Source organism: Staphylococcus sp. LCT-H4 (genome assembly GCF_001866145.1).
In the GTDB taxonomy this organism is placed as follows: domain Bacteria; phylum Bacillota; class Bacilli; order Staphylococcales; family Staphylococcaceae; genus Staphylococcus; species Staphylococcus succinus.
Window position 1 is genome coordinate 173,015 of record NZ_MODY01000002.1, and the last position, 57,671, is coordinate 230,685.

Here is a 57,671-nt window from a genome sequence, read left to right on the forward strand (position 1 = left end):
CTGACATGTTTAAATCTCCTTTAATTATAGAATTTTCTGAAAAATATATGTAAAATTTAACAGAATTCACTATGATTGTCAATTTCGCTTTTACACTATGAAATATAGTACAATAACAATAAATAAATTTCGCGGCACAAAATTATGAGTTGGTTAATATTAAGTATGGGATGACATGCAGAAATCAGTTTTATATAATAATGATAAGGAGTTGGTGGCAGTGAAAGTAAAATATATCGATAAGCGTCACTGGCGTCGCATCATTGATAGAGAGTATATAGAAGTAAAAGTGAATAATAACAAGTACAAGGGTATCATTGGATTAGTTACAATGAAAAAAGTACGCGAACCATTAGAAGTAAATGTTGTAGGTCAGAATATTATCGTTGCAGATGACAATTATCAGTGGTTACAAATCTTACCTGAGAAGAAACGTTATAGTATCACAGTGATGCTAGATGATAAAGGGAATCCATTAGAGTACTACTTTGACATAAATATTAAGAATGTTACGCAAAAAGGGCATGCGCGAACAATAGATTTATGTTTAGATGTGCTTGTCTTACCTAATGGAGAATATGAGCTTGTGGATGAAGACGATTTACAACGTGCATTAGATCAAGGACAAATTACGAAAAAACAATATCATGAGGCGTATGTCATCGCACATCAATTAATGATTAAGATCGATACGGATTTTCCGACAATGCAAGAAAAAATTATGTATTGTTATTATAAAATCAAACAAAAAGCTAAATCTCAAAAACAAAATAAAGCGCAAAAGCATAAACACAAAGAACATAAACACAAAGAACATAAACCTAAAATGCATAGACCTAAAGAACCTAAGTCCACTGAAAACAAACACCAACAACCAAATAAGCATGTACAATCTGAGAATTACCATAAATCACAAGATGGTAGTCATAAACCAATAGAACCATCACAGAATGAATCACAAAAACATCAATAACTGAAACATTTGTTGAAGATGATATAGTGTCATGTTATCACATGAAAACTCGGTATATGTGTGGGCTTAATCGTGTTATAGTGAACATTATAATTGAATTTAAATATATCGATTCATTTGTGTGAAATAAGTCAAGTCTTTAAGAAAAATATAAATCAATATGTGAATCAAAGAATGGTGCTTTTAAATATAGGGGGATAATATGAAGATTGATGATTATCGCTTGTTAACTACTTTAGATGAAACGAAAACATTAAGAAAAGCAGCAGAAATATTATATATTTCTCAACCTGCAGTCACTCAACGTTTAAAAGCTATAGAGAATGCTTTTGGGGTAGATGTTTTTATACGTACTAAGAAACAATTGATTACAACTACAGAAGGTACTATGATTATTGAACATGCGAGAGATATGTTAAATAGAGAGCGTTTATTTTTAGATAAAATGCAGGCGCACATTGGTGAAGTGAATGGTACTATTTCTATAGGTTGCTCTTCATTGATTGGACAGACATTGTTACCTGAAGTTTTAAATTTATATACGCGACAATTTCCTAATGTAGAAATTCAAGTCCAAGTAGGTTCAAGTGAACAAATTAAAGCAAATCACAGAGATTATCATGTCATTATTATACGTGGTAATAAAATTATGAATTTAAGTAACACACATTTATTTAACGATGAACATTATTTCATTCATCCTAAAGATCGTAATGACGAGGTAGACAAAATGCCTTTTATTGAATTTCAAGCAGATCCCATCTATATCAATCAAATTAAAGAATGGTATGGTAGCCAAATAGGGCAAGACTATAGAGCAATGATTACAGTTGACCAAGTAGCGACATGTAAAGAGATGCTGTTAAATGGTGTAGGTGTTACGATATTGCCTGAAATTATGATGAAGCGAATTAATCGCGAACAATTTGAGTTCAAACGTGTGAATATAGATGAAAAACCGCTCATTCGTTCGACCTTTTTAAGTTATGATTCGAGCATGTTGCAGTTACCTCAAGTGGATTCATTTATAAATTTAATGATGGAATATGTCGCAAAAGAGTAACAACAATATAATTTTTGAAATACTGTGATTTAAAGATGAATGATAAGTAATACATAATTTATAAGAATAGAGGTCGACTCAATGTTTGGAGCGTTATTACATATTAAAAATTATAAATTATTTGTTGTAAATATGATGCTTTTAGGAATGGGGATTGCAATAACAGTGCCTTTCCTTATCTTATTTGCTACAAATGAATTAGGCATGACATCTTCGCAATATGGTTTACTCCTCGGATTAGCGGCTATTACACAATTTATTATGAACACTATTGTTGCACGGTTTTCCGATACACATAATATTAATAGGAAAATTATTATTATTGCAGCATTGTTTATGGGAGCACTAAGTTTTTCTATATATTTTTATATTCATGAAATTTGGATATTTATAGCTTTATATGCTATTTTCCAAGGGTGTTTTGCACCAGCAATGCCTCAAATGTATGCATCAGCGAGAGAGTCAATTAATGCTTCGGCTTCTAAAGACAAAGCGAAATTTGCCAATGCAGTACTACGTTCAATGTTTTCTTTTGGATTCTTATTTGGTCCGTTAATCGGTACACTATTACTTAGTTTGAATGGATATTCAGGTTTGTTTGGTGGTACAATTACAATCATCTTATTCACCTTGTTATTACAGGTGTTCTTCTTTAAAGATATAAAGACGAATAAAAAGAATGTCACTGACATTACTCATATTGAAAAGGCAGCGCCTAATATGTTGCGAGATAAAAAGTTATTCGTACCATTTTTAGCATTTATTTTATTACACATAGGGCAATGGATGTACACCTTAAATATGCCGTTATATGTTACGAAATATTTGAAAGAACCAGAAGGTTTTGTAGGTGGTCTTGCGAGTCTTTGTGCTGGACTTGAAGTACCATTTATGGTGTTGCTAGGTGTATTATCTGCGAAACTTACAACTAGAACTTTGTTAATATTAGGTGGACTTTTTGGTGGGTTGTTTTATTTTAGTATAGGTGTTTTTGATAGTCTAATTATGATGTTTGTAGGGCAAGTCTTTTTAGCTATATTTTTAGCTATATTACTTGGTTTAGGCATCAGCTATTTTCAAGATATTCTTCCCGACTTCCCAGGCTACGCATCTACGCTATTTGCTAATGCAATGGTAATTGGTCAATTTTGTGGTAACTTGCTCGGTGGTTTTATGGGGCAATGGGTTGGTTTAGGTAATGTATTCTTTGTATCTTCAGCTGCTATTTTTATAGGAATGATATTAATATATTTCACAAAAGATCAAAAATTTACTGAAGAAAGTATGGTGTAGTCCAAATGACAGCTATATTATGGTTATTAATTATAGTAGCTTTTATTTTAGCCTTTGTAGGTTTAATTAAACCTATTATTCCATCTGTACTCGTATTATGGATTGGTTTTCTAATTTATCAATTCGGTTTTCATAATGGTCATTTATCATGGGTTTTCTATGTTTCTATGATTTTGTTTACAGTATTTATTTTAGTAGCAGATTTCTTAATGAATAAATACTTCGTGAATAAATTTGGTGGTTCTAAAATGAGTGAATATGCCGCACTAGTTGGTGTGATCATCGGTTGTTTTGTTTTCCCACCATTTGGGATTATTATTATTCCTTTTGTAGCAGTACTAATTGTAGAAATGATTCAAGAGCCAAATTTGGCAAAAGCATTGAAAGCAAGTTTTGGATCGGTTGTCGCTTTCTTAGCGAGTTCTGCTGCACAAGCATTTATCATGTTTATTATGGTTGTTTGGTTCTTCATAGATGCGTTATTGATCAATTAAAATTCAATTTATAGAGTTAGTTATAATCTTTCGAAATATAGGTGTTAGGAGACGTGACACTTATTCATTCCATTAGATGATAACTAACTCTTTTTTTCTTACAAAATGTATTTCAATGTGTAAATAGATAGCAAATAATTTAAAAAATGACAAATTGATGAATGTCAAATGAAATGTAAGCGTATTTATGATGTAAATTGAGCAACACCCTTGTTTTCACTTACTTAATTTTAGTATAATCACAACCATGTTTGAAAAAAATGGAAATTGGAGGGAGCCAAAATGAAATATCCAGTTGCTATATGGATGCTTGCTATTGGAGCGTTTGCGATAGGGATGTCGGAATTTGTTATTATGGGACTATTACCGAACATTGCGCGAGATTTTGACGTTTCAGTAAGCCAAGCGGGACAACTTATTACTGGCTATGCATTGGGTGTAGCTATTGGTGGTCCAATTTTAGTTATGTTAACAATCAAATGGAATCGTAAATATTTGTTACTTGCATTGATGGGGATTTTTATACTAGGAAACTTAGCAGTTTCATTTAGTCCCAGTTACGGATTAATGATGACAAGTCGTATTGTTACTTCATTAGCGCATGGTTCATTCTTTGGTATTGGTTCAATTTTGGCAGCTAGTATGGTCAGACCTGAAAAACGTGCGAGCGCTATGGCTTTAATGTTTATGGGACTAAGCTTAAGTAATATTCTTGGCGTACCATTTGGAACATTAGTTGGCCAAAATTTTGGATGGCCTATGACGTTTATAATTATCTCAATTATAGGTGCTTTAGCATTAATTGGTATCATAGTGTTTGTACCAATGCAACGTGACACTGTGAAGTCTTCAGTACTTAATGAATTGAAAATTTTAAAAGAAAAACGCTTGTGGTTGACTTTAGCAGTTACATTATTTGGGTTTAGCAGTGTGTTTGCATATTTCACATATATTTCTTCAGTATTGACTGAAGTGTCACATGTGCAAGAACATTTAATTTCTTTCCTATTAATTATTTTTGGAGTCGGTGTGACTTTAGGGAATATTGTTGGAGGTAAACTTGCAGACAAAAATATAAATAAAGCATTACAAGTTATATTTGTAGTCTTTATTCTTTATTTCATCTTATTATACTTTATACAAATGAACGGTTTCCTAATGGTTGCGGGGATTTTCTTCTTTGGTTTAATAGGATTTAGTATGAGCCCTTCGTTACAATTTAAAAGTACGCTTATTTCAAAAGACGCGCCAACGCTTGCTAGTACACTGAATCAATCAGCCTTTAATTTAGGTAATGCTTTAGGTGCTTTTATAGGTGGCGTAGTTGTGACTAATTTACCTTTAGCATCATTAAGCCTTATTGCACCAATTTTGACAGTGATAGGTCTTGTATTTTTATCCATCAGTATTGTTGTAGAGAGAAAAGAAGGTATGGCACCATCATAGAGATGGTACCATTTGAATTTAATGATTGCTTTATCAGTCATTTGAGTAATCAATGCTAATATTTAAAATTAAAAGCACCCATCTATTTTTAGTAGATGGGTGCTTTTAAGCGTGTAAATTGAGATAAGTCTGTTTTATAAATGCTATGAACTGAAATATAACGCTTTACCTTTCTAATTATAGAGAAGTATTTGTGCTTTTATTTACATAGTGATGATCCACATATAGTGCTATAGGCAATATAATTAAAGAGAAAATTATAAAGGTCCAATTGCTAATCATAAAATAAGGTCCAAACGCTAAAATAGATTGTGGTATAAAAAACACGTAGAATATTGCAGATAAAAGCAACAATATGACGATATAGGTTAAAACCCAAGTCCAATGTGATTTAGTGAAGCATTGCATTTGAACTGTTCTAAACAACATCCATATAAATAAAAATATAATTCCAAATCCAACTACAATCATGATTGGAAATGTGTATAAATATAGGCGATTCGCACCAATAAAGAAGCCGATAAATCCTTTTAAAAAACAAAAAATACCTATAAATAATATAAAATGTTGCATAATATATTTGAAGATGTTTATTAATGTCTCATTTGGAAGCTTTTTTAATTCTGCCTTAGCATGTGCTTTAGGATTATGATTAAAGAAATCCATTGCAAGTTGACCTTCTTTTTCAGCTCTAAATAATTGATATAAGATGCGATTCAACATCTTTTCTGAATCATGCGGGTTCACGCTTAAATCTGCACGAACGAAAGTCATATATTTTTCAAAAATAGCTCTATCGGTGTTATTCAATCGCAAAGATTTTACATTGTTTTCACGCGTTAATCTTTCAGTAGATTTCATTTGAATTTTGCAGTCCTTTTTATAAAATATAATAATAAGGACAATTATGACGAATATAACAATATAAATCAACATTACTTTTCAAAGGAGTAAATATGAAGAAAGTTTCTTATCAACAGAAAGACTATATATATGAAATAGCTAAAATACATGAACGTGAACTTGAACGTCAATATGAAAATTATCATATGTCTTCAATATCTATTGCGCTACGTGAAGAAATGATTGAACGTGGTTTATACTATAAGCGTGATATCATATTAGCTGATTTCGAAAAGAATCAATTAAAAGGATTTATTTGGGCGCGATATGAAAAAAATCTTGATAAAGTCGTTATTGAAATGCTTTATGTAGATGAACAATATCGTCAACAAGGACTTGCTTCACGATTTAAAGATGCAATAGAAGACTGGGCAATTTTATTAGGTGTACAACAAATTGAAAGTACTGTTGCTTATGACAATATACAGATGAAAAATATAAATCTTCAACGTGATTATCATATTAGTAAGGTAATTATGACAAAAAACTTAAAGACTATTAATGAAGATAACAAAAAATAATGATAAAATTAATATATTATAATGAAATATGAAGGAGTTCCTACATGAAAAAATGTTTAACACTCATATTGGCAGCAACGATTACATTGTCTGCATGTGGTAAAAGTGATGAAAAAGCTGCATTGGAAAAAGACGTAGATAAATTAGAAAAACAAAATAAAGATTTGAAGAAACAACAAGAAAAATTGAAAAAAGAACATGATAAATTAAAAGAAAAGTCAAAAAGTCTAGAAAAAGATATTAGTGCGGATACATAATGTAATAATGCACGTGTTATAACATTACATTTGAAATTAATGAACGGTGATTATATTACTCTATATGTATAATATAACTCTATCGTGCTCTATGGTATTATCAAATTGTAGTACAGTATTTCCTCGGAAATTATTGTATTATGGTTTTAGTAATTGCTATAATGGGTATCATTAATCATAATGTAGTTTAGTGTAAAATATATAAGAGTAAAAATATAAAAAATAATAATCGTATAAAGGTTAATTACTATTCAAAAATATTACTTCATAGGGTTGGTTGTTTTATAGGATGAAGTAAATAATTATGCTACATAGGGAGAGAGGTAATCATTATGCATGAAAAAGATTTTAACTTATTAGAAGGTCGTACGATCACTTTGCCAGAATTAGGTAGAGAAATTGAAAATATCACAGGTAGACAAATTAAAGATTCAACAGGTGAAATTAAACGTGTGATTGCACATTTACCAAATTTTGAGTCGGATACAGACACATTTGTTGCTACCTATAGATTAAATCATAAAAATGATTTTATTGATGCAACATTCACTGCGCCGAAAAGTGAACGTAATCGTTTAAAAGAAGTAGCGGTAAATGTTGAATTAATTAGTTATATTTCAAAAGCATAATCACTTTTGAAAATTTAGAGGGTGGCGCGGTATGACAAGTTTCATAACGCGTTACTTTTCTATCGAAATTTATTTTACCAGTTTAGAGGTGTAACGCTATGACAGTTTATATTGAAACTGAACGTTTAAGGTTACGAGACTGGCAAGAGGAAGATTTACTATTATTCCAGCAAATGAATGCCAATCCACAAGTTAGAAGATACTTTCCAAGCTTATTAAGTTATCGACGTTCAGAACACGATATGAATAAAATGAATGAAAATATAAAGGCTCACGGTATTGGTTTGTTTGCTGTTGAATTGAAAGAAACCAATGGTTGGTTAGGGTTCATTGGTTTGAATTATGTGAGTAAAGAGAGTAAATATTCATTTGAAGAACTACCTTTTAATGAAATTGGCTGGCGTTTAATTCCTGAAGTTTGGGGCAATGGATTTGCTACAGAAGGTGCTGAAGCAGTCTTGAATTATGCTAGAGAAAAAGGTGTGAATGAAATATATGCCTTTACATCAGAAAACAATGAACCTTCACGTAAAGTCATGGAAAAGATTGGCATGACCGTTTACGATTATTTTGATTATCCTGACCTTAGTAAACAGCATTCCCTAAAAAAATGTGTAAGGTATTATAAAGATTTAACTAGATATGTAAAATAGCAAGACGCTGTAATAGGATACAAAAATCCATAAAGTCATGGATTTTTGTATCCTATTTTTTATTTCAGTAGCTAAGATTGTGATTTTATAAGTTTACTTAGTGTATATAAAGCATGATCTATGTCCTCTATATTAATGTAAGCATAGGAAAAACGGATATAGTTTGATGATTGTGTATCATATATCTCTCCGGGATTAATAAGTAGATTATGTTTTATTGCTTCATCAAATAACGATTTCATATCAATTGCAACGTTGAGTTTACACCAAATATAAAATGAACCTTGTGGTATTTGCCATGTGCCGATTTGATTAAAGTAAGTTGTGAGCGATGTCAAAAAAGCATCTCGCTTAGCTATTAGCGCTTGCTTTAAGGTCTGAATATGATGGTCGTGGTACTTTGGATTGTTTAGCCATTCAGTAGCAACGAATTGCGACAGAGAACTTGCACCATAGTCATTTTGCATTTTTAAATCGGCTAAATGGGAGACAACCGAAGCTTTACCAATAATCCAACCTATTCTTAAGCCAGGGCTTACGGTTTTGGAGAGGCTACTTAAATATAAAATATTATCGTTATCCTCTAAAGATTTTAATGGTATAGGGCGGGAATCTTCAAAATATAAATCACCATATACATCATCTTCTACAATTGGGATACCAGTTTGTTTACATTGAGCGATTAGCTTTTGCTTTTGCTCTAATGTGTATGAATGTTGAGTGGGGTTATGTAAATTAGGAATACAGTAAAAAATACTGTTGTGATATTCGGATTGCGCTTTAAATATATTGTTAATATTTTTCTTTATTTCAGTTATGGGCAGGTATTTGATATCTGCTCTATTATTATGCCAAGTGTGTATAGAGTTAATATAAGATGGGGTTTCTACAATAATTTTAGATTGAGGAATCAATAACCCATCGGCAATTAATTTTAAACCTTGTAATGCACCAGAGGTAATACAAACGTTGTCTGTTGTGCATATGATACCAAGTTTCTTAACATGATTAACTATCGCTGTTCTAAGATTTAAATTTCCTAATGGAGGTTCATAATTAGTGTTGAGCAAATTGGTAGTTTGGTTGGAAGAGAGGATATCCTGGAATTTGTCATTGGGTATTAGATTTGGTGCTAACTCTCCGGTACCTAAGCGAATTATATTTGGCTTAAATTCTAATTCATTTATTTTTTGTATGAAATACTGATTATTTTTAGTGGTGCTACTACTAATATACTTATGCCAATTTATATTATTATTGATATATGTATTGAGTTTGTTGTCAGAAAGAAACAAACCGCTTCGTTCTTTGGCCTCTAAAACACCATAGCTTTGAAGAATATCTAATGCCTGTATAACAGTTGAACGGTTAACATTATAATGTTGTACCATTTGTCTTTGTGAAGGTAATTTCATGCCTGGTTCCAACGTTCCCTTATTTATTTGTGTCATGATATCATCGATAATTTGCTTGTATTTTGGTTTAAACATACATATTCTCCTATGCTATCTGGTTGGTATTTTTATTATCTATTGGTTGGTCCATTTTCTGTGGATTTATTATAGCATAGTCGTTGCAGACAATGTATTAAGCTGAGTTTTTGAAGCATGACTATAAAATGAACTGGTACAGTTTTCTGTGGAATTTATTAGGAAGGGGGATAGGTATATGCTACAACCTTTAATTCATGGTTTCTTATTAGCATTGGGTCTAATATTACCTTTAGGAGCACAAAATGTTTTTGTATTTAATCAAGGTGCAAATTATAAAAGTATTTTCAAAGTATTACCTGTAATTATTACAGCAGGGGTATGTGATTCGTTATTAATTATATTAGCAGTCTTAGGAGTTTCAGTGATTTTATTGTCATTTCCTATACTACAAGTAACGATTTATTGTATTGGATTACTATTTTTATTATATATGGCATGGAGTATGTGGATGGCAAAGCCAGAAAGAGTAAACACTACGCGTCCCATGTCAACAAAGAAACAAATCACGTTTGCTCTGTCTGTTTCGTTACTCAACCCTCATGCAATTATGGATACAATCGGGGTAATAGGCACAAATGGTGCGATTTATGAAGGCGTATCTAAAGGAATATTTATGATAGCGACACTTAGTGTCTCATGGTTGTGGTTTTTCCTTTTAGCCATTTTAGGAAAAGCACTTGGCCATATGGATACATCGGGAAAATACATTATAATGATCAATAAAATATCTGTGGTTATTATTTTGGTGGTTTTCGGAATAATATTCAAACAATTAATGATGATTGTTTGTTAAAAGAAAAAGAAAGAGGTTGGACATGAGTAATATATGTGGAAAGCTAATCTATGGCATCCAAGATATATTAGTGTATCCGACCTCTTTTTAGTTTAAATGTTAATCATAAGTTCTTACGCCTAGTGGTTTGTAGTTATGAATCGTTTCGAAAAGTTGTTCTTTAGTATCGCATAAAGGTGCTAGGCGACTATACTTAGCGTCAATAAATCCTTCGCTAATCATATGGTTAAGTAATGTTTGCAAAGGCCCAAAGAAATTATTAATATTAAAAACAGCAATAGGTTTTTCATGAATTCCAATTTGAGCCCAACTATACATTTCAAAAAATTCTTCTAAAGAACCAGCACCGCCTGGAGCCATGACAAAGGCATCTGCAAGTTCGGCCATTTTGTTTTTTCGTTCATGCATAGAGTCCACAAGTATGAGTTCACTTAATTTTTCACTTGTGATTTCTCGTTCGTTTAGCATATTAGGCATAACGCCAATTGCTTGGCCCCCATGATCTAATACACCATCTTGAATTGCGCCCATAATTCCAACGGAGCCAGCACCAAATACTAATTCATATTCTTGTTGGGCCATGTATTTTCCTAATTGGTATGCTTCATTCATGTATGATTCATCTTTGCCTTTACTGGCACCACAATATATGGCAATTCTTTTCATAGTTATTCCTCCTTTTCAGATATTTGTTCCTTAATAATAGATGAAAATATAGACTCAAAAACTGAGACATCTTGTTCAGTAAATGCGGAAGGCCCTTTTGTGCGACCGCCACTTTTTCTAAATTGGGCACTTGCATGTCGCTGTTCAAGCAGTGTGTCAATATTTTGATGATTAAAAATGAATCCCTTATGGTGCATGACCATTTTTACTTTATTTAGAAGTAAGCTTGCTAGTCCATAGTCTTGAGTGATTACAATATCGCTGGTTTGTGCAAGCTTAACGATTCTGTAGTCTACAGCATCTGGGCCGTCATCTACATAAATGACTTTCACGTGGTTTGGTTGAACAACAGTGGAAAAATGGCTAAAGCTACGTACAATTGTAACAAAAATGCCTGTCCCTAAAGTCAATTCAATTACTGAATTGGTTACAGGACAAGCATCTCCATCTATAATGACTTGGGTCATAAGTTTATTTACCTTTGTCTTCGTTGTTTTGTTTTACAACACTCTTGGCCACGTAGTCTTTATATTTTTTGAACTCAGATAAGCGATTTTTTTTGTTTTTCTCTTGAGCTTTTTCTTCTTCTTTATGACGTTTGTCGATATTTTTTTGCAATAATTTATCTAACTTTTTAATGTCTTTACGATTTTCTTTTTCTAACTTTTCGCCTTTTTTCTCAGTTGAATCATCAAGTTTTCCTGGAGTTAAACCAACTTTTTCCATGTGCTTATTGGCTTTTTTCATATCTTTAATGCGTTGTTTTTTGTTGTCTTGACGAACTTTTTCTTCTTCCTTATGACGTTTGTCGATATTTTTTTGAAGAATCTTATCTAGTTTAGCTGCTTCTTTGCGATTTTCTTTTTCTAGCTTTTCGCCTTTTTTCTCAATATAAGCAGGATCGTATGCTTTAGCAATACGTTTAAGTTCGCGTTTTTGATCTACATTGTGTTTTTTATCTGCAACGTAGTCTTTTGCATGTGATGATTTTTCTACAACACTATCCTTGAATTGGACTGATTTATTCGCAACGGTTTTAGATGCACTAACTGTTGCATCAGTTGCTTTTTTCACGTCAGGATGATCTTTAATACGTTTGCGCTCAACGATGAGCGGTACTAAAAACACAGGTAATACTGTGATGATTGTTTTAATTAATTGCTTTTTGTCCATACTCGTTGCCTCCATTTAATTTATACTATCTACTTATTACCCTATGATACAGGAAAATAAACTGTAATTACAGCTTATTACAACGTATTTGCTAATAAAGAAAAATCTCTACTTTTAGTTGTTAACTAAGAAGTAGAGATGCATCGGTTTATTCTCCTGAAATACCTTGACCAATGCCAAAACCGAAATAGAGAATAGCTATGATGATGACTAATACAATTCTGTAAATTGCAAAAGGTATTAATTTAACTTTACTAATGAGGAAGAGGAAAGTTTTAATTGCAATTAAGCCTACAATAAATGCTGCTAAGAAACCTAAAATATAGAAACCAATATGATTTAAATGTATATACTCAAAGTTTTTAACTAATGATAGTGCACTTGCTGCTAACATTACAGGAACGGCCATGATAAAGGTGAAATCAGAAGCTGACTTATGATTCATCTTCATCAATACACCAGTAGATATTGTAGATCCTGATCTACTAAAACCTGGCCACATGGCTACAGCCTGAGACAACCCAATAATAAAAGCTTGTAAGTAATTGATTTGATCAACTGTTTTTGGATTTGTAACTTTTTTACTATAAATATCTGCAATAATCATATATATTGCGCCAATGAATAGTCCTATCATTACTGTTGGTACACTAAATAGGTATTTTTCAATGACATCATCAAATAATACACCCAGTATACCAGCTGGAATCATACCTACTAATATATGTAGTAGGTTTAAACGTTTTGGTTTTTGACCAATACCATCAATTGGTTCTGATCTATATTTACCAATATGTAACATTTCGAAATAGCGTTCACGGAATACCCAGGCACCAGCGAAAACAGAACCAAGTTGAATTACAATCTTAAAAGTAAAAGCGGATTGAGATCCTAAAAATTCACTTGATTTTAACCACATGTCATCGATAAGAATCATATGACCTGTAGAAGACACAGGTGCAAACTCTGTTAAACCTTCGACGATACCTAGAATGATACCTTTTATCAATTCAAGTATTAACATATTTTACCTACTTTCATATCACTTATTAAATTTTATACATTTTCATTTTATCATGATAGCATAATGAAAATGTAATTTACCACATATAACTGAGATTTCAGTCTCAAGTCTTAAAATAATTTTACAAAATAAATTCTTCTAATAAAACCATTCAAAAAATTATAGTAAATATTATTAAATGGTGTAATTTGAATTTATGACAAAAATATGAATTAAGCATAAAAAAGCTCTTAAAATTATGAGCGAATCCATTTAATTTTTACATAATGAGTTTATAATGTGAAGCAGGTGATATTTGTGAAAAGATTAACAAATTTAGCAATTAAATATAAAATATATCCAGCATGTATGTTTGTAATCAGTATATTATTAGCGATTACGGTGGTTGTTCAAAACATTTCAATAGCAGAAGTGTTAAATGCAGTCTTGTTAGATACTAAAGAAGATTTATGGACATTGCTATTATTTATATTAGTTGTGTTATTAGCGAGGGCAACATTTAATACGCTTAATCAAATGATAGGTAATCGTATGTCGACAAAAGTGAAACAACATTTACGACGTCAGCTCATTTTAAAGCAGTCTAAAGAACCTATAGGGGTTCAAATGAATACCTTGACTGAAAATATTGATGGAATTGTACCTTTTTTTAATAGTTACCTTCCGCAGGTATTTAAATCAATGATGATTCCAGTTTTTATTATTATAGCAATGTGTTTTATACACTTAAATACTGCTTTAATTATGATGGTGACTGCACCATTTATTCCACTTTTTTATATTATTTTTGGACTGAAAACAAGAGATGAATCTAAAGATAAGATGACGTACTTAAACGAGTTTAGTCAACAATTTTTAAATAAAGTGAAAGGACTTATAACACTAAAACTTTTTAATCGAACAGAACAAACTGAAAGAGCATTATATGAAGAGAGTACAACGTTTAGAGATTTAACTATGCGTATCTTAAAAAGTGCTTTCTTATCAGGATTGATGTTGGAATTTATTAGCATGTTGGGAATTGGCCTTGTAGCGTTAGAAGCAGGATTAGGATTGATATTATTTGATAGTATTGATTTTAAAACAGCAGCAATTGCTATTATATTAGCGCCAGAATTTTATAATGCAATAAAGGATCTAGGTCAGTCATTCCATACAGGAAAGCAAAGTGAAGGTTCGAGTGATGTTGTCTTTGAGTTATTAGATAGCCAAGAGGAAGTAGATAATAGAGTACCTAATTTTAATTCACAACAAAATGCGCTTATTAAAGTGAGGAAGGTATCATATAAATATGACTCTGCGCCATTTAATGCACTGAATGAGATAAATTTGGAAATTTATAAAGGCGAACAAATTGCGCTTATAGGAGAAAGTGGCGCTGGTAAATCTACATTGGCGCAACTGATCGTACAGCGATATATACCTAATTCAGGAACTGTAACATACAATCAACCCAATTTAAGCATTGGATTTTTAAGTCAGTCTCCTTATATTTTTAATGCTTCAATACGTGATAACATTACGATGTTTCAATCTATTGATGAAGCTGAAGTTTTAAAGGTATTAGAAGCGGTTGGCATGAAAGATAAAATCCTATCTTTGAAGCACGGTTTAGATACGTGGATAGGAGAAGGTGGAGAAATGCTCTCAGGCGGACAAATGAGGCGAATAGAGCTGTCGCGCGTGTTAGTAGCACAGCCGGACGTTTTAGTCTTCGATGAGCCTGCAACAGGCTTGGATGTACAAACAGAAAATATTATACAAGATGTAATTTCACAACAATTTAATAGTACGACAATAATTATAATTGCTCATAGAGCGCATACAATTAAAAATGCCAATAGACGTGTATATATAGAAAACGGGCAATTGGAATCATTAGATCAATTAGTAATCAATGAAAACATTAAAGGTGGTGAAGTAACATGAAGCCACATATTCATTTCAAAATAGATAAAGATTTACTACTTTCTATTCTTGTTGGTGTAGCCGGAAGTATAATCGCTTTGGGTATGTTCTTTCTAAGTGGTTACATGGTGACACAAAGCGCCTTGGGTGCACCACTATTTGCATTAATGGTTTTAATAGTTACAGTGAAGATGTTTGGGTTCTTAAGAGCAATTGCAAGATATATCGAAAGGTTATTATCTCATAGGACTACTTTTACAATGCTCAGAAATGTGAGAGTACAATTTTTTAAAAATCTGACTCCTGTAGTCCCAGATGTATATAGAAAATTCAATTCAAGTGAGTTGATTGCACGAATGATAGGGAGGGTAGAATCTTTACAAAATATATACTTACGTGTTTATTATCCTCCAGTTGTCATAGGTATCACAGCACTTATTTCTGCATTAGTCATGTTATATTTTTCTTATGTCCATGCATTAATTATATGCTTAAGTATGATAGTATCTTTAATTTTAATTCCCTTATTAAGCGCTAAAAGAGCGCGCGCTTTAAAAAAACAGATGAATGAAGTTCAAGGGCAATTTTTAAATCAATTTTATGATTATAAAGAAGGATATGAAGAGTTAGAGCGCTTTAACCAAACAGCATATTATCAAAATGAAGTACTAGGGCAGTTAGAGGCTTATGAAAAAGCGCAAGCGAAAGAACAACGATTTTTATCATTGTATGAGTACAGTTTGAATATCGTTTCGATGTTAGCGTTATTTGCTACTTTATATTTAGGTGTAGCACAAATCCAACAACATCAATTGGACGCAGTATACTTAACAAGTATCGTATTAATGATGTTAACATTATTTGAACAAGCAATTCCTATGAGTAATGTAGCTTATTATAAAGCAGATACAGATGAAGCTTTAAGCGATATCAATGAAGTCATTGCACATCCTACGCCTCAAGGAACTGAATCTATTCACTCGAATGTCAAAGAAGCTGTCAATTTATTAGAGGTACGTGACATTAAATTTAAATATTGGAATCAATCGAGTTATGTACTTGATGATATCCAGTTATCCATTGTTAAAGGAGAACATATAGCAATCATTGGACCATCAGGATCGGGAAAAAGTTCATTATTACAATTAATGTTAGGTCTATATCAAAGTGATGAAGGAAAAATTCTGTTGAATCATCAGGATATGACTAGGATTTTAGATGAAGAAAAATATAGTCAATTTAATGCTTTGTTACAGTCACAACAATTATTTGATGGATCAGTGAAAGAGAATTTATTTACCGAAGAGTCGGATGAAGTGATACGAGATGTATTGGATGATTTAGGTTTACAACATATTAATTTAGATAGAGTGATTACAATATCCGGAAACACATTATCTGGCGGAGAAGTACAAAGACTAGGTATTGCGAGATTACTTTTAAAAGATGCACCAATATGGATACTCGATGAACCAACTACAGCATTAGATATATATCATACAGATAAAGTGATGGATATGATTCACAATAAAGCACAAACATTAATTGTAGCGACACATGATTTAAGATTATTGCCAAGTTTTGATAAAATAGTAGTAATGAATGAAGGGAAAATTGTGGAGTGTGGAAGTTATGAAATGTTGCTCGCTCAACAAGGTTATTTATATCAAATGACAGAAATGAATACCATATAATTATAGAAGTTGTTTTTAGTTATTAATAAATCAAGAGCTCAAACACAATTGTGTTTGAGCTCTTAATGTAAATAAAGTATATTTAATTAATGTATTTTGATATGTTTCTTACTGAGATTTTACAATAGATATTTATTTAATTTTTTCTTCTGTAAATGAAGAAATTACTTTGCTAAGTAATCGGTTTAATTCTTTAGTCTCATCTGTACTTAATGAAGAAGCTACTGCAACATCTTGACAAGCAGTATCTAATTCTGGGCGAATTGCTTCACTCTTATCAGTCAAATGAATAAATACTTCGCGTTGATCTACTTCAGAACGCTCGCGTTTGATTAAATCAACCTGTTCCATTCTTTTAAGTAGCGGGGATACAGTACCTGTATCAAGAGCAAGTTCGGTAACGACTTTTTTCACGTTGACAGGTGACTGTGACCATAAAATTGTTAAAACTAAAAACTGTGGGTAAGTCAATTTGTATTGCTTAAAGACATTATTAGAGTAGTAGCGATTTACTTGCCTCTGAGCATTATACAAACTAAAACAAAGTTGATCCTTTAAATTAAGTTCTTCAGACATAAAGTTCTCCTCCAGACATTCTATCCGTTTTTTTATTCTTTGTGTATCGGACTGAATCCGTCTAATGTTGTGTGTGACACTTCCTTAGACATACTTTGGCACTTTGCCGTGCTAAAATAAATTGTGTTTAAATTTCAGAAGAAATCTAAAATTTATCAAGTAAAGGGTTAATTATATGAATAATTTACCTTTAATGCAAACATTTTTTGAGAAATGAGTGATTAGTATGACAAATAAAGAAGACTCAAGAATATCTATAACAGTAATAACTGGATTTTTAGGTAGTGGTAAAACCACATTTTTAAGTAATTATGTAAAATATTTACTTAGTAACAACGAAAAACCTAGCATTATCGTAAATGAATACGGCAATTTAAATATAGACAGCAGTACATTAAGCGATGATGTAAAGGTTGCATCGATATTAAATGGCTGCGTATGTTGTGACTTGCAACTAGATTTAATAAAACAATTAAAACATTTTCTAAAGGAAAGTGCAATGCAACATATTATAATTGAAGCCACAGGTATCGCTCATCCAATTGAAATCATAGCTGCGTGCCAAGACCCAGAAATCGTAGAAAACGTTAATCCTCCAGTCATCATAGGTCTTGTGGATGCACCAAGATTTTTAGCTAGAAACAATTATTCAAATAATACAAAAATTTTAATGGAAGAGCAATTATCTGTAAGTGATACAATCATTATAAATAAAATGGATTTAATTGATGAGTCCGCACGAGAAGCATTAAATGGAATTTCTGATATTAATGCATATGCGCCAAAAGTGTATACGACTTATGCAGAAGTAGATATGAATAAATTGTTATCTGTAACGCCTAAAGCTTCTAAAGATATGAGTAATCATGCGCACCACCATGGTATGAATAGTATGCAGTATCGTTTTACAGGTCCTATAGATAGACAATTATTTTATCAATTTATTTTACGGTTGCCGGATAATGTTCTAAGATTAAAGGGGTATGTAAAGTTTCGAGATATGCCAAATGATATTTACGAATTTCAATATGCACATGGGTTGCCAGATTATCAAATTATCGAAGAAATACTGCCATTAAATATAGTACTTATCGGGGAAGAAATGGACGTTAACCGATTGCGTAACGATTTAGAGATGCTGCAATTTACTTGAGGTTTCAAATAAAAATATAAGGGGTGTTGGTAATTATGGATAAAGTAAAGATTAATCAATATGTTTCGTTCTCAAAAGTGATACAAGGATTTTGGAGAGCACAAGATTGGCACTGGACACCGCAACAATTAAATCGCTATTTAAATGAATTAGTGGAACGTGGTATTACAACAATGGATCACGCAGATATTTATGGTGATTATTCATGTGAAGGTGTATTTGGAGAGGCACTAAAATTATCTCCACAATTACGTGAAGAAATGGAAATAGTATCTAAATGTGGTATCGTCTTGCCTTCGCATCGTATACAAGGTGCAGATGGACATCGTTATAATCACAGTAAGAAGCATATTCAACAGTCAGTAGAGCGCTCTTTAAAGGAATTACAAGTTGACTATCTTGATACGTTATTAATCCATAGACCTTCACCATTAATGGACCCACAAGAAGTTACAGAAGCGTTGAAAATATTGGTGACTGAAGGTAAAGTGAAATCATTTGGTGTCTCTAATTTTAATAAATCACAATATGATTTACTTAATCAATGTCTCGTTTGTGATAAGTTACATATCACTTTAAATCAACTTGAAGTTTCGCCATACACATTAGATATTATTGAAGATGGCACGATGAATCACATGTTAAAAGATGATGTGAAAATAATGTCTTGGAGCCCAATGGCAGGTGGAAAATTATTTGATTTAGAAGACGAGAAAGCAGCGCGTATTATGACAGTGATTTCACCTTTAACCCAGAAATACAACGTAACAGCAAATGGTATTGTTATGGCCTGGTTTAATAAACATCCAGCCGCTATTATGCCAGTATTAGGAACACATCAAATTGACCGTATTGATGAAGCTATAGCAGGATTGAAAATTACAATTACGGATCAAGAATGGTTTGATATCTATACGGCCTCTTTAGGTCATGATATCCCATAAAGTGAATTTTGGAGGAGAGTAAAAAATGAGTAATCAGAACGAAGAACAACGTAGAAGTCAACTTAAGTTTGAACGAAACTTTATAAGCTTTCCATTTTTAGTATTTGCACTAATCGTAGCAATACTCAATATAGCTTATCCAGATATTAATATAATGATGACATTATTTGGACTATTTTTCTTATACAACGGTGGACTGTTGTTTGTGTCATTTATAAAACATTATAAACGTACGACAATTTTAGCGTTAATACTTACTGTGATGTCTCTAGTTTTATTTGGTTTATCACTTTATTTATACGCAAAGACAAATAATTTGTTTTAATCACTAGAATACAATGATCAATGTTATATGACTTTAAACTTTAGGGGGATTAAATGGAAGTCTGGATTACACAATTTATGGAGAAGTTTGGCTACTGGGGGATAGCATTTTTAATCTTTTTAGAAAATGTTTTTCCGCCCATCCCATCTGAAATAATTTTAACTTTTGGAGGATTTATGACAACAAAATCTGATTTAGGTTTTGTTGGTGTAACAATTACTTCGACAATTGGTTCAGTTCTTGGAGCAATTGCCTTATATGGTATTGGTGCATGGATTGGTGAGCGTAATTTGTATCGATTCATTAACCGTTACGGTAAAATTTTGCGAGTGAAGACAAAGGATTTAGATAAGACCATTGGATGGTTTGAAAAATATGGTTATTGGACAATCTTCTTCTGTCGTTTTGTACCATTACTGAGAAGTTTGATTTCAATCCCAGCTGGGTTAACACGTATGAACTTGCCTTTATTTATAGTATTTACAACGATTGGAACACTTATATGGAACGTGGTGTTAATTTATTTAGGACAAGCAGTTGGCGGTAATTGGCATACTATTGTTAATTATATGGATGTTTATTCACGTATTATTTATATTGTTTTAGCAATTTTAATCATATTCTTGATATGGAAATGGCTAAAACGTCAAAAGTAGAATAAGTAAATGTGATAGTATTAGTTAATTAAATTGAATTGCACTTTCAAGCCATACATAACTCTTTATTAAAAATGAGATGTTATAATAAATATATTAAAGACGTTAGAGGGGATATTATGGCAAAGAAAAAAGTTTCAATCATAGGTGCTGGAAACACGGGAGCTACATTAGCATTTATAATTGCTCAACAAGAGTTGGCAGATGTCGTGCTTATTGATCGCCCACATAATGAAGGACAGGTTAAAGGGAAAGCCCTAGATATATTAGAAAGTAGTCCTGTATATGGATTTGATGTTAATGTAACTGGATCAATCGATTATCAGGATACAGCTAATTCTGATATTGTTGTTATAACTGCTGGTGTACCGCGTAAACCGGGTATGAGTAGAGACGACTTAGTACAAGTTAATGAAGCAGTGATGTATGACGTTACACAAGAAATCGTTACGCACTCCCCAAATTGTAAAATTATTGTTTTAACTAATCCAGTAGATGCGATGACATATGCTGTAATCAATGCTTCTGGATTCCCTAAAGAAAGAGTGATTGGTCAATCTGGAATTTTAGATACAGCGAGATACCAAACATTTATAGCAGAAGCATTAAATGTATCTATTAAAGATATTAGAGGTTTAGTTTTGGGAGGCCACGGTGATACTATGGTGCCTTTGGTGCACTCCACAAATGTTAACGGCGTACCTTTGAATAAAATGCTAGATACAGCGCAAATAGAACATATTGTAGAGCGTACGAGAAAAGGTGGGGCTGAAATTGTAGAACTACTTGGAAATGGCTCTGCTTATTATGCACCAGCTTCTGCTATATATAGTATGCTAGAAGCAATCTTAAAGGACCAGAAACGTTTATTACCAAGTATTGCATTATTAGAAGGCGAATATGGTTTTTCTGATATTTGCTTAGGTGTACCTACGATATTAGGGGAACAAGGCATTGAACGTATAGTTGAATTAGAATTATCTGAAGAAGAACAAGCACAATTAAAAATTTCTGCTGATTCTGTGGTAGAAGTAAAACAATCATTAAAACAATAATGATATTATCGATAATATCAAATAAGAGAGCTATCAGAGTGTAAAAGCTGATAGCTCTCTTTGTGTAGGATTACATTTTGAAAATACAGATGTATAGTGCAACATATTCGAAAAAGGTTAAAATATACATGTACTTTAATCTTAATTTTACTTTTATAGGCACATTCCATTTAGGAAATTGACGTTCGTAATAAAATAATTGGAGATAAAATAATCCAATGCCTAAGGGAAGGCACATCAATATGATGCTATGAGTATAAGAAAATCCAATATCATGCAAAAGGTGTCCGATAATCAGTTGGGATACGATAAGCACAATAAGCAGTATTATGATATTTAATGTCATTTTGCACTTCGTACTCCTTTCGCAAAAGAAAATAATAATATTTGTAAAGCAACTAACAATAACACAAAGCATAAAGCAGTCAGACTGAGACTTGACCATACTTCGTGAAAAATACGAAGCGGTTCATTAATTAAATAAACAGAATGTAATCGTAAAAAACGACCGATATAAATGCCTAAACCATTGAGAAACATCATAGCCCCAATAATACTTCTATTTAGCCATATATGATGCGTAAATTGTTCCATTTCTAAAAACATTAAAATCAACAGGTAAAGTGCAAGTAATACGGCTGCGACAAGAAAAGTAAAATATGCCCATTCTATTAACAGTAAGCCTCTATAAAAATTAAATGTAAATTGATTTAAATGAATCAAATCAGTAACCATATAAAGCGTGTTAGGTACCATAAATAAGAAAATAAGAGAGAAAATTATAAACAGTGGCCATTCAAATTTAAATTTCGGTTTAAACAAATGTAATAGTAAGCATAATTCAAATGGCACATATGCTAGAAATAAATTTAAAGTCATAAATTTATAATAACTATTAAAGAAAATTGAAATAATGATTAGAATAAGAAAGGCTGATCTAGCTATATAACGAGCATTCATAAGTACACCTACTTTCCTTCAAAATAAAACATTTAAAACTATATTGAAAATCACTAGCTAAAAAAATAGTAATGAATTTGATAAATAAAAAGGTTAATAAAATTTTTCCTTATCCTATGGAATTCAAAGGGACATAAAACCGTAATTTTGCAATATGAGACTACATGATACAAGCTTCAGATATAAATTTCAATGATAAAAAAATAAAATATTGTAAAAAATAAAGCTTGATATAGTGTGGTTACAGTAGTTAGTATACGATTGACTTAATTAAAAAAGACGAAAATAAAATGTTGAAAAGAATGATTGCTGTTATAAGTAGGGTGATTTTAAAATAATGAGATAGTTAAAAATGTTAAAAAATACAAAGACTGTGGACTTACATATCTATAAATTCATCAGTCTTTGTAATTGTATCAATTCATTTTGAGAGTGGTGAATGCAGTTATAGGTCTAATAGGTTAAGTCCTATAGTTTCATTGTGCTTACGATTTATGTCTAAGTTAGTCATATGGATAACGATTTCGGCCGTAGCAGATACGATTGCTTTTGTAAGATGTCCACTTAATGTTTCATATTGGTTTGTACCAAAAGTTGCATGAAGATGCGCAAAAGGTTTGTCGTCAATGTGTGAGATATTACCTAACAAGCTAATTAATTCTAAAGGTTCTTGTATTCTTTTTTTCTCATAGGTTTTGGTCTCTATGTTATAGAAGTTAAGTTCAACATCATCACAAGCACCAATACCACTCACTGTGCCAAACTTACCATTTTGCTCTTTTGCTAAGTCTGTAACCGCTTCTATGATATCTTCGCCTTGTTCTAATACGAGTACAATTGTCTTTCCATCTACTTGATATATCATAATGAGCCCCCATCCAAAATTTTTATTTACGCCTTTATTATACAAGTAATTTTCCGATGATTGTATAATTGTGTTTTAATAAGATTTTTTTATTGTGTTTTGTAAGAAAAATAGTATAAACTGTTCTAATATTGTGCTTTCGTCAGTTATACTAAGACCATATGAGTGAAGCATTTTATAAGTATTCTTACGAATGGAGGGAGAAACGTGAATAAGCAATTTGTAATTTTGTATTTTAATATTTTTCTAGTCTTTTTAGGTATAGGTTTAATCGTCCCAGTTCTTCCAGTTTATTTGAAAGATTTAGGATTGAATGGTAGCGATTTAGGTGTGCTTGTTGCAGCATTTGCCTTGGCGCAAATGATTATTTCACCATTTGGAGGTACACTTGCTGACAAGTTAGGTAAAAAGTTAATCATCTGTATAGGTTTAGCACTTTTTGCAATTTCAGAATTTTTATTTGCGGTCAGCCATACTTTCTCGCTCCTAATTGTATCAAGAATTCTTGGTGGTTTTAGTGCAGGGATGGTCATGCCAGGTGTTACAGGTATGATTGCAGACCTTTCAAAAGGTAAAGACAAAGCGAAAAATTTTGGTTATATGTCAGCAATTATCAATTCCGGTTTTATTTTAGGACCTGGTTTAGGTGGTTTCCTAGCTGAATTTTCTCATAGATTACCATTCTTTGTAGCTGGTTTCAGTGGATGTTTAGCATTAATACTTTCAGTCGTATTAATTAAAAATCCTAAAAATGAAACACAAGATGGTTTTACAAAATATCAACCAGAATTACTAACTAAAATGAATTGGAAAGTATTTTTAACGCCAATTATTTTAACGCTTGTATTGGCATTTGGTTTATCAGCATTTGAGACATTGTTCCCATTATATACAGCTGATAAGGCACATTATTCACCATTAGATATTTCGATAGCAATTACAGGTGGCGGTATATTTGGGGCAGTATTCCAAGTGTTTTTCTTTGATAAGTTTATGAAATATTTTAAAGAACTTACATTTATCACTTATGCGTTAATATATTCTGCATTAATTTTACTTGGATTAACCTTAGTACACAGTTATTGGTCAATTATGTTAATCAGCTTTGTAGTATTTATCGGTTTTGATATGATACGTCCAGCGATTACAAATTACTTTTCTAACATTGCTGGAGATCGACAAGGATTTGCTGGTGGATTAAATTCAACTTTTACGAGTATGGGAAACTTTATAGGACCTTTAGTAGCAGGAACACTGTATGATGTTAACTTTGAATTCCCATTATATATGTCAGTGGTCGTTATGTTACTAGGCATACTTGTTATCTATGTAGAAAAAGCAATCAGAGCCAAGTGGCAGAAAACTTAATTAAAATCATAAAAGCGTGTTTATTGGTACGCTCCTCTTAAAAGTGAGAACTTTCAGGAGGAGCTTTTTTGGTTAATATAATGAAATGTTTTCTTTATATTAACCAAATATGTCATAAACATTAAGAAAAAAGGTTTTGCGTAATATTTGTGTAACAGAGATTACATTTGTTTTAAATTGTAGCCTATATAACTTTTTTGTTAAAATAATGTGCTAGTATATAAAGAAATGTTAACAGAAATGTAGGTAAGGAGAACGATTTGAAGAATTTAACTTTGGGAATCATGGCGCTCTTTCTTGCTTGTTGTTTAGCGTTTCTTTTATTTCTTGCTATGAATCAGCAAGCACTTGCTAAAGTGCATGAATCAATTTCTAGTTTTTCAGATTCGCATAAAGTGGTGAAAGCTAAGGAACAAGCCAATCATAAAGCAAATCATTCAATCAGTGCAGCAATGAAAGATACTGAAAAGAATGAGGACAGACAAGAGCCGTATTATGCTGAAAATTATGTACCTATAGCCAAACTGACAACACACAATTTAAAAAATAATGAGGTTGGGAAGTCTAACTTGCCACAATTTTCCGCTGCATTAAAAGAAGCACAAAACACGGTTAACCGTGATAATGATATTTCTAATACATATAATGATTATGGTATCGATAGCACCTGTCAAGGAACTTATTATTATATTTTTACCTTTAAAAATAATGATAAACCGCATATGTATTATAGAGTTACTGTAAATGAAGATAATCAGGCACATATATTTGATCGATCCTATCGTGAAACAGATCATCTAGGACCGAACAAACCATGTTTATCACCACAGGAGTCTGAAGTCGTTGCGCAAAAATATGCTGTTGATAAACTAGGCGCTAATGCAAGCTTGAAAAAAGTTAAAGAGTCTAAAGAAGGCATGTTTTATACGTTTTGGAATTCGGAAATGAAACAAGAATATAAAGTTATAGTAAATAAAGCTGGAGACGTTATACGTCAACCAGCGCTCAATTAGTTCTTATGAAGATAATTCACCTTTATTGAATTATATCTTAAGACTAATAATTTCTTTAGTATGAAAAATGAAGTATATAGTTATTTAAAATAAATTTTGAGATTTAAATATGATTTAAAAATATTAAAATCAATAAAATGCTACTCCAATAATATATAATGGGGTAGCATTTTATTTTGAAGAATTAAGTATTTTTAATACAAAACGTGGTATGAATAAGTATTAAGAGTTATTTATCAATGTTATGATTATAACATCAGTTAAATGTGTTACTTCTATAATAGAAAATATTTCATTATTAATAGAAGTTGACAATGTAAATAGAAAGGGTGGGTACTTTGAAACAAATAAAAAAAGCAATCATACCTGCAGCTGGTTTAGGTACAAGGTTTTTGCCGGCGACAAAGGCAATGCCTAAGGAAATGTTACCGATATTAGATAAACCTACAATTCAATACATAGTTGAAGAAGCCGCTAATGCTGGTATAGAAGATATTATAATAGTAACAGGCAAACATAAAAGAGCTATAGAAGATCATTTTGATAATCAAAAAGAATTAGAAATGATTCTTGAAACGAAAGGTAAAACAGATTTACTTGGAAGAGTAAAATTTTCTACAGAGTTAGCGAATATTTTTTACGTTAGACAAAAAGAACAAAAAGGATTGGGTCATGCAATTTATTCTGCACGTCAATTTATAGGAGATGAGCCTTTTGCAGTGTTGCTTGGTGATGATATTGTTGAATCTGATACTCCTGCTATTAAACAATTGATTAATGCTTATGAAGATACAGGCAAATCTGTGATTGGAGTACAAGAAGTTGAAGAAGATCAAACACATCGTTACGGTATTATTGATCCTTTAACTAAAATTGACAGAAAATATGAAGTGCGACAATTTGTTGAAAAGCCTAAACCAGGCACAGCCCCATCAAATTTAGCGATTATGGGTCGTTATGTACTGTCAGCGGATATATTTGATTACTTAAAAAACCAAGGCACCGGTGCAGGAGGAGAAATTCAGCTTACGGATGCTATTGAAAGATTAAATAAAGATGACCAAGTTTTTGCATATGACTTTGAAGGCAATCGATATGATGTTGGAGAAAAATTAGGTTTTGTAAAAACAACAATAGAATTCGCATTAAAAGATGATACGATGCGTGAAGATTTGAAAGCATTTATCAAAAACTTAGATTTAGATAGTCATTAACAATGAGTAAAATGAAATTTCATGTACACATATAACATTACTAACCACCAGTGAATCGATACGAGGTGTTGAAAAATGAAACAAAAGAAAACAAACGCTATGCGTATATTAGATCGCCAAAATATTCAATACGGAGTAAATCGTTACAAAGTTTCAGAAAAGCATATGTCGGGTGAGGATGTAGCTGCAAGCGTGGGCGTTGATATTGAATTAATTTATAAAACATTAGTGTTAGAAAATACTAATCATGATCATTTTGTATTTATCATTCCAGTGAATGACTCATTAGATATGAAATCCGCTGCGCAAGTTATAAATGAAAAGAAACTTCATTTAATGCCTTTAGATGATTTAAAGAAAGTTACTGGATATGTTCGGGGTGGTTGTTCACCCATTGGAATGAAGCGATTATTTCCAACGATTATTGATCAACAAGCAGTAAATTTAAATGAAATATATGTTAGTGGTGGGGAAAGAGGCATGCAAATTAATATAGCTGTGAAAGAGTTAATTGAAGCTACACAAGCAAAGGTTGCACCTGTAGTACATCCTTAAGAAAATATATTTAAATTAGTAACACAAGGGCATAACGCGTTTATGTCTTTGTGTTTTTTTATGATTTATAAAGAATTCAAAGGTAGAAAATTGACGGAATTTTGAATATTAAGATTAAAAAAATGATTGGTTTTGATTGTTTTTGAGAAAAAGTGATTGAAAAAAGAAAGCGGAAACATTATAATAACATGGAGATGAGGTGAAGTAATGATTACGGAAAAACGTCATGAAGTAATATTGACTGAACTGTCAGAAAAAGACTTTTTAACATTACAAGAGCTTATTGATCGAACTGGATGTAGTGCATCAACTATACGCCGTGATTTATCTAAGCTCCAACAAATGGGAAAATTAAAAAGAGTTCATGGTGGTGCAACACTCAATCAATCATCTGTATTAGAACCTAATTTAGCAGATAAGAGAAGTACCAACCTCAGAGAAAAGCAAGAAATCGGACGCCTAGCAGCGTGTCAAATTGAAGATAATGATTGTATTTACTTAGATGCTGGTTCAACAACTTTGGAAATTATTCCATACATTAAGGCTAAAGATATTATTGTAGTAACCAATGGTCTTACCCACGTAGAAGAATTGTTAAAACAAGGTATAAGAACACTTATACTTGGCGGTGAAGTTAAATCAACGACTTTTGCCACAGTAGGGTCGAGTGCAATAAAAACATTAAATCGCTATCGTTTTGATAAAGTTTTTGTCGGAATGAATGGCATTGATTTAAAGTATGGCTTAACAACGCCAGATGAACATGAAGCAGTTATCAAAAATCAAGCTATGGAATTAGGCGCGCAGAATTTTGTAGTTGTTGATCATTCTAAATTTAACAAAGTATATTTTGCTCACGTGCTGTTAAACGAAGAAATTACTTTAATAACTTCAAAAAAGGCCATAGAAAGTACAACATTTAAATGCTTTGCTGAAAAATACAATTTTATTGGAGGAACATTATGATTTATACAGTAACTTTCAATCCCTCTATTGACTATATAATGTTTGCTAAAGATTTTGAACTTAGCGGATTAAATCGAGCGACTGAAACCTACAAATTTGCTGGAGGAAAAGGTATCAATGTATCCAGAGTCTTAAAAACATTAGGTATTCAATCTACAGCGTTAGGATTTGCTGGAGGATTTCCAGGTCAATTCATTGAAGACACATTACAACAAGCAGATATTAATACGAATTTTGTAAGAACGACTGAAGATACACGTATTAATGTCAAATTAAAAACAGATAATGAAACGGAAATTAACGCTCCGGGCCCTACAATAACGAATGAACAGTTCGAAACACTGTTAACACAAATCAAGCATACTTCAGCCCAAGATATAGTTATTGTTGCTGGAAGTATTCCAAAAAGTGTACCAAGTGATGCATATGAACAAATTGCAAAAATTACTCAAGAAACTGGTGCGAGATTAGTTGTAGATGCTGAAAAAGATTTAGTTGAAACAGTTTTAAAATACAAGCCGCTATTTATTAAACCTAATAAAGACGAATTAGAGGTAATGTTTAATACGTCGATTCGATCTGATAAAGAAGTCATGAACTATGCGCGTGAAATATTAGGGATGGGCGCAACGTCAGTGATTATTTCCCTTGGAGGTGATGGTGCAATCTATGTAGATGATAAACATAGTTATAAGGCTATCGTGCCTAATGGACATGTAGTCAATACGGTTGGTTCAGGAGATAGTACTGTCGCGGGTATGGTTGCAGGACTTGAAACGGGACTTACAATTAAAGATGCATTTAAACAGGCAGTATCAGCGGGAACAGCGACAGCGTTTAATGATGACTTAGCCACAGAACATGCTATTGAAGAAATTAAAGCACAAGTGATGATTACGACACTAGATGGGAGTGTATAACTATGAGAATTACCGAATTATTAACAAAAGATACAATTGCTATGGACCTTACTTCAAATGATAAAAACGGTGTCATTGACGAATTAGTAAATCAGTTAGACAAAGCTGGGAAACTTAATGATCTAACAAGTTTTAAAGAAGCTATTCATAATAGAGAATCTCAAAGTACTACAGGAATCGGAGAAGGTATTGCGATACCACATGCAAAAGTAGCAGCTGTAGAGACCCCTGCCATTGCTTTTGGTAAATCAAAAGCAGGTGTTGACTATCAAAGTTTAGATATGCAACCTGCACATCTCTTCTTCATGATTGCAGCGCCAGAAGGTGGTGCGCAAACACATCTGGATGCTTTAGCGAAATTGTCCGGTGTTTTAATGGATGAAAATGTTCGTAAAGATTTGCTTAATGCAACTTCACCACAAGAAGTATTACAAATTATTGATAAAGCTGATGACGAAGCAACTGAAGAGGAAGAAGCGGAAACAGAAGCTGTGACTACATCAGCAGCAACAGATGAAAATGAACCTTACGTATTAGCGGTTACAGCGTGTCCAACTGGTATTGCCCATACTTATATGGCTCGCGATGCACTGAAGAAACAAGCTGAAAAAATGAACGTTAAAATTAAGGTCGAAACTAATGGATCTGGAGGCATTAAAAATCATCTTACCGAGGATGATATTAATCGAGCTTCAGGCGTAATTGTAGCAGCCGATGTACATGTAGAAACGGATCGTTTTGATGGTAAAAATGTTGTAGAAGTACCTGTAGCAGACGGTATAAAACGACCGGAAGAACTTATTAATATGGCCCAAGATACGTCACGTAAAGCTTTTGTGGCACGTGGTAATAAAAATCATAGCCAAGCAGAAAGCAATGAGAAACAAGGTGTAGGTAAAACGATTTACAAACACTTAATGAATGGTGTTTCAAATATGTTACCGCTTGTTATTGCCGGTGGTATTTTAATGGCAATCGTGTTCTTATTTGGCGCAAACTCATTTGATCCAAAAAGTTCTGAACATAACGCATTCGCTGAACAACTTTGGAATATTGGAAACAAAAGTGCCTTTGCATTAATTATTCCTATCCTTGCCGGTTATATAGCGCGTAGTATTGCTGATAAACCAGGTTTTGCAGCTGGTTTAGTCGGAGGTATGTTGGCAGTTTCAGGTGATTCAGGATTTATTGGTGGTATTCTTGCTGGTTTCTTAGCAGGTTACCTCACACAAGGTATTAAGAAAGCGGTTAGTGGTTTACCTCAAGCATTAGAAGGGTTAAAACCTACGTTAATTTTCCCTGTGTTCTCAGTAGCCATTACAGGTTTATTGATGATTTATGTATTAAACCCACCAGCATCATGGTTAAATAATTTATTGCTTAATGGATTAGAAAGTCTTTCTGGAACAAATATCATGTTATTAGGATTAGTTATCGGTGCTATGATGGCAATCGATATGGGCGGACCCTTTAATAAAGCTGCGTATGTATTTGCGACAGCAGCGTTAACAGAAGGTAATGCAGCACCAATCACTGCAGCAATGATTGGTGGTATGGTTCCACCAATTGCGATTGCAACAGCAATGTTAATTTTTAGAAAGAAATTTACAAAAGAACAAAGAGGTTCTGTCGTACCAAACTATGTGATGGGGTTATCCTTTATAACTGAAGGCGCAATTCCATATGCTGCAGCAGACCCATTAAGAGTAATCCCGTCAATGATGGTAGGGTCTGGTATTGCAGGTGCGATTGCATTAGGATTAGGCTCATCGATTCAAGCCCCACATGGTGGTATTTTCGTAATTGTCGGTACTGATTTTAGTCATGTCTTACAATCGTTAATCGCAATTATTATAGGCGCAATTGTTTCAGCGATTATGTATGGCTTACTGAAACCGAAATTAAGTGAAGATGAAATTCGTGCTTCACAAGCTATGAACGAATAAAAACAAGATGTTAAAAGCAAACGATAAAGGCCAGAAGGAACTCATGAATAAATGAGATATTCTTCTGGTTTTTTGAGTTTTAAATCATTCAGGAGACACTTTTGAATATAATAAGCTAACGAAGTTTGGTAAAATAAGGTTAAAGTATTAAATAGGCTGTATTGAAGTAAATTAATGTAAAGAAGGTATGGAAATGACTGAATATGTTATTGAAAATGGACGTATTTATACGGAATACGAAACGATAGAACGCGGTTATATCATTGTGAAAGATGGGAAAATCGCTGGTGTAGGTAAAGGTATATACGAAGGTAAATTGACTAAGTACGATGCTAAAGGGCAGCATATTTTACCCGGATTTATAGACATCCATATTCATGGTGGGTATGGCGAAGATGCAATGGATGCCTCATTTGATGGTATAAATCACCTCGCTAAGTCTTTATTATCTGAAGGAACAACAAGTTTCTTGGCTACGACAATGACTCAGTCAGATGAGAATATTACTAAGGCCTTAGAAAATATTGTTAATTATCAGCAGCAGCAAGATAAATTAAATACAGCGGACATCGTCGGTATACATTTAGAAGGACCATTTATTTCTGAACATAAAGTAGGGGCACAGAATCCTGAATATGTTCAGAAACCTACTATAGAAAAAATAAGACAATTTCAGGATACTGCTAATCATCAAATAAAAGTCATCACGTTTGCTCCAGAAGTTGAGGGCGCAGAAGAAATATTGAAGGCGCTACATGATAAGATTCGCTTTTCTATGGGACATACAGTAGCTACATTTGAAGAAGCCAATAAGGCAGTTAACAATGGTGCAAAGCATGTGACACATTTATATAATGCGGGTACACCTTTTGAACATCGAAATCCGGGACTGTTTGGAGCAGCATGGACTAATGATGGACTAAGTACAGAACTTATCGTTGATGGCATACATGCACATCCCGCAGCCATTCAAATTGCGTATAAACAAAAAGGAAATAAACGATTTTTCTTAATTACTGATGCAATGAGAGCAAAAGGGATGCCTGATGGAGAATACGATCTGGGTGGTCAAAACGTGATTGTAAAAGGTTCGGAAGCACGTTTAGAAACGGGTGCTTTAGCCGGAAGTATTTTGAAAATGAATGAAGGTTTGAAGAATTTAATTCAATATACAGGAGATACATTAGAGCACCTTTGGCGTGTAACTAGTTTGAATCAAGCAATTGCTTTAGATATAAATCATCAAAAAGGTAGTTTGCAAGTCGGAAAAGATGCGGATATTGTTATCGTTGACGATGAAATCAATGTTCAAACAACCATTAAAGAAGGACAAATTCATAATTTTGAAAAATAATAAAACAGTGTTACGACTATCATTTATTTTACTTATTAAAAAATATTTAATTCAAAAAGTTGACTCAAATTAAAATTTACGTTTAAATGTCTAGTTGAACAAATGAAATTTTAATAAGTATAAAATAGATTGCAAGGTAACAGTGTGATAAGATAAAGGAAATGCGCATTTTTAGGGAGGTGTTACAATGGGAAGGATTTAGTATATAACATTATAGTGAAGAAGCACGAAAAATTTTATGAAACGTCACCTATTGTGACACAATATTTGGAGGTGAATCCCTAGAAATAGGGAACTAATTGGAAACAGTGACCATAATGAACTTAGTAATATTTTTTCTTTTAATAGCATTAACAACTGTATTCGTAGGATCGGAATTCGCATTAGTGAAAGTCAGAACTACAAGAATTGAGCAGCTCGCTGCAGAAGGCAACGGGAGCGCACGCGTAGTCAAAAAAATGGTGAAAAATTTAGACTATTACTTATCCGCATGTCAATTAGGTATTACAGTGACATCTTTAGGATTAGGGTGGTTAGGTGAACCAACATTTAATAAATTACTTCATCCATTATTTGAAGCTATTCATTTACCCGCTGCATTAACAACAACGATTTCATTTATTGTTGCATTTATTATTGTAACGTATTTACATGTTGTACTTGGCGAGTTAGCTCCGAAAACGTTAGCAATTCAACATACTGAAAAATTAGCGTTACTTTATTCTAGGCCGTTGTATTACTTTGGTATCGTTATGAAACCATTAATATGGTTGATGAATGGCTCAGCACGTATGATTATACGTATGTTTGGGGTGGATCCAGATGCTAATAATGATGCAATGTCAGAAGAAGAGATTAAGATTATAATCAACAATAGTTATAACGGTGGAGAAATTAACCAGACTGAATTAGCTTATATGCAAAATATCTTTTCATTTGATGAACGTCATGCTAAAGATATCATGGTCCCACGTACGCAAATGATTACGTTAAATGAACCGTTTAATGTAGACGAACTTTTAGATACAATTAAAGAACATCAATTCACGCGTTACCCTATTACAGAAGATGGGGATAAGGACCACGTGAAAGGCTTTTTAAATGTGAAAGAGTTTTTAACAGAATATGCTTCAGGTAAGCAAATTAAAGTAAGTAACTATATTCATGACTTACCTATGATTTCAGAAACTACACGTATTAGCGATGCTTTAATCCGTATGCAACGTGAACACGTGCACATCAGTCTTATTATCGATGAGTACGGTGGTACAGCCGGTATTTTAACTATGGAAGATATTTTAGAAGAAATTGTCGGTGAAATTCGTGATGAATTTGATGATGATGAAGTTAATGATGTTGTCAAATTAAGTGACAATAAATATCAAATTAATGGTCGTGTGTTGCTTGATGATTTAAATGATCAGTTTGGTATTGAATTTGTTGATTCTGATGATATTGATACAATCGGTGGTTGGTTACAAGCACATAATACAAATTTACAACAAAATGATTTTGTAGATACTGAATATGATCGTTGGGTTATTTCAGAAATTGATAATCATCAAATCATCAATGTAATATTAAAATTTGAATATAATGATACGCGTCCAACACTTGAAGAAGACGAAGATGAAGAAGATAACGATAAATAATTAAATGATACTTACACCCTATGAACTGTTGATACTAATAGTCCGATAGGGTGTTTTTTTATGTATGAGGTATAAATGCTGCTCTAGAATATGAATATTATTATTAGAGGAGAGGGGGAAATGGGGTTATCAGTATAAGATGAAATATAATTGTGTGACTATGATCCAATTTAATGTATAACAAGGCAGTATAGTATATTTTTCATGAAAAGCATATTAGAATATTATATAATACCTTAGAAATAAAATTAAATGTATTGAAAGGGGCATCACCATGATTAATGATACATATTATTTAAATAATAGTTACCCTATGCCAAAAGTTGGACTTGGAGTATATAAAATTTCAGAAGAAGAAATGGATATTGCTGTAGAAACTGCTTTGGAGGCAGGATATCGTGCATTCGATACTGCATATTTTTATAAAAACGAAATTGCTTTAGGAAATGCTTTGAAAAAGTCTGACATAGAACGTGAAGATTTATTTATAACATCTAAGTTATGGAATGATTACCAAGGATATGATCAAACTATCGAATTTTTTACAAAATCATTAGAGAACTTAGGCACAGATTATTTAGATTTATTCCTAATTCACTGGCCATGTGAAGCTGATGGTTTATTTATTGAAAGTTATAAAGCGATGGAAAAATTATATGAAGAAGGCAAGATTCGTGCTATTGGTGTATGTAATTTTAATAAACATCATTTAGAGAAATTAATGGAAGAAACGGATGTAGTGCCGGCTGTTAATCAAATTGAAGTACATCCATATTTTAATCAACAAGAACTGCAAGACTTTTGTGATAAACATGATATTGCTGTAACAGCTTGGATGCCATTAATGAGAAACAAAGGACTGTTAGAGCATAAACTTATAACTGATATGGCTAGTCGATATGATAAAACACCTGCGCAAATTGTATTGCGTTGGCATTTAGCACACAATCGCCTCATTATTCCTAAATCTAAAACACCAAAACGTATTAGAGAAAATTATGATATTTTTGACTTTAATTTAGAATTAACGGATATCGCAGAAATTGATAGTTTAGATAGGGGCGACCGCCAAGGTAATGATCCAGAGAATGTAAGAATAGGTACTTTAAAATAACTTAATTTATATATAACAAGGACTGTCTATTCATAAAATATGGAATAGACAGTCTTTTTAGTTGCTGAAATAATGGTTTTTATTTTGAAATGACAGCGAAAATTGATAAGCTTAAGTTACATTTTATAATTTTATAGTGAATTAGTTACAATCCGTTATAAAATTTTTACAAAAGAGTTTATATACTATTAGGTTTTGTAATACTAAAAAGAAAAGTTCCAGCATTTTAATACCAAATAGCATGCGTGAAATATTATGCTGTATTTTAAAAAGTTTATGTAGAGATTAAGTTTTATTCATGAATATTAAGGCAATATAAAGATTGAGTAAATATAATTGATTACAATAGCATAATAACGGTGAAAATTGGTAAAGTGAATTTGAAGTAACTGAAATGAAGGTGTTTAGGTATGCAAATAAGAGTAGTAGTGCCTTGCTATAATGAAGGTGAAGTAGTATTAAAGACTTATCAACGCTTAAAAGCAATATTGTCCAAAGATAGTCAAAAACATCAATATAATTATGACTTATTGTTTGTAGATGATGGTAGTAAAGATAAGACGATAAATTATATTCAAGATATAGCTACGAAGGATCAACATGTAAAATTTATTTCGTTTAGCCGTAATTTTGGTAAGGAGTCTGCAATGATTGCAGGATATCAACATAGTAAAACATGTGATGCTGTGATTATGATTGATGCCGATTTACAACATCCGCCTGAATTGATTCCGCAGATGATAGAGGGCTATATGGATGGCTATGATCAAGTGGTTGCAAAACGAGATAGAAAAGGCGAAAAACAATCTAGAAAATTATTGACTCGAATGTATTACAAAGCAATCAATCATTTTGTTGAAGATATAAAATTAGAAGACGGTATTGGTGACTTTAGATTATTAAGTCGCAGAGCAGTGAGTTCGTTAACTGAACTCAATGAGTATAATCGTTTTTCAAAAGGGTTATTTGAATGGATAGGGTATAATACAAAAGTATTTACTTATGAAAATGTAGAAAGAGAAGATGGAGAATCAAAATGGTCATTTGGTAAATTATTAAACTATGGTATAGATGGGTTAATTTCTTTTAATAATAAACCATTACGTGCAATGATTTATCTCGGTTTGATTGTATTTTTCATTAGTCTTCTCTATATAGGTTTTATATTTGCTAGTATAGTAATTAATGGTATTCAAACACCAGGCTATTTCTCTACAATTGCAGCAGTCTTATTGCTGGGCGGAATACAATTGATTTCAATTGGTATCGTTGGAGAGTATATAGGACGTATTTATTATGAAGTGAAACAACGACCGAAGTATATTGTACAGGCTTCCAATTTAAATTGCCCAAGTAAAGTAGCAAAACAAGATATTAATAACGACATTGAGACTAGCATAGAGGATGAAGTAGAACGTAATCATTATCGTTATGATGACAAAACGAAAGCACGTGAAAAGGAACTAGTAAATCATAGATAATTAAAAATCAGCAAAGTCTTTAACGGCTTTGTTGATTTTTTGTTTTAAAAGATAAAAAAGAGGATGACACTAGTGTCATCCTCTTTTCAAAGTCTTATTTTTTTTTGCGTAATTTACCTACAATAAAGGAAACTACCGCAACAAGTATAATTGTACCGATAAGTGCTGGGAATATAGCAATACCACCTATGTGCCAACCCCAATCACCAAGTAACCATGAACCGAGTGCTGACCCAACGATACCTGCAATAATATTCCCTAAAATACCACCTGGAATATCTTTTCCGACAATACCACCGGCAATCCAACCGATTAAACCACCGATAATTAACATAAGTATAAAGCCCATATGATTTTGCCTCCTTTATAAATGATTTAACTGTTAATATATACCACAAAATATATTATCTTAATCATTTAGATTAGAAAATATATTTTGCCATAATATGAACAAAATAAAAATTAAATTTATTAGTAGGAAGGCATACCAATAAGGCGTTAAAAGTGTCATAACGATACAGGAGATGATGATGAGTAAATGACCTGTAAGAACTGGACGTTTAATACGAGTTAATATTTTAATCTTTTCTTTTTCCTGCGGTTTGAAGGTACTATAGAATAGTATAATTGCACCAATCATAAAGATGGCTGGCGCCAAATATGGTATAGACATATAGTAAGAGTCATGACTCGTGTTATACGTAAGTATCAAAGAAGTACTTAATATAATAGTAAGAATCATAGCAATAAATTTTTGTTGTGTGATGACGTGAGTTTGAATTTTATAGTTTATATATAATTGTAATATTGTCCAAAGAATGAATTGAAAACATGTATATAGAGCAATGTAATCAAATGTTCCTATTAGAAATAAATTGATGATGGCATTGATGGTCAATGCAATGAGTATAGAGCTAAACTTAAGTTGTTTGTAATTCTGACGATATAAATCAATTCCGAGAATGATTAATACCGCAGCTATATTTATGATTATATTAATTAGCATGTTGCTCTCCTAACCTAGATACTTCACTGCAATATTATAGCAATTAAGATAAAGTTATTCATTTGATAACATTTAATTTTTTAAATTTTTGTTAAATATTCATTCAAATTCTTTAATTTCAAATTATTTATATACATATAAATGTGTCGCAGCGATGTTAGTCCGAATGGTTGAATATAAAGGCCTTTACTATAAATGAAAATTATATGTATAGTACTAAATTCCACTAAATAAAAAAGTGACGCATTGTATGGACAAAGAGCATTATACAACGCATCACATGAAATACTCAATTTAAACACCTTTTTTATTACTCCATAAGAGGGTGTGTAATTGAGGTAAAACATAAACATTATTCATTTCACTGCTTTCCATCACGCGGTCCACAAGGGATTCATATAAAGATAATAATTTTTCTGTGTGTGATTCCACGTGTTCACCATCTAAGTATGGGTTGCCCACTTGTAAATAAAAAGGAATCGAAGGATAACGATGGTGTATCATTTTAGCAAAATGATAGTCTGCATCATCAAAAATAACGACTTTTAAGTTTAATGATTCAGGCACACATTGTGCAATAACTTCATCTAGGATAGGGAGATTAGGTTTCATCATTGAACTTGGCGGCTTAGGACTTATTGTCAAATCATCAATTTGTGTCATCCATGGTTGAAATTTGCTTCCTTGCGTTTCTAAAGCACTTTGAATGTGTTTTGAATCAAAGAGATCTACTAGGTCTTGTATCCCTTTAATCAACGCTGGATTGCCTCCTGAGATGGTTACGTGGTTAAATGAGTCTCCAGCAATTTCATAAAGAGAAGTATAGATTTCTTCTGCAGTCATCATCCGTATATCATCTTTGGCGCTGCCGTCCCACGTAAAACTTGAATCACACCAGCTACAACGATAATCACAACCTGCTGTTCGAACAAACATTGTCTTACGTCCAATAACACGGCCTTCTCCTTGTATAGTTGGACCAAATATTTCTAGTACTGGTATCTTACTCATGTGATGACCCCTTTGGTCTATAAACAACATAGCTCGTTGGAGTTTCTCGAACATAGACTTGAAGGCATTTTGGTTGATTGTCTCGTTCATCTAATGAATTTTGGACCATTTCATAAATCGTCTGTGCGACGATTTCTGTTGAAGGGCTTTTACCTTGGAATTGAGGTAAATCATTAAGTAAGTAATGATCAAATTGACCATGTATGAGTTTTTTTAAGTCACTAAAATTCACTAAAAACCCATTATGGTCTAATGTATCACCAGCTATCGTTAAATTAACAAAGTACGTGTGACCATGTGTACGCATGCATTTTCCAGCATCTTCATTTGGAATATAGTGCGCAGCTGAAAAATTAAAATCTTTATTTAATTCAAAACAATAAGGATGTTGAACACTAGGGTAATTTTGTTGGAACATTTTATTCCGCTCCTTTTTCTTCTAAATAGGTATTTAAACCACGTGCTCTCAAATGACAGGCTGGACATTCTCCGCAACCTTCGCCAACAATTCCATTGTAACAAGTTAAAGTATTATATCTAATATAATCTAGGACGCCAAGTTCATCACTTAATGACCACGTTGCTTTTTTATCTAACCACATTAGTGGTGTATGAATCACGAAATCTTTGTCCATCGATAGCGATAATGTAACATTCATTGATTTAATAAAACTATCACGACAATCTGGATATCCAGAAAAATCTGTTTCACACACACCAGTAATGATATGTTTTGCATTTGTTTGATACGCTAATGCGCCAGCAAAAGAAAGGAATAGGAGATTTCTGGCAGGTACGAATGTATTAGGGACACCGTCTTCATTCGTTTCAATTTCTAAATCGTGTTGTGTCAAAGCATTAGGTGTTAGTTGAGAAAGTAAGGACATGTCTAAAACATGGTGCTTAAGATTTTGTTCTTGAGCAATTTGTTTAGCAACTTCGATTTCAGTATCATGTCTTTGACCATACTCAAATGTAACTAATTCGACTTCATCAAAATGCTTTTTGGCCCAAAATAGACATGTGGTACTGTCTTGTCCTCCACTGAAAACTACGATTGCCTTGTTATTATTTAATGTGTGTTGCGTCATAAATACTTGCACTCCTTAATATTGTCTTACTAGCTTCTTTTTTCTATCCGTCATGACGCCAAAAAAACGTCTATCTCCATAAAAAGATAGACGTTTTTCAAGTGTCTAGTTTTTTATAGAGGGTATCAGCTAGGAACCTCTTTATATTCAATTTATACCGTGACTAGAATAATATATTTACGTTGTAAAAGCAAGTTGATATTTGGGATAATGAGTATAATAGATTGATAAAAAGTAACTTAAAGAGGTGATACGATGATCATAATGATTGATAATAAAGATTCATTTACCTATAACATTGTAGATTATATTGAGCAAGAATACAGCGGAGAAGTAAAAGTGATAGATGTTGAACGTCTATCAATTGAAAAGGTAAGGTTATGTTCACCGGAGGCGATTGTGATTTCACCAGGTCCAGGTGCACCAGATGATTATCCCATTTTAAATGAGATATTGAAAATATTTTCAACATCTATACCGGTATTAGGTGTGTGCTTAGGGTTCCAACAGATTATTACTTACTATGGTGGAGACATAATAAAGAGTGGTAAGGCGATTCATGGCCATACCACGCGTATCCAGCATAATGGCGAAAATATTTTTAAAGGATTACCAGAGTCGTTTAATGTGATGCGATACCATTCTTTGTGTGCAAATGCGCAAACTTTTCCTGCTGTCCTAGAAATAACAGCATCGAATTGTGATGGTATGATTATGGCATTTGCACATCAAACATTACCGATATATGGCTTACAATATCATCCAGAATCCATATTAAGTGAGTTTGGACTAGCTCAAATCGCATTATTCATAGAAATTGTGGAGGACTATCATGCAAATCCAATATAATTATCGATATTTATTAGATGAAGACAATTACGAACAACACCAATATACTTTTACGAGCTGTATTGGTCAAAAGGTAGCGAAGTCGTTGGATCAAGTAGGAGAAGTGGTTCGCTATGCTGAAGCTAAGCAAAAAGAAGGTTATTATGTAGCGCTATACTTACCTTATGAAGCAGCACCATTTTTTAATAGTCAAATGGAAACTGCGCTCATTGAAGGGCCTTATATTTATGGGGCAGCATATGCTTTTGCTGAACAATCAGGCACATCAATAACACGTGAGCTATCATACATAGCGAAATGTAATTTTCAATTCCGCTTAGGGCAAGAGACACTTATAGATCATATTAAGGCAGTGCAAGACGCAATCATAGAAGGTAATACATACCAAGTGAATTACACGACACGTTTGATAGACGATATTCATTATCCTATTTATACGTTGTATGAAGTATTACAACGTGAAAATAATGGCTTTTATTCAGCGCTTATAGACACAGAAGAGATCCAAGTCGCTTCATTATCTCCAGAATTGTTCTTCCAACGTGGTCCTTTTGGAGAACAGGAAGATGTCTTATTGAGTAAACCTATGAAAGGCACCATAGCTAGAGGCAAAACAGCAATACAAGACCAAGAAAATCTACAAACATTAACGCACTCTGCAAAGGATAGAGCGGAAAATGTGATGATTGTTGATTTATTACGTAATGATATTGGCCGCATTGCTAACACGGGGACAGTTAAAGTATACAAGCCTTTTCATATAGAAGCGTATAACACTGTATTTCAAATGACCACAATGGTTACAGGAGGATTAAGTCATGAAACACAACTCATGCAAGTGCTTGAATCACTATTTCCTTGTGGCTCTATAACAGGTGCACCTAAAATAAATACGATGAAATATATCAAACTATTAGAACAAGTGCCAAGACATATATATTGTGGAACAATTGGCTTACTGTTACCCGACGGTAAATCTATCTTTAATGTGCCTATACGTACTATTCAATATTTGAACAATCAGGCAATCTATGGCGTTGGTGCAGGTATAACGATCGATTCTATACCTGAATTAGAGGTTCAAGAATTTAAAGATAAAACTAAAATATTGGAGAGGTTATAATGCAATTATTTGAAACTATGCGATTAGAAGCAGGCGTATTTCCACGCCTGTCTTATCATAAAAATAGAATGAAAACATCGTGTCAGCAACTTGGCTTTGATTTTAATGAAATAAGTTGGGATGCTTTGGTTTACAAATTAGTTGAAACGTATTCAGTAGGTGCATTCCGTGTGAAAATTTTAGTGGATGCTAACGGAACATTTGATTATGTCGTAGCAGAACTCACAACTAAAGTGAATTTTACAGCCAAACTCATTCAAATGAGTAATAATACAAGCGAAAGTGTCATTGTAAATAAGACAACGGATAGAGCACATTTAGACCATAATCATGAAACAGATATTATATTATTATATGATTTAGAGGGGAAAATATTAGAATTTGATATCGGTAATATTATGATTAAGGAAGAAAACCAGTATTATACACCCAAATATAATCATGATTTTTTGCGAGGGTGTATGAGACAATCACTCATAGAAAAAGGTGTTTTACAGCAAAAAGACTATGATGTGGAAGAGTTTAAACAGAAACTACAATTAGAAAAGATTCAGGTTTTTCTAATAAATAGTTTGCGAGAGGTTGCCGATGTAGAGATTTATCTATAGAATATAGAAAGCGTAAACAATGGTATAAGCTCTATGACAGAGATATAGCCAAAATGCGAAAAAGTTATATCAAAATAAATAGCTTAAACAATTAACCGCACATAGATTATTGAATACAGTATAACTTTGCAATTGTTACCAAGCACAACGACAAAAATATTTTAATGAAAAATTTGAAATAGATATAAGATTAACTGACGAAGAAGTCAAATAATAATATAGCATATTTTAGACAGTGAGTGAGGCAAGAGAATGATATTGATATGGTTACTGGCAATTATGATGTTAACTGTGCTTACGAAATGGATTACAAATCATTTGCTAAAAAAACAATCGGTTTTCATTGCACAAATTGTTGTCACAATTTTTTGTATCATTCAGTTTGTTTTTGTCTATTTTTTAGTGAAAGCGCTGATGAATTATATAGTTCAGGGACTCAATGTATTTTATCATTAGTAACAATTTATGAGGTGAATCTATGAAGATATATAGCCAAGGTGACCAAGCTATAGTGGTTTCTATAGAAAAAGAGGTCTCTAAGGATTTAACAGAAGATTTGTTAGCTTTAAAAAATTATTTAATTGAAAAAAACTATCCATTTATTACAGAAATAGTACCAACAGAATCAGATATGATGATTTGTTATGATGCTCGAGACATGATTAAGCATCATCATATTATCTCTCCCTTTTTATATATGAAAGCATTGATGCAATCGGTGCAATTAGAAATAAAGCACGAGGATAAAAACACAACAGCTATGGAGATCCCTGTTATATATGGTGGAACATTTGGACCTGATTTAGATACCTTACTTGCTCATTATAAGATGGATATGGATAAATTTATAAAGTTACATACAAAACCAACTTATTTTGTCTCCATGATGGGTTACTCACCTGGGTTTCCGTATCTAACTGGAATGACAAAGCGTTTATTTGTAAATCATACAGGTGGAAAAAAGAGTTTTATACCTGCTGGATCAGTTATTATTGAAGGCAAAAAGACGGGAATTACTACAACTGATACATACGGAGATTGGTTGGTTATTGGATATACACCGGTTCGTTTGTTTAATCCTGATCAAACCGAGTTTACTAAATTAAAATTAGGCGATAATGTCATATTTAAGCCTACGACAAAAGAAGCGTTGGATTTAGGAGGCTTTAAACCATGTCAATTATAATAGAAGATGAAGGCTTATTTTCAAGCTTTCAAGACTTTGGTCGCCAAGGGTATGAACATGATGGTGTGATTCCTGGTGGTGCATTGGATCCATTATCACATGAAATAGCTAATAGACTCGTGGCGAATGATAAACGAGAAGCAACATTAGAAATGACAAATAGAATGGCACGTATACGTTTTACTGAACCTACATTAATTGCACTTAGTGGTGGTAATTTTAAAGCTAAAACAGAAAATCTGAAAATTATCCCTAACAAACTATATTTAATGGAAAAAGGTGATGTACTCGTCTTTACTGAAACAAGTCGTACATCTAGAGTATATCTAGCTGTGGGCGGCGGTTTTGAATTAGACGAATGGTTAGGTTCTACTTCAACCGACTTCAAGTCACAAATTGGTGGATTTCATGGGCGTCAGTTGCAAAAAGGGGACGAAGTTAATATGAAGCGTAATTATACAGAACGGCATCATAAACTCTTCGAAAACTTAGAAGATAAACATGAAACAGACTGGGGTATTGATGGTTATGCACTTTCTTTTAATTATATGTCCGATGTATTTCACGTAATCAAAAATAAAGGAACAGAAGATTTCAAAAAAGATGTACTGAATCGTTTTGTTCTTGATGAATATAAAGTGACTAGTAAAGCAAATAGAGCAGGTATGTTAGTTGAAGGTGCTCCCGTAAAAGCATTTTATGAGGATATGCCGGCACATCAATCCGTGCAAAGAGGTACGATACAAGTAAAAAGAGATGGAACGCCAATTATTTTATTAAATGATCATTATACATTAGGTAGTTATCCTCAAATAGGAACAATTGCAAGTTATCATTTAACTAAAATAGGACAAAAACCACAGGGCGCAAAATTGAAATTTCAATTTATCGATATTGAAAGTGCTGAAAAGAATTTAATTAAATATACAAATTGGTTAAATCAACTTTTTCATGGTATTGAATATAGAATGCAGTTAGAAATGTTGAAATAATAAGTATTTATAAAAAGGTAATGAATTAAATATAAAAATACTGAGCTAAGAGAAAATTGCTAGAGTAAAGCGTGTAAGTTTTATCGCTTACGCTAGCTTTTTCTATAAACTTAAAATATACATAAGAATTAGTATCTCGATACTATGGTTTAGAAAAAAGAAAATACTTTGTAATCTAGCTATAATCAATATGTTATTTTGTCTGCGACTATAGTCCGATTAATATCATTTCTAATCAGAGTATAATTAAAAAGCATATTATTTCTTAATAATGTATTAACGTGGCGTTAATAAGGCATTCATAAAGCCGAACAAATAGCTTTATTTCTCGTAAAAAGTGTGTTTTTACTTGATATTTGACTACTATTGCTTTATATTAATTAATTGAACTGTATACGTTTTGTTACAGTAAGATTACAAAACGATAAAGAATGTAAAAAGAACATTAAAGGTTAATATGTGATGTTTATATACATGCATTTTGTTACTTGAAATAAACAACAATAATCTTAAGAATACATGGAAAATTAATATTATTAATAATGACAATTGAACTTTTAAAGCAGTGAAATTTTGATGTCTATATCATAATGTAAGGTTTTATGAGAAGGAGTATGAATTTCCAACCTAAAGAATGTAACTTTCGCCAATAACGACCTGTGTCTCTATTTACATTGGATACATAACTAAATAGGGCATTATTAACAGAAATTTTGCCAAGTATTTACTAGGCGCGGATATTTTTCCAGCCTATATTAATCTAAAATCGGGGGAAACAAACATGAGTTTACACAAAAAGAAACTGACTCTTTTTGCGTTTTTTATTTTGACGGTGATAACAGTCACCTTGAAAACGTACTTTTCATATTACGTCGATTTTTCTTTAGGTGTTAAAGGATTAGTACAAAACTTAATCTTATTAATGAATCCATATAGTTTAATCGCTTTAGTATTAAGTATTTTCTTATTCTTCAAAGGGAAGAAAGCTTTTTGGTTCATCTTTATTGGTGGATTCTTATTAAGTTTTTTATTATATGCTAACGTTGTATACTTTAGATTCTTCTCTGACTTTTTAACATTTAGTACACTGAACCAAGTAGGAAATGTAGAGTCAATGGGTGGTGCAGTTACCGCCTCGTTTAAATGGTATGATTTTATCTACTTTACGGATACAATCGTTTACCTGTTTATGTTGATCTTTAAACAAAAATGGTTTGATAAACGTGTATTTAGTAAGAAATTTGTACCAGTGATTATGGCAGCTTCAGTAGCACTGTTCTTCTTGAACTTAGCTTTTGCTGAATCAGATCGTCCAGAGTTATTAACACGTACGTTTGACCATAAATATTTAGTGAAATACTTAGGTCCATATAACTTCACAGTTTATGATGGCGTTAAAACGATTGAAAATAATCAACAAAAAGCTTTAGCAAATGAAGATGATTTAACTAAAGTATTAAATTATACAAAACAAAAACAAACAGAGCCTAATCCAGAATATTATGGAGCGGCTAAGAAGAAAAATATTATCAAAATCCATTTAGAAAGTTTCCAAACTTTCTTGATTAATAAAAAAGTAAATGGTCAAGAAGTTACACCATTCTTGAACAAACTTTCTACAGGTAAAGAAGGATATAGATATTATCCGAATTTCTTCCATCAAACAGGACAAGGCAAGACGTCAGATTCTGAGTTTACGATGGATAATAGTTTGTTCGGTTTGCCACAAGGTTCAGCATTTTCATTGAAAGGTGACAATACGTTCCAATCACTACCGGCAATTCTCGATCAAAAGCAAGGTTACACTTCTAGTGTTATGCACGGAGACTACAAAACATTCTGGAACCGTGATCAAGTTTATAAACACTTTGGCGTAGATAAGTTTTATGATGCAACATATTATGATATGTCACAAGATAATCTTGAAAACTTAGGGCTAAAAGATAAAGAGCTATTTAAAGAATCGACTGACTATTTAGCAAAAGAAAAACAACCGTTCTATAGTCATTTAATTACATTAACAAATCACTATCCATTTACAGTTTCTCCAGAAGACGCATCAATTGAGAGACCTAATACAGGCGACTCAACAGTAGATGGTTATGTACAAACAGCAAGATATTTAGATGAATCATTAGAACAATTTGTAAGTGAATTGAAGAAAAAAGGTCTTTATGACGACTCGGTTATTATGATTTATGGTGATCACTATGGTATCTCTGAAAACCATAATAAAGCGATGGAAAAATTATTAGGTGAAGATATTACACCGGCGAAATTTACTGATTTAAATCGTACTGGTTTCTGGCTGAAAATTCCTGGTAAAGAAGGTACAGTAGATAAAACATATGCTGGTCAAGCAGATGTTATGCCTACAATATTACATTTAATGGGTATCGATACGAAGAATTACTTAATGATGGGTACAGACTTATTATCTAAAGATCATGATGATACAGTTCCTTTCAGAAATGGAGACTTTGTAACGAAAGATTATAAATATGTAAATGGTAGAATTTATGATAATAAGAATAATGAACCGGTAACAGAAAAACCTAAAGATTTTGAAAAACGTAAACAACAATCTGAAAAAGATTTAGAAATGAGCGATAATGTACTTAATGGTGACTTGTTCAGATTCTATGACAATCCAGATTTCAAAAAAATAAAACCATCGAATTATGAATATAAACCTGGTCCTAAAGGACAAGAGAAAAAATAATAATGTTTAAGAACTAATACACCTAGTGAAGGTGTGTTAGTTCTTTTTTTAGGATATAATTGCTGAATGTGTTGAAGCATAAAAATACGATTAAAGCTTATAAGCTTTAATCGTATTTTTAATAAAGTAATAGATATTAATATATTTCCTCATCCAAGTGCAACATCGAGTATCATCATAATAGTGAAACCTAGCATTAAACTTAATGTTGCCAGATCTGTATTATTACTTGCTTGTGAATCAGGGATGAGTTCTTCAACGACTACAAATATCATTGCGCCTGCAGCAAAAGCTAAAGCGTATGGTAACATAGGTGTAATAACTAATACAGCTGCTGCACCAATCATAGCGAATATAGGTTCTACAATTGCAGATGCTTGACCATAGTTGAATGCTTTCCATCTCGTAGCACCTGCAGCACGAATAGGCATAGATAATGCGGCGCCTTCAGGAATATTTTGAATACCTATACCTATGGCTAATCCTAATGCTCCTAAAAACGTAGCTTGACCATTCCCGGCAACAATACCACCGAAAGCAACACCAATAGATAGTCCTTCTGGTATGTTGTGAAGCGTAATGGCTAAAACAAGTAACGTGTTTTTATTGAGTTTTTTAGTACCTACACCCTCATGAAACTGATTTGTATCTTTGGTGTTGGGATGTATATGAGGAATAACTAAATCTAAGGCACGAATAAATAATCCACCCAACAAAAAACCGATTGCAGCTGGTAACCATGGAAGCGATGCATCTTTACCATAATCAATGGCTGGCTGTAACAGAGACCAGAAACTCGCAGCAATCATGATGCCGGCAGCGAATCCTTGCATAGAATTTAGAATCTTATCATTCACGCGTTTAAAAACAAATACTGCCGCTGCTCCTAACGCAGTTAGTAGCCAAGTAATAATGCCAGCTATTAATGCTTGGATATAAGGAGGTAAGTCTTGGAAAAATTCCGACATAAGCTTGTCTCCTTTGTATCATTTGTAATCAAAAAGGTGTATAATATATGGAACTGAAATTAATTTTAACAGAATTAATTGTAATAATCGATATTAAAAAGGATGTTGGACGATGGAAGCTTACAAAATAGAACATTTACACAAATCATATGCCGACAAAGTAATTTTTGATGATTTACACCTATCGATTTCAGAAGGTGAAAAGATAGGTCTCGTTGGCATTAATGGCACAGGAAAAAGTACGCTGTTACAAGTTATCGCCGGACAAGATGAAGATTATGAAGCTGAAATTTCTCATCCCAACTCCTATCGCATACGTTATTCATCTCAAAAGCAAGACTTTGATAAAGGGATGTCCGTATTTGAAGCGGTATTAACCTCAGAGACAAAGACGTTAGAAATTATCAGAACTTATGAAGCTGCCATGAAACAATACAACGACACGCAGAGTGAGTCAGATTTCCAAAGAATGATGCAAGCACAAGAAGCAATGGATACGCATCAAGCTTGGGATTATAGTTCTGAAATTAAAACGATTCTTTCTAAATTAGGTATCAATGATACGACAAAGGAAGTAAGCGAACTATCTGGAGGTCAACAAAAAAGAGTGGGATTAGCTAAGACTTTAATTGAGCAACCTGATTTATTATTATTAGATGAACCTACAAACCATCTAGACTTTGAATCTATCAACTGGCTCATTAATTATGTAAAACAGTACCCACATACTGTGCTATTTGTTACCCATGACCGTTACTTTTTAAATGAAGTATCTTCTCGAATTATTGAATTAGATAGAGGTAAGTTAGCTACATATGAGGGGAATTATGAAGCGTATATTGAACAGCGTGCTGAAAATGAAATAATAGAACAAAAGCAACAAGCTAAACAACAATCGTTATATAAACAAGAACTTGCATGGATGCGCGCAGGCGTTAAAGCACGTTCTACGAAACAGCAAGCACGTAAAAATAGGTTTAATGATTTAGAACAAGATGTAAAAAACCAACATCAACAAGATAAAGCTTCTTTAAATCTTGCCTATTCTAGGCTAGGAAAGCAAGTCTTTGAAATGGAAAATCTGAGTAAGCATATTAACAATATCACACTTTTCGAAGATATTACTCAAATCATTCAAAGTGGGCAACAAATCGGTATCGTTGGACCTAATGGAGCAGGAAAAACAACGTTATTGAATATTTTAAGTGGAGAAGATCAAGATTTTGATGGAAATTTAAAAATTGGTCAAACCGTGAAAGTTGCCTATTTTAAACAAACTGAAGAACGTTTGGAACGGGACGTAAGAATGATTGATTATTTGAGAGAAGAAAGTGAAGTTGCTAAAGAAAAAGATGGCACGTCAGTTTCAATCACACAATTACTTGAACGTTTTTTATTCCCAAGTGCAACACACGGCAAAAAAATATACAAATTATCTGGCGGAGAACAAAAAAGGTTATACTTGTTAAAATTGTTAGTGCATCAACCGAATGTGCTCTTATTAGATGAACCAACTAATGATTTAGATACTGAAACATTAACGATACTTGAAGATTATATTAGTACGTTTGGTGGATCAGTAATTACAGTAAGTCATGATAGATACTTTTTAAATAAAGTAGCTCAAGAATATTGGTATATTCATGATGGTAAAATGGACCGTATCATTGGTACTTTTGAAGATTATGAAGCATATAAAAAAGACCAAGATAAGGTTCAAGATCAACAAAAACAGCAAAGTAAAGTTAAGCAACCTACTGAAAGAAAGAAGAAAAAAGGTCTATCTTATAAAGAGAAGCAAGAGTATGAAACAATTATTGAACGTATTGACACTACAGAACAGAGATTAGAAACAATAGACGAAGAAATGGCAAATGCAAGTTCAGACTACGCAAAAATCAAAGAATTAAGCGAAGAACAGCAACGTCTTAATCAAACGTATGAAGAAGATATTGCGAGATGGAGTGAACTTGAAGAACTAAAAGAACAATGAGGGATCTTATAACATGGAATCAACTTTATCGCATTATTTTGGTTATGACACATTTCGTCCAGGCCAAAAGGAAATTATATCAAGAGTAATGGATCATCATAATGTGTTAGGTGTTTTACCTACTGGCGGGGGAAAATCAATTTGTTATCAAGTACCAGGATTAATGCTAGGCGGAACAACAATTGTAATCAGCCCATTAATCTCATTGATGAAAGACCAAGTTGATCAATTAAAGGCCATGGGTATACGCGCGGCATATTTGAATAGTAGCTTAACTCAAAAGCAACAGAAAGCGATTGAAACGCAATTGAGGAATGGCGAAATTCAGTTTTTATATGTAGCACCTGAACGCTTTGATAATGGTTATTTTATTAGTTTATTACAACAGTTAAAAATACATTTAGTTGCGTTTGACGAAGCCCACTGTATTTCAAAGTGGGGACATGATTTCAGACCGAGCTATCAAGACGTTATTCATAAAGTGTTTGCTTTACCTCAAGATTTTGCTATTGTGGCGCTCACAGCAACAGCAACGATTGAAGTTCAAAAAGATATCATGGAACGCCTTAACATTAGTAAAAATAATGAGGTTAAAACAAGCACCAAACGACGTAATTTAGTCTTTCAGGTTAATCCTACCTATCAGAGACAAAAATTTGTGATGGAATATGTTACGTCTCATAAAAATGAAGCGGGTATTATTTATTGTTCCACGCGTAAGCAAGTTGAAGAATTACAAGAAGCATTAGAAGATAAAGGAATTAATAGCACAAGCTACCATGCTGGCTTATCAAATAAAGAACGTGAAGCAGCACAAAATGATTTTGTGTATGATCGCGTGCGAGTAGTTGTTGCTACAAATGCGTTTGGTATGGGGATTGATAAGTCCAATGTGCGTTTTGTTATTCATTATAATATGCCTGGTGATTTAGAGTCTTATTATCAAGAAGCTGGCCGTGCAGGGCGTGATGGATTGAATAGTAATTGTATTTTATTGTTTAGTGAACGCGACATTGGTTTACATCAATATTTTATATCATCATCGCGCGCAGATGATGATTATAAAGATAAAATGGGTGAAAAGCTCACAAAAATGATTCTCTACACAAAAACCAAAAAGTGTTTAGAAGCGACACTTGTACATTATTTTGAACCAAATGAAAAATTGGAAGAATGTAAGCAATGTAGTAATTGTACAAGAGAAAATAAAACATATGACATGACAAATGAAGCAAAAATGATTGTCAGTTGTATCGCCCGTATGAAACAGAAAGAAAGTTATAGTGTTATTATCCAAGTGTTACGTGGTGAAGATTCCGATTATATTCGTTATTGTGATTATAATGATTTATCTACGCATGGTATTATGAAGCAGTACACAACATCAGATTTAAGTCATCTTATTGATGAATTAAGATTTAAGGGTTTCTTAAATGAGCACGATGAAATCCTTACATGTGATAAATCTGTAAAAGCGTTGTTAAGTGACGAAATTACTATATTTACTACACCATTTAAACGTAAGACAAAAGAGAAAGTTAATATCAATACTGTAGAAGGTGTTGATCGAGCATTATTTGACGAATTGATTGCAGTGCGTAAACAATTAAGTGAGAATCTTGGCATCGCGCCAGTGAGTATATTTTCTGATTATACACTCGAGGAATTTGCCAAAAGAAAACCAGAATCAAAACAGGATATGATCTCCATTGATGGGGTGGGAAGCTATAAATTAAAACATTATTGCCCTATGTTTTTAGAAACAATTCAATCCTATAAAGCTCAAATATAAGTTACTTCAATAATTGTAATTTGAACATATTTCATCAACAAAATTTTAAAAGTAAATTAAATGTTTTCTTATTTTTTAATAAATCTACTTAAAATAGCAAAGTTAATTTCGATATTCATAATATATTAAGGCACGTTATGCGTTTCTTATATGTTTTGTATGTGTTTAACTTTGCTATTTTTATTTATACAACGAATTGTACGTAATATGCTTTTGAAGAATATTTATTTCAAAAAATCCTTCTGATAATACATAAAAAAATTGTAATTAGGGAATAATGAATTCAAATGGGAATGAATGATACTAAAGAGTAAATTAAAGTGAAGGTGACAAAGTGATAGAATTTAAAAATGTAGTAAAAAAATATGGGACTAAAACAGCAGTAGATGATATAAGCTTTAACATTGAAGAAGGAGAATTCTTTGTATTAATCGGCCCATCAGGGTGTGGAAAGACAACAACATTAAAAATGATAAACCGTTTAATTACATTATCTAATGGTTATATTTATTTTAAAAATAAACCTATCAGTGAATATCCCGTTTATGAAATGAGATGGGATATTGGCTATGTTTTACAACAAATTGCATTATTCCCACATATGACTATTAGAGAGAATATTGCACAAGTACCTCAAATGAAGAAGTGGAAAGAGCAAGATATCGAGGCTCGAATCGATGAATTATTGGACATGGTAGGCCTAGAACCAGAATTATACAAAGCACGAAAGCCAGAGGAATTATCTGGTGGACAGCGTCAACGTGTAGGGGTTGTACGAGCGCTAGCAGCTGATCCTCCAGTCATATTAATGGATGAACCTTTCAGTGCTTTGGATCCTATTAGTCGAGAAAAGTTACAAGATGATTTAATAAAATTACAACAAAAAATTAAAAAGACAATCGTTTTTGTAACTCATGATATTGAAGAAGCAATGAAGTTAGGTGATCGTATTTGTTTATTAAATGAAGGTCACGTTGAACAAATCGATACCCCTAATGGATTTGTTACTCATCCTAATAATGATTTTGTAAAACAATTTATAGGTGATAAAGCTAAATTGTCGATTAATGATATAAAGTTATCGGAAGTTACTGGAAATCTAAGCATTGATGAACAAGTAATAACCAAAGGGTATCCTATATTTAGTAGTGATCAGTTAGTAAAAGAAGTTTACGCTGATTTAGCAGAACATGAGGCGATTATTATTGAAGATAATACAAAGTCAACACAATGTGTGCTTAAACGAGAGGATATGTTTAAGTTTTTGTCAGATTTTCGTAAAGGAGGTCAAAATTGATGAATGAATTCATTCGTACACTTTCTGAACGTAAAGGGCAATTAATAACTACTATTTTTGAGCATATCCAAATTTCATTTCTAGCATTATTGATTGCTGCATTCATCGGTGTACCTCTCGGTATATTATTAACGAAAACGCGCAAGGTATCAGAAATCGTTATGAATATAGCAGCTATATTGCAAACAATCCCATCATTAGCTTTACTTGGTCTAATGATTCCATTATTTGGTATTGGCAAAGTCCCTGCAGTTATTGCCTTAGTTGTTTATGCCTTATTACCTATTTTGAGAAATACATATACAGGGATAAGTGAGGTGGATTCCTCTTTAGTTGAGGCTGCCAAAGGCATAGGAATGAAACCGGGACGCAGGTTAGCAAAAGTAGAATTGCCAATTGCGATGCCTGTAATCATGGCAGGGTTGCGTACAGCAATGGTCCTAATTATTGGGACTGCTACGTTAGCAGCGTTAATTGGAGCAGGTGGATTGGGAGATCTCATATTACTTGGTATTGATAGAAATGATAGCTCCTTAATTCTTATTGGAGCAATACCAGCAGCTTTATTGGCTATATTATTTGATTTAGTATTGCGTTACATGCAAAAGCTATCGTATAAAAAATTAGTCATTTCCTTGGCCTGTATTATTCTTTTATTGCTTCTTGTCATTATTGCGCCGATATTAGCCCAAAAAGGTGATAAAGTAACATTAGCGGGTAAGTTAGGTTCAGAGCCATCAGTGATTACTAATATGTATAAAATTTTAATTGAAGAAGAAACAGATGACACAGTCGAAGTGAAAGATGGTATGGGTAAAACTTCATTTCTTTTTAATGCCTTAAAATCAGACGATATTGATGGCTATCTTGAGTTTACGGGGACTGTGCTAGGTGAATTAACTAAGGAAGATTTGAAGTCTAAGCAAGAAGACAAGGTATACCATCAAGCTAAATCTAGTTTAGAAGATAAAAAAGGTATGACTATGTTGAAACCAATGAAATACAATAACACTTATGCTTTAGCAGTAAAAAAAGATTTTGCTAAGAAGCATAATCTTAAGACAATTGGGGATTTAAATAAAGTGAGTAGTGAGATCAAACCTGGCTTCACAATGGAATTTAACGATCGAGAAGATGGTTATCCAGCTGTGCAAAAAGCTTATCATCTACATGTTGATAATATCAAAACAATGGAGCCTAAATTACGTTACCAAGCTGTTAAAAGTGGAGATATTAATTTAATAGATGCGTATTCAACAGATGCTGAATTAAAACAATATAATATGGTCGTATTAAGGGATGATAAACACGTATTCCCGCCATATCAAGGCGCACCAATGTTTAAAAAATCATATTTAAAAGCACATCCTGAAATTAAAGATCCACTTAATAAATTAGCTGGTAAAATTTCAAACGAAGATATGCAACAAATGAATTATGAGGTAACAGTTAAGAAAAAAGACCCTTATCAAGTTGCTCGAAACTATTTAGAAAAACATCATTTAATAAATTAAACGCTGGTCTTTTTGCAAGCATCCACTCATGAAACATATCTTTAAATATGTATCATGAGTGGGTGCTTATTTTATTACTAACAAAGTAAAAATGGAGTTAGAGGGAGCATTGTTTTCAACACTATAAAGGTTTATAATGGTTAATAAGTTTTGAAATTTCTGTAAATTTAAGGAGGACCGTAACAACGATGAAAAAACAAATTGAGCAATTATCAGCATATCAACCAGGTTTATCACCTAGAGCATTAAAAGAGGCATATGGAATTGAAGGTGAATTATATAAGTTAGCTTCTAATGAAAATTTATATGGTCCATCACCAAAGGTAAAAGAAGCAATTCAATCTCACTTAGATGAATTACATTTTTATCCTGAAACGGGTTCTCCATTAATCAAGGAAGCAATTAGCAAACATTTAGACGTCGATGCATCTCGTATTTTATTTGGTGCAGGTTTAGATGAAGTAATTTTAATGATTTCACGTGCAGTGTTAACGGTAGGAGATAAGATTGTAACGAGTGAAATGACATTTGGTCAATATTATCATAATGCGATTGTTGAATCAGCGAATGTCACTCAAGTTCCATTAAATAAAGGCTATTTTGATTTAGAAGGTATATTGGCAGAGATAGATGATGATACAAAGCTTGTATGGTTGTGTAATCCAAATAATCCAACGGGCACTTATGTCCCACACGATGAATTACAACAATTTTTACAACGCGTACCTAGTCATATTCCTGTCATTATAGATGAAGCATATGTAGAATTTGTCACTGCTGATGATTTTCCTAATACGTTGGCATTACAACAACAATTTTCAAATGCCTTTTTACTACGTACATTTTCTAAAGCATATGGCTTAGCTGGCATGCGTATTGGCTATGTAGTAGCAGCAAAAGAAGCCATTGAAAAATGGAACATTATTCGTCCACCATTTAACGTAGGACGTTTATCTGAATATGCTGCATTAGCAGCCTTAGAAGATCAAGCGTATTTGACATCTATACGTGAACGTAATGCTCAAGAAAGAGCGAAATTTTTTGAACTTGAAAATAGTAATGCCTTTTATCCAAGCCAAACGAATTTTGTTTATATTAATACAAATAAACCTCATGACTTATACGAAGCCTTTTTGAATGTAGGTTGTATTACTAGAGAATTTCCCAATGGTGTCCGTATTACGATAGGCTTCCCAGAACATAATGATAAAATGATTGAAGTATTGAAACATTTTGATTTATAAATAAAGAAACTTAGGTATATACAAGCGTTCGCCAAACTAAATTATGTATTACGAAGTATTGTAATGAAATTAGTGTTAGCTATACATGTTTGAAATGTTATAGAAAGCATATAACAAAAGAATGATATTAAAACTATGCGTGTAATTTGCTTTTCTATGAGCATTCTTTGCTATAATGATATGCGGTAACATTAAGTTAAGTTTGATGATTATAATGCTTTATTGTGACATTTAAGTATGTTGAATAAAGATATTTAAAAGGAAGTAGGAGTAGTAAATGACAAGAAAATCAATTGCTATCGATATGGATGAAGTTTTAGCTGATACAGTAGGTGCGCTTATTAATGATGTAAATAAACGTACAGATTTGGATATCTCTTATGATATGTTGGACGGGAAGAAATTAAGACATGCGATGCCTGAACATGACGGTTTATTAACAGAAATCTTACGTGAACCTGGCTTTTTCAAAAAACTTGAAATTATGGAAGATGCCCAAGATGTTGTTAAAAAATTAACTGCGCATTATGATGTTTATATTGCGACTGCAGCGATGGATGTGCCAACATCGTTTCATGATAAATACGCTTGGTTGAGAGAGCATTTTTCATTTTTAGATCCACAACAATTTGTTTTTTGCGGACGTAAAAATATTGTGAAGGCTGATTATTTAATTGATGATAATCCAAGACAGTTGAGTATATTTACTGGTACACCAATTATGTACACAGCTTCGCATAACATTCATGATGATAGATTTGCACGAGTAAATAACTGGAAAGACGTAGAAAATTATTTCTTAGGGGATATTGAATATAATATTTAATATTTGTCTATTATTTTGATAAACACACGTGGCTAATGTCTATTGTAGTATATTTTAATTTTAAAAAGGTGATACCCATATAGCGGGTATCACCTTTTATTTCATGTGAAACAATAATGTGAAGTTCAATTGTTTTATGTTGTTTGATTATTTTGATCGTCATCAATTAATGTCAAAATTTGTACTGCCTCAGGAATGACTTCAATCTGAAGCGGCGTTTCTAAGGCGATTTCGCCATCGATATCTACTTTTGCCTGTGGCTCTGTTTCCACAGTGATTGTCTTGCCTAAGACATGCTGGATACCATCAGTCATATTGTTCCAATTCATGCTATCACGTTGTTTAAATA

At 32.6% G+C, this 57,671-nt stretch carries 58 protein-coding genes (2 of these 58 running past the window's edge); 40 read left to right on the plus strand and 18 right to left on the minus strand.

All coding sequences use genetic code 11. From position 1 onward, the window contains the following. Positions 1-7, minus strand: partial view of a 5-methyltetrahydropteroyltriglutamate--homocysteine S-methyltransferase gene (locus BK821_RS05770; protein WP_046837123.1) — the 5' end (the start) only. It extends 1,106 nt beyond the left edge of the window; 7 of the gene's 1,113 nt are visible here — the first part of the coding sequence; it begins with the start codon at positions 5-7; the stop codon falls past the left edge of the window. Between the two features lie 213 nt (positions 8-220). On the opposite strand from BK821_RS05770, the gene BK821_RS05775 reads away from it, so the two are divergent. The 5 genes from BK821_RS05775 to BK821_RS05795 all read left to right on the plus strand — a co-directional run bounded on the left by BK821_RS05775 (position 221) and on the right by BK821_RS05795 (position 5,269). Further along, positions 221-973 carry a ribonuclease FAU-1 family protein gene (locus tag BK821_RS05775; protein WP_071331405.1) on the plus strand — a complete coding sequence of 251 codons (753 nt, stop codon included), beginning with the start codon at positions 221-223 and terminating at the stop codon, positions 971-973. Positions 974-1,175: 202 nt separating this feature from the next. Continuing rightward, positions 1,176-2,036: a LysR family transcriptional regulator gene (locus BK821_RS05780; RefSeq protein ID WP_046837125.1), complete on the plus strand. Its 861-nt coding sequence runs from the start codon at positions 1,176-1,178 to the stop codon at positions 2,034-2,036. Between the two features lie 81 nt (positions 2,037-2,117). Beyond that, positions 2,118-3,329 carry a sugar efflux transporter gene (locus BK821_RS05785; protein WP_046837126.1) on the plus strand — a complete coding sequence of 404 codons (1,212 nt, stop codon included), beginning with the start codon at positions 2,118-2,120 and terminating at the stop codon, positions 3,327-3,329. Positions 3,330-3,334: 5 nt separating this feature from the next. Next, on the plus strand, positions 3,335-3,823 hold the full coding sequence (locus BK821_RS05790) for a DUF456 domain-containing protein (RefSeq protein WP_046837127.1): 489 nt from the start codon (positions 3,335-3,337) through the stop codon (positions 3,821-3,823). A 282-nt stretch (positions 3,824-4,105) separates the two neighbouring features. Then, on the plus strand, positions 4,106-5,269 hold the full coding sequence (locus BK821_RS05795) for an MFS transporter (RefSeq protein WP_046837128.1): 1,164 nt from the start codon (positions 4,106-4,108) through the stop codon (positions 5,267-5,269). A gap of 177 nt (positions 5,270-5,446) precedes the next feature. On the opposite strand, the gene BK821_RS05800 is transcribed toward BK821_RS05795, so the two are convergent. Continuing rightward, positions 5,447-6,130 carry a DUF1129 family protein gene (locus BK821_RS05800; protein WP_046837129.1) on the minus strand — a complete coding sequence of 228 codons (684 nt, stop codon included), beginning with the start codon at positions 6,128-6,130 and terminating at the stop codon, positions 5,447-5,449. Between the two features lie 95 nt (positions 6,131-6,225). On the opposite strand from BK821_RS05800, the gene BK821_RS05805 reads away from it, so the two are divergent. The 4 genes from BK821_RS05805 (at position 6,226) to BK821_RS05820 (ending at position 8,232) form a co-directional block, all read left to right on the plus strand. Then, on the plus strand, positions 6,226-6,693 hold the full coding sequence (locus tag BK821_RS05805; RefSeq protein WP_046837130.1) for a GNAT family N-acetyltransferase: 468 nt from the start codon (positions 6,226-6,228) through the stop codon (positions 6,691-6,693). A 44-nt stretch (positions 6,694-6,737) separates the two neighbouring features. Next, positions 6,738-6,950: an SA0632 family lipoprotein gene (locus BK821_RS05810; protein WP_046837131.1), complete on the plus strand. Its 213-nt coding sequence runs from the start codon at positions 6,738-6,740 to the stop codon at positions 6,948-6,950. A gap of 332 nt (positions 6,951-7,282) precedes the next feature. Continuing rightward, on the plus strand, positions 7,283-7,579 hold the full coding sequence (locus tag BK821_RS05815; RefSeq protein ID WP_046837132.1) for a hypothetical protein: 297 nt from the start codon (positions 7,283-7,285) through the stop codon (positions 7,577-7,579). Positions 7,580-7,677: 98 nt separating this feature from the next. Further along, complete coding sequence (locus BK821_RS05820; RefSeq protein WP_046837133.1) at positions 7,678-8,232, plus strand: GNAT family N-acetyltransferase; 555 nt, start codon at positions 7,678-7,680, stop codon at positions 8,230-8,232. Positions 8,233-8,303: 71 nt separating this feature from the next. On the opposite strand, the gene BK821_RS05825 is transcribed toward BK821_RS05820, so the two are convergent. After that, complete coding sequence (locus BK821_RS05825; protein ID WP_071331406.1) at positions 8,304-9,722, minus strand: aminotransferase-like domain-containing protein; 1,419 nt, start codon at positions 9,720-9,722, stop codon at positions 8,304-8,306. A 178-nt stretch (positions 9,723-9,900) separates the two neighbouring features. Here BK821_RS05825 and BK821_RS05830 point away from each other — a divergent pair, with 178 nt between their 5' ends. Continuing rightward, positions 9,901-10,518: a LysE/ArgO family amino acid transporter gene (locus BK821_RS05830; RefSeq protein WP_046837135.1), complete on the plus strand. Its 618-nt coding sequence runs from the start codon at positions 9,901-9,903 to the stop codon at positions 10,516-10,518. A gap of 99 nt (positions 10,519-10,617) precedes the next feature. On the opposite strand, the gene BK821_RS05835 is transcribed toward BK821_RS05830, so the two are convergent. The 4 genes from BK821_RS05835 to BK821_RS05850 all read right to left on the minus strand — a co-directional run bounded on the left by BK821_RS05835 (position 10,618) and on the right by BK821_RS05850 (position 13,381). Next, entirely contained in the window at positions 10,618-11,184 is a 567-nt protein-coding gene (locus BK821_RS05835; protein WP_046837136.1) for an LOG family protein, read from the minus strand. Positions 11,185-11,186: 2 nt separating this feature from the next. After that, positions 11,187-11,651 carry a YaiI/YqxD family protein gene (locus BK821_RS05840; RefSeq protein WP_046837137.1) on the minus strand — a complete coding sequence of 155 codons (465 nt, stop codon included), beginning with the start codon at positions 11,649-11,651 and terminating at the stop codon, positions 11,187-11,189. Between the two features lie 4 nt (positions 11,652-11,655). Further along, positions 11,656-12,357 (minus strand): hypothetical protein, encoded by a 702-nt coding sequence (locus BK821_RS05845; protein WP_046837138.1) that lies wholly within the window; start codon positions 12,355-12,357, stop codon positions 11,656-11,658. Between the two features lie 148 nt (positions 12,358-12,505). After that, complete coding sequence (locus BK821_RS05850) at positions 12,506-13,381, minus strand: undecaprenyl-diphosphate phosphatase (RefSeq protein WP_063410205.1); 876 nt, start codon at positions 13,379-13,381, stop codon at positions 12,506-12,508. A 297-nt stretch (positions 13,382-13,678) separates the two neighbouring features. On the opposite strand from BK821_RS05850, the gene BK821_RS05855 reads away from it, so the two are divergent. Together BK821_RS05855 and cydC are read left to right on the plus strand one after the other, a co-directional pair. Further along, a complete protein-coding gene (locus BK821_RS05855; RefSeq protein WP_071331407.1) occupies positions 13,679-15,310 on the plus strand; it encodes an ABC transporter ATP-binding protein/permease in 1,632 nt (543 codons plus the stop codon). Continuing rightward, the gene (gene cydC / locus BK821_RS05860; RefSeq protein ID WP_046837141.1) at positions 15,307-16,983 is read left to right on the plus strand and encodes a thiol reductant ABC exporter subunit CydC; all 1,677 of its coding nucleotides are present in this window, start codon (positions 15,307-15,309) and stop codon (positions 16,981-16,983) included. The genes BK821_RS05855 and cydC overlap by 4 nt, the downstream gene beginning before the upstream one ends. 132 nt (positions 16,984-17,115) lie before the next feature. On the opposite strand, the gene mgrA is transcribed toward cydC, so the two are convergent. Continuing rightward, the gene (mgrA, locus tag BK821_RS05865) at positions 17,116-17,559 is read right to left on the minus strand and encodes a global transcriptional regulator MgrA (protein WP_046837142.1); all 444 of its coding nucleotides are present in this window, start codon (positions 17,557-17,559) and stop codon (positions 17,116-17,118) included. 226 nt (positions 17,560-17,785) lie between these two features. On the opposite strand from mgrA, the gene BK821_RS05870 reads away from it, so the two are divergent. The 5 genes from BK821_RS05870 (at position 17,786) to mdh (ending at position 21,692) form a co-directional block, all read left to right on the plus strand. Next, entirely contained in the window at positions 17,786-18,712 is a 927-nt protein-coding gene (locus BK821_RS05870; protein WP_071331408.1) for a CobW family GTP-binding protein, read from the plus strand. 35 nt (positions 18,713-18,747) lie between these two features. Then, on the plus strand, positions 18,748-19,656 hold the full coding sequence (locus tag BK821_RS05875; protein ID WP_046837144.1) for an aldo/keto reductase: 909 nt from the start codon (positions 18,748-18,750) through the stop codon (positions 19,654-19,656). 25 nt (positions 19,657-19,681) lie between these two features. Further along, entirely contained in the window at positions 19,682-19,981 is a 300-nt protein-coding gene (locus BK821_RS05880) for a hypothetical protein (RefSeq protein WP_046837145.1), read from the plus strand. A 53-nt stretch (positions 19,982-20,034) separates the two neighbouring features. Next, positions 20,035-20,637: a DedA family protein gene (locus tag BK821_RS05885; RefSeq protein ID WP_046837146.1), complete on the plus strand. Its 603-nt coding sequence runs from the start codon at positions 20,035-20,037 to the stop codon at positions 20,635-20,637. Between the two features lie 119 nt (positions 20,638-20,756). Beyond that, positions 20,757-21,692, plus strand: coding sequence for a malate dehydrogenase (gene mdh, locus BK821_RS05890; RefSeq protein ID WP_046837147.1), 936 nt, complete (start codon positions 20,757-20,759; stop codon positions 21,690-21,692). Between the two features lie 70 nt (positions 21,693-21,762). Here the strand turns inward: mdh and BK821_RS13610 are convergent, their stop codons facing one another. The 3 genes from BK821_RS13610 to BK821_RS05900 all read right to left on the minus strand — a co-directional run bounded on the left by BK821_RS13610 (position 21,763) and on the right by BK821_RS05900 (position 23,517). Then, entirely contained in the window at positions 21,763-22,038 is a 276-nt protein-coding gene (locus BK821_RS13610; RefSeq protein WP_063410204.1) for a hypothetical protein, read from the minus strand. Next, a complete protein-coding gene (locus tag BK821_RS05895; protein ID WP_071331409.1) occupies positions 22,035-22,652 on the minus strand; it encodes a DUF1361 domain-containing protein in 618 nt (205 codons plus the stop codon). Before BK821_RS05895 ends, BK821_RS13610 begins: the two co-directional genes overlap by 4 nt. 445 nt (positions 22,653-23,097) lie before the next feature. After that, positions 23,098-23,517, minus strand: coding sequence for a PPC domain-containing DNA-binding protein (locus BK821_RS05900; RefSeq protein WP_046837149.1), 420 nt, complete (start codon positions 23,515-23,517; stop codon positions 23,098-23,100). A 207-nt stretch (positions 23,518-23,724) separates the two neighbouring features. On the opposite strand from BK821_RS05900, the gene norA reads away from it, so the two are divergent. From norA to BK821_RS05955, 11 genes are all read left to right on the plus strand, one after another. Further along, positions 23,725-24,885: a multidrug efflux MFS transporter NorA gene (gene norA / locus BK821_RS05905; protein WP_046837150.1), complete on the plus strand. Its 1,161-nt coding sequence runs from the start codon at positions 23,725-23,727 to the stop codon at positions 24,883-24,885. A gap of 260 nt (positions 24,886-25,145) precedes the next feature. Then, a complete protein-coding gene (locus BK821_RS05910) occupies positions 25,146-25,898 on the plus strand; it encodes a hypothetical protein (RefSeq protein WP_071331410.1) in 753 nt (250 codons plus the stop codon). A 338-nt stretch (positions 25,899-26,236) separates the two neighbouring features. Beyond that, complete coding sequence (gene galU / locus BK821_RS05915) at positions 26,237-27,112, plus strand: UTP--glucose-1-phosphate uridylyltransferase GalU (RefSeq protein WP_046837152.1); 876 nt, start codon at positions 26,237-26,239, stop codon at positions 27,110-27,112. Between the two features lie 75 nt (positions 27,113-27,187). Then, complete coding sequence (gene ybaK / locus BK821_RS05920) at positions 27,188-27,667, plus strand: Cys-tRNA(Pro) deacylase (protein ID WP_046837153.1); 480 nt, start codon at positions 27,188-27,190, stop codon at positions 27,665-27,667. Positions 27,668-27,874: 207 nt separating this feature from the next. After that, entirely contained in the window at positions 27,875-28,633 is a 759-nt protein-coding gene (locus tag BK821_RS05925; protein WP_046837154.1) for a DeoR/GlpR family DNA-binding transcription regulator, read from the plus strand. Further along, positions 28,630-29,553: a 1-phosphofructokinase gene (pfkB, locus tag BK821_RS05930; protein ID WP_046837155.1), complete on the plus strand. Its 924-nt coding sequence runs from the start codon at positions 28,630-28,632 to the stop codon at positions 29,551-29,553. Before BK821_RS05925 ends, pfkB begins: the two co-directional genes overlap by 4 nt. 2 nt (positions 29,554-29,555) lie before the next feature. Continuing rightward, positions 29,556-31,499 carry a PTS fructose transporter subunit IIABC gene (locus BK821_RS05935; protein ID WP_071331411.1) on the plus strand — a complete coding sequence of 648 codons (1,944 nt, stop codon included), beginning with the start codon at positions 29,556-29,558 and terminating at the stop codon, positions 31,497-31,499. A gap of 193 nt (positions 31,500-31,692) precedes the next feature. Further along, complete coding sequence (gene nagA / locus BK821_RS05940) at positions 31,693-32,853, plus strand: N-acetylglucosamine-6-phosphate deacetylase (protein WP_046837157.1); 1,161 nt, start codon at positions 31,693-31,695, stop codon at positions 32,851-32,853. A gap of 299 nt (positions 32,854-33,152) precedes the next feature. Beyond that, positions 33,153-34,505 (plus strand): hemolysin family protein, encoded by a 1,353-nt coding sequence (locus BK821_RS05945; RefSeq protein ID WP_046837158.1) that lies wholly within the window; start codon positions 33,153-33,155, stop codon positions 34,503-34,505. Between the two features lie 274 nt (positions 34,506-34,779). Further along, positions 34,780-35,619, plus strand: coding sequence for an aldo/keto reductase (locus BK821_RS05950; protein ID WP_071331412.1), 840 nt, complete (start codon positions 34,780-34,782; stop codon positions 35,617-35,619). Between the two features lie 410 nt (positions 35,620-36,029). Continuing rightward, complete coding sequence (locus BK821_RS05955) at positions 36,030-37,100, plus strand: glycosyltransferase family 2 protein (protein ID WP_071331413.1); 1,071 nt, start codon at positions 36,030-36,032, stop codon at positions 37,098-37,100. A gap of 94 nt (positions 37,101-37,194) precedes the next feature. Here BK821_RS05955 and BK821_RS05960 read toward each other — a convergent pair whose 3' ends face one another. From BK821_RS05960 to queC, 5 genes are all read right to left on the minus strand, one after another. Further along, positions 37,195-37,449, minus strand: a complete 255-nt coding sequence (locus BK821_RS05960) for a GlsB/YeaQ/YmgE family stress response membrane protein (protein ID WP_046837161.1) — start codon at positions 37,447-37,449, stop codon at positions 37,195-37,197. Positions 37,450-37,509: 60 nt separating this feature from the next. After that, on the minus strand, positions 37,510-38,106 hold the full coding sequence (locus BK821_RS05965; RefSeq protein WP_046837162.1) for a hypothetical protein: 597 nt from the start codon (positions 38,104-38,106) through the stop codon (positions 37,510-37,512). Between the two features lie 294 nt (positions 38,107-38,400). Continuing rightward, positions 38,401-39,117, minus strand: a complete 717-nt coding sequence (queE, locus tag BK821_RS05970) for a 7-carboxy-7-deazaguanine synthase QueE (protein WP_071331414.1) — start codon at positions 39,115-39,117, stop codon at positions 38,401-38,403. Then, the gene (gene queD, locus BK821_RS05975) at positions 39,110-39,535 is read right to left on the minus strand and encodes a 6-carboxytetrahydropterin synthase QueD (protein ID WP_046837164.1); all 426 of its coding nucleotides are present in this window, start codon (positions 39,533-39,535) and stop codon (positions 39,110-39,112) included. Before queD ends, queE begins: the two co-directional genes overlap by 8 nt. Before the next feature lies 1 nt (position 39,536). Further along, the gene (gene queC, locus BK821_RS05980) at positions 39,537-40,208 is read right to left on the minus strand and encodes a 7-cyano-7-deazaguanine synthase QueC (protein WP_046837165.1); all 672 of its coding nucleotides are present in this window, start codon (positions 40,206-40,208) and stop codon (positions 39,537-39,539) included. Positions 40,209-40,463: 255 nt separating this feature from the next. On the opposite strand from queC, the gene BK821_RS05985 reads away from it, so the two are divergent. The 6 genes from BK821_RS05985 (at position 40,464) to ltaS (ending at position 47,688) form a co-directional block, all read left to right on the plus strand. After that, a complete protein-coding gene (locus BK821_RS05985; protein WP_046837166.1) occupies positions 40,464-41,057 on the plus strand; it encodes an anthranilate synthase component II in 594 nt (197 codons plus the stop codon). Then, a complete protein-coding gene (locus BK821_RS05990; protein ID WP_046837167.1) occupies positions 41,041-42,180 on the plus strand; it encodes a chorismate-binding protein in 1,140 nt (379 codons plus the stop codon). Before BK821_RS05985 ends, BK821_RS05990 begins: the two co-directional genes overlap by 17 nt. Then, complete coding sequence (locus BK821_RS05995; RefSeq protein WP_071331415.1) at positions 42,180-42,788, plus strand: aminotransferase class IV; 609 nt, start codon at positions 42,180-42,182, stop codon at positions 42,786-42,788. The genes BK821_RS05990 and BK821_RS05995 overlap by 1 nt, the downstream gene beginning before the upstream one ends. Before the next feature lie 478 nt (positions 42,789-43,266). Then, on the plus strand, positions 43,267-43,974 hold the full coding sequence (locus tag BK821_RS06005; RefSeq protein ID WP_046837170.1) for a 5-oxoprolinase subunit B family protein: 708 nt from the start codon (positions 43,267-43,269) through the stop codon (positions 43,972-43,974). After that, positions 43,962-44,966 carry a 5-oxoprolinase subunit C family protein gene (locus BK821_RS06010; protein WP_071331416.1) on the plus strand — a complete coding sequence of 335 codons (1,005 nt, stop codon included), beginning with the start codon at positions 43,962-43,964 and terminating at the stop codon, positions 44,964-44,966. Before BK821_RS06005 ends, BK821_RS06010 begins: the two co-directional genes overlap by 13 nt. 781 nt (positions 44,967-45,747) lie before the next feature. After that, positions 45,748-47,688, plus strand: coding sequence for a polyglycerol-phosphate lipoteichoic acid synthase LtaS (ltaS, locus tag BK821_RS06015; protein WP_046837172.1), 1,941 nt, complete (start codon positions 45,748-45,750; stop codon positions 47,686-47,688). Positions 47,689-47,837: 149 nt separating this feature from the next. Here the strand turns inward: ltaS and BK821_RS06020 are convergent, their stop codons facing one another. Further along, on the minus strand, positions 47,838-48,656 hold the full coding sequence (locus BK821_RS06020; protein WP_046837173.1) for a ZIP family metal transporter: 819 nt from the start codon (positions 48,654-48,656) through the stop codon (positions 47,838-47,840). Positions 48,657-48,768: 112 nt separating this feature from the next. On the opposite strand from BK821_RS06020, the gene BK821_RS06025 reads away from it, so the two are divergent. From BK821_RS06025 to BK821_RS06050, 6 genes are all read left to right on the plus strand, one after another. Next, positions 48,769-50,649 carry an ABC-F family ATP-binding cassette domain-containing protein gene (locus BK821_RS06025; RefSeq protein ID WP_071331417.1) on the plus strand — a complete coding sequence of 627 codons (1,881 nt, stop codon included), beginning with the start codon at positions 48,769-48,771 and terminating at the stop codon, positions 50,647-50,649. A gap of 13 nt (positions 50,650-50,662) precedes the next feature. After that, positions 50,663-52,441, plus strand: coding sequence for a DNA helicase RecQ (recQ, locus tag BK821_RS06030; protein ID WP_071331418.1), 1,779 nt, complete (start codon positions 50,663-50,665; stop codon positions 52,439-52,441). Positions 52,442-52,775: 334 nt separating this feature from the next. Beyond that, a complete protein-coding gene (locus tag BK821_RS06035) occupies positions 52,776-53,738 on the plus strand; it encodes an ABC transporter ATP-binding protein (RefSeq protein ID WP_046837176.1) in 963 nt (320 codons plus the stop codon). Further along, the gene (locus BK821_RS06040; RefSeq protein WP_046837177.1) at positions 53,738-55,252 is read left to right on the plus strand and encodes an ABC transporter permease/substrate-binding protein; all 1,515 of its coding nucleotides are present in this window, start codon (positions 53,738-53,740) and stop codon (positions 55,250-55,252) included. Before BK821_RS06035 ends, BK821_RS06040 begins: the two co-directional genes overlap by 1 nt. A 188-nt stretch (positions 55,253-55,440) precedes the next feature. Then, a complete protein-coding gene (hisC, locus tag BK821_RS06045) occupies positions 55,441-56,496 on the plus strand; it encodes a histidinol-phosphate transaminase (protein WP_046837178.1) in 1,056 nt (351 codons plus the stop codon). 277 nt (positions 56,497-56,773) lie between these two features. Next, complete coding sequence (locus tag BK821_RS06050) at positions 56,774-57,322, plus strand: 5' nucleotidase, NT5C type (RefSeq protein WP_046837179.1); 549 nt, start codon at positions 56,774-56,776, stop codon at positions 57,320-57,322. 134 nt (positions 57,323-57,456) lie between these two features. Here BK821_RS06050 and BK821_RS06055 read toward each other — a convergent pair whose 3' ends face one another. Further along, positions 57,457-57,671, minus strand: partial view of a diacylglycerol/lipid kinase family protein gene (locus tag BK821_RS06055; protein ID WP_046837180.1) — the end only. 739 nt of this gene lie beyond the right edge of the window; only the last 215 of its 954 coding nucleotides appear in the window; its start codon lies off the right edge, out of view; it ends in the stop codon at positions 57,457-57,459.

Coding starts and splice junctions, on each gene's coding strand:
- BK821_RS05780 (WP_046837125.1), top strand. CDS start 1,176: ATGAAGATTGATGATTATCGCTTGTTAACTACTTTAGATGAAACGAAA.
- BK821_RS05785 (WP_046837126.1), top strand. CDS start 2,118: ATGTTTGGAGCGTTATTACATATTAAAAATTATAAATTATTTGTTGTA.
- BK821_RS05790 (WP_046837127.1), top strand. CDS start 3,335: ATGACAGCTATATTATGGTTATTAATTATAGTAGCTTTTATTTTAGCC.
- BK821_RS05795 (WP_046837128.1), top strand. CDS start 4,106: ATGAAATATCCAGTTGCTATATGGATGCTTGCTATTGGAGCGTTTGCG.
- BK821_RS05800 (WP_046837129.1), bottom strand. CDS start 6,130: ATGAAATCTACTGAAAGATTAACGCGTGAAAACAATGTAAAATCTTTG.
- BK821_RS05805 (WP_046837130.1), top strand. CDS start 6,226: ATGAAGAAAGTTTCTTATCAACAGAAAGACTATATATATGAAATAGCT.
- BK821_RS05810 (WP_046837131.1), top strand. CDS start 6,738: ATGAAAAAATGTTTAACACTCATATTGGCAGCAACGATTACATTGTCT.
- BK821_RS05815 (WP_046837132.1), top strand. CDS start 7,283: ATGCATGAAAAAGATTTTAACTTATTAGAAGGTCGTACGATCACTTTG.
- BK821_RS05820 (WP_046837133.1), top strand. CDS start 7,678: ATGACAGTTTATATTGAAACTGAACGTTTAAGGTTACGAGACTGGCAA.
- BK821_RS05825 (WP_071331406.1), bottom strand. CDS start 9,722: ATGTTTAAACCAAAATACAAGCAAATTATCGATGATATCATGACACAA.
- BK821_RS05830 (WP_046837135.1), top strand. CDS start 9,901: ATGCTACAACCTTTAATTCATGGTTTCTTATTAGCATTGGGTCTAATA.
- BK821_RS05835 (WP_046837136.1), bottom strand. CDS start 11,184: ATGAAAAGAATTGCCATATATTGTGGTGCCAGTAAAGGCAAAGATGAA.
- BK821_RS05840 (WP_046837137.1), bottom strand. CDS start 11,651: ATGACCCAAGTCATTATAGATGGAGATGCTTGTCCTGTAACCAATTCA.
- BK821_RS05845 (WP_046837138.1), bottom strand. CDS start 12,357: ATGGACAAAAAGCAATTAATTAAAACAATCATCACAGTATTACCTGTG.
- BK821_RS05850 (WP_063410205.1), bottom strand. CDS start 13,381: ATGTTAATACTTGAATTGATAAAAGGTATCATTCTAGGTATCGTCGAA.
- cydC (WP_046837141.1), top strand. CDS start 15,307: ATGAAGCCACATATTCATTTCAAAATAGATAAAGATTTACTACTTTCT.
- mgrA (WP_046837142.1), bottom strand. CDS start 17,559: ATGTCTGAAGAACTTAATTTAAAGGATCAACTTTGTTTTAGTTTGTAT.
- BK821_RS05870 (WP_071331408.1), top strand. CDS start 17,786: ATGACAAATAAAGAAGACTCAAGAATATCTATAACAGTAATAACTGGA.
- BK821_RS05875 (WP_046837144.1), top strand. CDS start 18,748: ATGGATAAAGTAAAGATTAATCAATATGTTTCGTTCTCAAAAGTGATA.
- BK821_RS05880 (WP_046837145.1), top strand. CDS start 19,682: ATGAGTAATCAGAACGAAGAACAACGTAGAAGTCAACTTAAGTTTGAA.
- BK821_RS05885 (WP_046837146.1), top strand. CDS start 20,035: ATGGAAGTCTGGATTACACAATTTATGGAGAAGTTTGGCTACTGGGGG.
- mdh (WP_046837147.1), top strand. CDS start 20,757: ATGGCAAAGAAAAAAGTTTCAATCATAGGTGCTGGAAACACGGGAGCT.
- BK821_RS13610 (WP_063410204.1), bottom strand. CDS start 22,038: ATGACATTAAATATCATAATACTGCTTATTGTGCTTATCGTATCCCAA.
- BK821_RS05895 (WP_071331409.1), bottom strand. CDS start 22,652: ATGAATGCTCGTTATATAGCTAGATCAGCCTTTCTTATTCTAATCATT.
- BK821_RS05900 (WP_046837149.1), bottom strand. CDS start 23,517: ATGATATATCAAGTAGATGGAAAGACAATTGTACTCGTATTAGAACAA.
- ybaK (WP_046837153.1), top strand. CDS start 27,188: ATGAAACAAAAGAAAACAAACGCTATGCGTATATTAGATCGCCAAAAT.
- BK821_RS05925 (WP_046837154.1), top strand. CDS start 27,875: ATGATTACGGAAAAACGTCATGAAGTAATATTGACTGAACTGTCAGAA.
- pfkB (WP_046837155.1), top strand. CDS start 28,630: ATGATTTATACAGTAACTTTCAATCCCTCTATTGACTATATAATGTTT.
- BK821_RS05935 (WP_071331411.1), top strand. CDS start 29,556: ATGAGAATTACCGAATTATTAACAAAAGATACAATTGCTATGGACCTT.
- nagA (WP_046837157.1), top strand. CDS start 31,693: ATGACTGAATATGTTATTGAAAATGGACGTATTTATACGGAATACGAA.
- BK821_RS05950 (WP_071331412.1), top strand. CDS start 34,780: ATGATTAATGATACATATTATTTAAATAATAGTTACCCTATGCCAAAA.
- BK821_RS05955 (WP_071331413.1), top strand. CDS start 36,030: ATGCAAATAAGAGTAGTAGTGCCTTGCTATAATGAAGGTGAAGTAGTA.
- BK821_RS05960 (WP_046837161.1), bottom strand. CDS start 37,449: ATGGGCTTTATACTTATGTTAATTATCGGTGGTTTAATCGGTTGGATT.
- BK821_RS05965 (WP_046837162.1), bottom strand. CDS start 38,106: ATGCTAATTAATATAATCATAAATATAGCTGCGGTATTAATCATTCTC.
- queE (WP_071331414.1), bottom strand. CDS start 39,117: ATGAGTAAGATACCAGTACTAGAAATATTTGGTCCAACTATACAAGGA.
- queD (WP_046837164.1), bottom strand. CDS start 39,535: ATGTTCCAACAAAATTACCCTAGTGTTCAACATCCTTATTGTTTTGAA.
- queC (WP_046837165.1), bottom strand. CDS start 40,208: ATGACGCAACACACATTAAATAATAACAAGGCAATCGTAGTTTTCAGT.
- BK821_RS05985 (WP_046837166.1), top strand. CDS start 40,464: ATGATCATAATGATTGATAATAAAGATTCATTTACCTATAACATTGTA.
- BK821_RS05990 (WP_046837167.1), top strand. CDS start 41,041: ATGCAAATCCAATATAATTATCGATATTTATTAGATGAAGACAATTAC.
- BK821_RS05995 (WP_071331415.1), top strand. CDS start 42,180: ATGCAATTATTTGAAACTATGCGATTAGAAGCAGGCGTATTTCCACGC.
- BK821_RS06005 (WP_046837170.1), top strand. CDS start 43,267: ATGAAGATATATAGCCAAGGTGACCAAGCTATAGTGGTTTCTATAGAA.
- BK821_RS06010 (WP_071331416.1), top strand. CDS start 43,962: ATGTCAATTATAATAGAAGATGAAGGCTTATTTTCAAGCTTTCAAGAC.
- ltaS (WP_046837172.1), top strand. CDS start 45,748: ATGAGTTTACACAAAAAGAAACTGACTCTTTTTGCGTTTTTTATTTTG.
- BK821_RS06020 (WP_046837173.1), bottom strand. CDS start 48,656: ATGTCGGAATTTTTCCAAGACTTACCTCCTTATATCCAAGCATTAATA.
- BK821_RS06025 (WP_071331417.1), top strand. CDS start 48,769: ATGGAAGCTTACAAAATAGAACATTTACACAAATCATATGCCGACAAA.
- recQ (WP_071331418.1), top strand. CDS start 50,663: ATGGAATCAACTTTATCGCATTATTTTGGTTATGACACATTTCGTCCA.
- BK821_RS06040 (WP_046837177.1), top strand. CDS start 53,738: ATGAATGAATTCATTCGTACACTTTCTGAACGTAAAGGGCAATTAATA.
- hisC (WP_046837178.1), top strand. CDS start 55,441: ATGAAAAAACAAATTGAGCAATTATCAGCATATCAACCAGGTTTATCA.
- BK821_RS06050 (WP_046837179.1), top strand. CDS start 56,774: ATGACAAGAAAATCAATTGCTATCGATATGGATGAAGTTTTAGCTGAT.